A 57,671-nucleotide genomic window follows, 5' to 3' on the forward strand; every position below is an offset into this window, starting at 1 on the left:
GGGACGGTCATGGTGGCCGGGGTCGCCTGGGCGCAGCACCGCGGGATCGACAAGGTCGAGGTACGGGTCGACGACGGTCCGTGGGAGGAGGCCCGACTCGCGACCGAGGACACGCGGGACACCTGGCGGCAGTGGTCCTACGCCTGGCAGGCCGGCAAGGGCGGCCACACCCTGACCGTCCGGGCCACCGACCGTACGGGCGAGACGCAGACGGAGAAGCGCACCGCCACCATCCCCGACGGCGCCTCCGGCTGGCATTCAGTTGTTGTCACTGTCGACTGAATCCGGGCACAAATGGACTCACGCGCCCCCTGGCGTCCGCGGGGGCGGCGGCTGTGAATTACTGGAGGCATCGTCCCCACCAAGCCGCTGCCCAGTGGTAGCCGGAAGGCCGCACATGACGGAAGCCCTCCACATCGGAGAGAGCCCAGCACGCAAGCCCGACCTCGCCAAGCTCATGGCGGCGGTCGGGCAGGGCGACCAGGAAGCCTTCGCCGCGCTGTACGACGCGGTCGCCGGACCCGTGTTCGGGACCGTGCACAAGGTCCTGCGCGATCACGCGCAGTCCGAGGAGGTGGCCCAGGAAGTCTTCGTCGAGGTCTGGCGCACCGCGTCGGCCTACCGTCCTGAACGCGGCTCGGTCATCACCTGGCTCCTCACCCTGGCCCACCGGCGCACCGTCGACCGCATCCGCTCCGTCGAGTCCGCGGCCGCCCGCGACCACAAGGCGGCGCTGCTGGCGCACACGCCGGAGTTCGACGAGGTCAGCGAGCAGGTGGAGGCCCGCTTCGAACGGGAGCAGCTGCGGCGCTGCCTGCAGTCGCTCAGCGAGATCCAGCGTGAGTCCGTGACGCTGGCCTACTACCGGGGCCTCACCTACAAAGAGGTCGCCGACACACTGTCCACGCCGTTGGGCACGATCAAGACGCGGCTGCGGGACGGACTCATCCGGCTTCGCGACTGCTTGGGGGTGACCGCATGACCGAGACGTCCGACCTGCACACACTCACCGGCGCCTATGCGCTGGACGCGCTGGACGACGACGAGCGCCGGGCGTTCGAAGGGCATCTGTCCCAGTGCGCCTCGTGCACGCAGGAGGTACGTGAACTGTCCGCCACCGCCGGACGGCTGGGACTGGCAGCCTCGATGGCTCCGCCACCGGACCTGAAGGCCCAGGTCATGGCGCGGATCACCGACGTACGGCAGGAACCGCCGGCCACTCCCGAGCGCGCGGAGCAGCGGCAGGCTCCGCGCAGGCCCGTCCTGCGCTGGGCGCTCGCCGCCTGTCTCGCGGGCATGGCCGCGCTCGGCGGTACGACGCTGTGGCAGCACCAGCAGGCGGACGAGGCCCGTCAGGAGGCGCGGGCCACCCAGGACCAGGCCGACCGGATCGCCGCGGTGCTCGCCGCGCCGGACGCCAAGGTGACCTCCGCGTCCGTCGAGGGCGGGGCGCACGGCTCGGTCGTCGTCTCGCGCGACAGCGACAAGGCCGTCTTCATCGCCTCCGGCATGGCCGAGCCGCCGAAGGGCAAGGTGTACCAGCTGTGGTTCGCCGACGGTGATCACATGCGCCCGGCCGGTCTGATGAATCCCTCCCGCGCCGATCAGAGCGTCCTGATGTCCGGAGCCGTCGGCGACGCCTCCGGCATGGGGGTGACCCTCGAACCGGCCGGCGGCTCGAAGCAGCCCACCACGCAGCCGGTGGCCCTGCTGAGCCTGCCGGCCTGAGTCGTCCGCGCAGGCAGGCGTGAGGGGTGTGCCGCAGTCGCGGCACACCCCTCATCCGTTCCGATGACGCCGGTCAGCTCTTGGGCATCAGGACGGTGTCGATGATGTGGACGGTGGCGTTGGAGGTCTGCACGTTGCCGCAGACGATGTTCGCGGTGTCGTTGACCTTGTACTTGTCGCCGGAGCCGGACGTGGTCAGCTTGCTGCCCTCCAGCGTCTTGAAGCTGCCGTCGGCCAGCTTGTCCTGCGGGACCTTCTCGCCCACCACGTGATAGGTGAGGATCTTGGTGAGCTGGGCCTTGTCGTTGAGGACCTTGTCCAGGTCGGCCTTGGGGATCTTCGCGAACGCCTCGTTGGTCGGCGCGAACACGGTGATGTCCTTCGCGTTGTTCAGCGTGTCCACCAGGCCGGCCTTCTTCACGGCGGTCACCAGGGTGGACAGGTCGGGGTTGTGGGAAGCGGCGGTGGCGACCGGGTCCTTGGCCATGCCGTCGAAGGAGCCGGAGCCGTCCTTCGGCACCGACGCGCACGCCGGACCGAACGGTCCGCTCATGTCGTCGGCCGAGGCCGCCGGGGCCAGCGTCGCCAGTGAGAGCGGCAGCGCCAGTGCCGCGGAACCGACCAGGATCCGGATGCTTGTGCGGTGAGCGGTCATGATCAACCCTCCAGTGCGGCGGGCGAGCGGGCCCGCCGGGCCCCCGAGCGGCCCAGGGCCGGTGAGGGCACGGGCTACCGGGGGTCGGCGCGTCCTTCGCGCCCTCACACCGGTAATTCGTCACCACCTGCCGGGTCGGATTGCCCGAAGTGAGAATTTCTTACAAATCGGGCAATCCGGTCCGGTCGTCGGCGGCGGATCAACGGTGAAGGACAGGGAGCAGACGAAGGAGCCGGCCATGAAACGTCCAGTGATCCGATCCGTGATCGGTGGCGCCGCCCTGCTGGGGGCCTGCGCGCTGACGGGCGTCACCGTCACGAGCGCGCACGCCTCCGACAGAGGCCCTGACGGATGGAGGGAGCCCGGCCCCGCAAGGTCCTGGGGCGCGTGGGACGACCACGCCGCACCGGCCGTGGTGACGGCGCGGGCCGAGGTGTCCGTACGCGACGCGCCGACCGTCACCGCGAGGGCCACCTCCACGCTGCCGCCCGGCGCCCACCTCCGCCTGTTCTGCCGGGCCACCGGCGAGCACGTGGACGGAACGTCCGTCTGGTACTTCGACAACGACGCCCACGGCTGGGTCAGCGCGGCCCATGTCCGGCCCACCGGCTGGCAGCCGCCCGCCTGCTGAACCGCACCACCGCACAGTGAACCAGGGGGGACGAGGAGGTCCTTCTCATGGCAATCCTGCACGCGCCCGGCACACATGCCCCGGTGACGCTCGACGATCACCTGCCCGTCGATCACCGTCTGGGCCGGGTCTACCGGTTCAGCGCGGGACTGGCGGGGCTCTTCCTGCTCGCCTTCGGCGTCCTCGGGCTCTTCGACCGCATCGGCTTCTTCGACACCGGAGCCAACACCACCCTGGGCCTGAACACGAACGGCGCCCTGAGCGTGCTGTCCCTCGTCGTCGGCGGGGTGCTCCTGGCCGCGGCGGTCCGCGGCGGCAACACCGCCTCGACCGTGAACATGGTCCTCGGGATCGCCTTCCTGGTGGTCGGGTTCGCGAGCCTGTTCGCCCTGGACAGCCGCTACAACTTCCTGAACTTCCGTATGCAGAACGTCCTGTTCAGCTTCGCCGTCGGGCTCCTGCTGATGACCGGAGGCATGTACGGGCGGGTCAGCGGAGGGCTGCCGCACGACAACCCGTACTGGCGGTCCCGGCACCAGCGCTGAGCGCGGGACGCCTTCGCCGGGTGCCGTCTCGCACGCCGCGGTCGTACGCGGATCACTCGTTCGGGGATCCGACCAATCCGCGGCGGCGGGCGCACCGGATTCCCCGTGATGGAGGCAGAAGGCCTTCACGGAGCTGATCGCTGAGGGATTGTCATGCAGACTCGAGTCCGTCGTATCGCCGTCGTCGTCGCCACCGCCGCCATGCTGCCGCTGGCCCTGACGGCCTGCTCCGACAGCGACTCCAAGGACAAGGCCTCGGACAGTGCCTCGTCGGCCGCGTCGAAGGGGTCGGACATGGCCAGTCCGTCCGACGACATGAACAGCGCGGACGCGCCCTTCGGCCCTGCCTGTTCCTCCGTGCCGAAGGACGGCGCCGGTTCCTTCGACGGGATGGCCAAGGACCCGGTCGCCACTGCCGCCTCGAACAACCCGGCGCTGTCCACGCTGGTCACTGCCGTGAAGAAGGCCGGCCTCGTCGACACGCTCAACAACGCCCAGAACATCACCGTGTTCGCCCCGACCAACGACGCCTTCGCCAAGATCCCGAAGGCCGACCTGGACAAGGTCCTCAACGACAAGGCCCAGCTCACCAAGATCCTGACCTACCACGTCGTGGGCCAGAAGCTGGCGCCCAAGGACCTGGAGAAGGGCTCCTTCGACACCCTGGAGAAGTCGAAGCTCACCACCGCAGGCTCGGGCGAGTCCTACAAGGTCAACGACACCGCCAACGTGGTCTGCGGCAACGTCAAGACCGCCAACGCCAACGTCTACATCATCGACACCGTCCTCATGCCCAAGAGCTGACCGGGTCCGGCCCCGTACCGCGAGTACGGGGCCGCACCGGCGGAGGACCGGACACCCCCTAGGGTGCCCACGGCCCGAGCATGTCCTTCATCGCGTCGGTCATCGCGCGTTGCAGCAGCGGGCCGTAGGTGATCCGGCCGACGCCGAGGCGACGGAAGCGTTCGAGATCGTGCTCGACGGGGTGGGCCGTGGAGTTCACCGGAACGCCGACGGCACCGATCACCGCCGCCAGCAGATCGTCGTCGTCCTGGATCCGCACCGGATAGACGCTGTCGGCGCCGGCCTCCTCCATGGCCCGCAGCCGCTCGATGGCCTCGTCGAGCACATCCGGGGCACGGTCGGCGTGGAGGAAGAGGTCGGTGCGCCCGTTGACCCAGACCGGGATGCCCGCGTCGTCGGCCGCCGCGCGCAGGCCCGCGACATAGCGCGCGTGCTCCGCCGTGCCGCGGACCCGCCCGCCGTCGGAGTGGACGGTGTCCTCGACGTTCAGACCGACGCCGCCGACGGCGGTGAGTCCGGCGATGAGGTCCGCGGGCTCCTGCCCGTATCCGGACTCCAGGTCCACGGAGACCGGGATGTCGACCGCAGCGATGATCGATCGGGCGGCGGCGAGCACCTCCTCGAAGGTCTGCCCCTCGTGGTCGTCGGCGCCGCGGGAGTCGGCGAGGGGATGGCTGCCGATGGTCAGTGCGGCGAACCCCGCCCCGGCCGCCGTCCGCGCGGACCAGACGTCCCAGACGGTCGGCAGCACCAGGGGCCGGTGATCGGCGTGCAGTTGCCGGAGGCGTCGCGCGCGCTCCACAGTGGTGCGAATGTCCATGGGCAGGACGTTACCCACGCCCCGTCGCTGCCGACGTGCCGACAGCGCGGTGTCCGGCCACGAACAGAGAGCGCACCGGCGCCGGTCCTGGTCTCTCCGGTGACCGCTCCTCAGTCGACCGCTCCCGGGGCGATCTTTCCGGTGTAGCCGCCGCTGCTGCTCCACGAGAGTTCCCCGGCGCCCGTTCTGCGCAGTTCGACGGTGTCGGGGCAGTAGTAACTCCCCTCCAGGACCATGCCGGGCAGCGGCGGCTTCCGATTCCCGGGGCGGAAGACGAGGGTGCCGTCGGCGCGGACGGTCGGTTCGGCGAGGGTCGCGGTGCATCCGGTGTCGCCCAGGATCTTGAGGTTGCCTTTCAGGTCCCGCGCGGTGGGCTCTGCCACGGCGCCGGGTGACAGGGTGACCAGCACGCGGTAGTGCGCGGCCGGTCCCGAGCTGCCGGAGATCTCGCCGTTCCACGGCGCGGCCAGGGCGTACACGTCCTCCGGACTGAGCGGGGACGTCGTGGACGGAGCCGGCGCGGACGGGGCCGCCGTCGGCGGGGCGGTGTCCGGCGGGCTCGTGTCCGGCGGGGCCGACGTCGTCGTCGGCGGTGCCGGACGCGTCGCGGACGGGGTGCCGGACCCACCCGGTGCGGAGGTGAAGAGGCCCGCGGTGCGGACCGGCCCCGTGCCGGTGAGGGCCGGGATCACCACGCGTCCGTCCAGGGCGGCGCACGGGCCGAGATAGCCGTCCTCGGCGAAGGCGCGCAGCCGGTGCGTGGTCCAGTGGGTGCCGTCCCGGGACACCCAGAGGGCGGGGTGCACCAGTTCGTTGACGAGCACGGAGCCCGTGGCCAGGAAGGTGTCCCCGGTCACGAGAAGGTCGTTCACGATGCCCGATCCCGGCTTGGCGTCGGCGGGCACGGGCAGGGCGGCGACGTCGGACCAGTGGCCGCCGCCGTCCGTGGAACGGAGGAACACCGGCCGGGTCGTGTCGTGGCCGTCGCCGTCGCCGTCGAGCGCTCCCGTACCGTCGAGTGCCCCCTCGCCGTCGGGCGCCGGCGATGTCCCGGTCCCGGGTCTCGTCTCCTGGTATCCGCTCAGCAGCAGGGTGTCTCCGTGCACGGCGGCGTCCGTGATCCCGCCGTACAGCCGCTTCGGGAGCGACGGCGACAGATCGCGCAGGGACGCGCCGCCGTCGGAGACCCGGTACAGCGCCGGACGGGACACGTGGTCGCAGGTCCCGGTGATCACCGCGTCGCCGGTGCCCGGGGCGTCGGCCCGGCCGTGCATGCGGCAGCCCTCGGGGGCGCGCGCGTCCACCGCCTTCCAGCGGCGGGTGTCATCGGCCAGACGCCACAGCGTCCGCCCGTCCCGAGAGGCGTAGAGATGCGCACCGTCGGTGAAGTAGTCGGGCCGCCCGGTCGCGGTGGGGTCGGGAGGATCGAGCAGCCGCCAGGTCCGCCCGTCGGCCGAGAAGAAGGCCGGCTCGGAGGACAGGACGCCGAGACCGCCCGACGTGTCGATGCCCTTCGCCGCCACGACGAAGCCGCCGTCCCAGGCCATCAGGTCGGTGAATTCGCTGTACCACTCGGCTCCCCGCCCGACCGTGCGCAGATCGCCCTTCTTCCACGTGACGGCGTCGGTGGAGTACCAGGCGTCCAGGTTGTAGCCGTCCCCGGACGGATCGGGCGCGTCCCCGGCGGCGACCAGCACCCCCTTGGCGGCGGCGACCGCATGGGGGTTGAACCCGCCGTCCCCTGCGCCGGCCACCGCCTTCGCCTCGGTGTACGACCACGTGGCGACCGGCGTGGCGGTGTCCCGTCCGTCCCGTGCCGTGAACCACCACAGCCCGCCGCCGAGCAGGGCGAGGACGAGGACGGCGCCGAGCGCGCCCGCCGTCGCCCTGCGCCGGGAGATGCGTACGGCCATCGCTCAACCCCGCTTTCCGCAGGCGGACTTGGTGGTGGTGCGGGTGTCCACCAGCGCACGGCCGGTACCGGTCGCCTCGGGCTGGACGTCGTACACGGGCACTCCCGCCACGCCGCCCGCGGACCGGAACGGTCCCAGGTTCTTGCTCTTCTTCTCTCCGCCCACCATGTAGGAGACGCTCAGCGTCCATGTGTAGGAGGCGGCGCAGGAGCGTACGTCGACCGTCACGTACGCCGGGTCGTCCTTGGTGACGGTCCTGCCGGTGAGCATCGAGTTCCCCGGCACGACCTGCGCGGACTCCTTCCCGTCGACGACGTCGTGGAGTTCGACCCGGTCGAGGTCGAGGCGCAGGACGGAGGGCCCGCCGCCGGCGCCGCCGCACGAGCGGGTCTTCTGCAGGACCCAGTCGTACGCCGTCGCCCTGGTACGGGTCTGGACGTGCGGTACGACCCCGGTGACCGTGATCTTGTCTTTGCCCTGGGTGCTCAGCGTGAGGTTGAGGACGCCGTGCTGCCAGGAGGCGCCGGACTTCTGCGCGGCGACGACGGTGCGGGGGTCCTTCTCGAAGTCGTCGAGTTCGACGGAGGTGACCGGCGGACCGCCCTTCTTCATCGCGACGGCGGAGGCCCGGTCGCAGCCGTCGGCCGCGGGCCAGCCGGTCAGGACGTCGAGGGTGCTGGGGGGCGGAGGATCGACCGTGTCCTTCACGAAGCTCACGGTGCCCGTCAGGAACAGCGGGACGGCCGTCGCCACCAGCCCGCCGACCACCATGGCCGGTATCCCCATGCGCTTCCACCAGGACTGAGCCGGTGCAGGCGCCGTCCGTTGCGGTCGTTGTGGCGGTCTGGTCATCCGTGCCATCACGTGCCCCCCGTTCCCCCTGTGAGGTGCTTATGGCCCGGGCAGATGCCAGGGAAACACTCCGAAACGGGGCAGGCATCAACAGACCGACGCCTCCGCACCGGCACCCGCAGGGCGCGGACTGCTCAGGAGCGTCCGGACGCCGGGATTCAGGCAGGGGTCCGAGGCACGCTGACCGCCGTGACGAGGAGACCGGACCGGGCGGCCCAACGCCCGGTGAAGCGGGTCAGCGGCAGACCGTCCACCAGGGGAGGCGACACCAGCAGCTCTGCCGAGAAGGTGCCGGCCGACGGATCGAGTTCCACCCGGGCCTCGTCGAAGTTCAGCTCCCGGCGGGTCAGCGGGTACCACGCCTTGAAGACCGACTCCTTCGCGCTGAACAGCAGCCGGTCCCACCGCACGCCGGGACGGTCCAGAAGGAGATCCCCGATCCGGTCGCGCTCCCGAGGCAACGCGATGCTGTCCAGCACCCCGTCCGGAAGAGGCGAGTTGGGCTCGGCGTCGATACCGATCGAGGCGATGTCCTCGGCGGAGCCGACAGCTGCCGCCCGGTACGCGGCGCAGTGTGTCAGACTGCCGACGACCCCTTGCGGCCACCGGGGCGCGCCTCGACGGTCGGCCAGCAACGGGGCGGGAAGGTGCCCCAGAGTGCTCAGGGCCCTGCGCGCGCAGCGGCGTGTCGTGGCGAACTCGCGCTTCCTCTTGTCGATCGCCCGATGCACCATCGCCCGCTCGGCGGGGAACAGATAGCTGTCCGGGGGTTCCTCGGAGTCGCGAAAGGCCTCGGCGGTGATCACGCCCTTCGGCACCAGTTCAGCCATCACCTCCGTCGCCGGGCCCGGCGCATCGGGTCGGGGCAGTATCTGCCGCAGGGGACGGCGCGGAGGCCTCGGCTGCCACTCGCGGGGGTAGCCGAGGGAGACCTCTTCGAACCGGACGCCGTCGTAGTGCGTCACCCGGGGAATGTGCAGATGCCCGTAGACGACCGTGACGGCGTGGAAGCGGCGATGCCAGTCGGCGGTCAGTTCCGTACCGCACCACTGGGCGAACTCCGGGTGGTGCAGCACCTCCGTGGGGTGGCGGACGAGCGGATAGTGGTTGACGAGCACGGTTCGTGAGCCGGACGGGAGCTCCGACAGCCGCCTCTCGGTGACCTTCACCCGCTCCCGGCACCAGTCGTCCCGGCTCTCGTGGGGATCGGGGTGGAGGAAGCGCTCGTCCGCGCAGACGATCCCGGCATCGTGTGCGGCCCGCAGGGACTCGTGCGTGGTCCGGGTCCCGGGAGCACGGAAGGAGTAGTCGTACCCGACGAAGAGCGGGGCGATCGTGACCGGCCCGTCCTCGCCCGTCCAGACGGGGTAGGGGTCCTCCGGAGTGTGCACTCCCAGACGTCGGCAGAGGTCCACCAGAGCGCGGTAGCGTCGTTCGCCGCGCAGCTCGACCGGGTCGCTCGGATGGGACCACAACTCGTGGTTGCCGGGCGCCCAGACGACCTTCGCGAAGCGGTCGCGCAGCAGCGTCAGCGCCCACTCGATGTCGGCGAACCGCTCGGCGACATCGCCTGCCACCAGGAGCCAGTCCTCGGGGTGGTCGGGGTGGAGCGACCGGACGACTGCCCTGTTCTCGGCGTGACCGATGTGCAGGTCGCTGACGGCGAGCAACCTTCCTGCGCGCACGGGCAACTCCTGTGATCCGGAAGGGGGAGATCGTCTCGGCGTCGGCCCGCGGGCCTGCGGCATGCTCAGTGGTGGAAGAGCCGCAGACCGGTGTGGGCCAGTGCGATGCCGTGCTCGCGGCAGGCGGTCTCGACGTCACCGGAGCGGATGGAGCCGCCCGGCTCGGCGATCGCGCGGACGCCGTGGCGCCGTGCGTGGTCGACGTTGTCACGGAAGGGAAGAGCGCCGTCGGACGCGAAGGCCACCCCGCTCAGGGTGTGCAGCCAGTCGGCGCGCTCCTGCACCGTCAGGGGAGCGGCCGGTGCGCCGAGCACCTGCTCGAGCCGGCTCTCCTCGGCCGGTGTCAGATCGCCCTCGATGTACCGGACCTGCCAGTTGATGCGGTCCTGGCGTCGGGTCTCCGGCTTGAACTCCAGGGACCGGACCGAGGGATGGCGGCGCAGCCACCACGTGTCGGTCTTCGCCCCCGCCAGCCTGGTGCAGTCCACACGGGACTGCTGGCCGGCACCGATCCCCAGGGTCATCCCGTCGCGCAGGTAGCAGACGGAGTTGGACTGGGTGTAGCGAAGGACCGCGAGTCCGAGCAGCAGGTCGTCCGCTTCGCCCTCGGTGAGTTCTCCGTGCTGGAGCGTGAACAGGTCCCGGGTGAGCGGCACCTGGTCGCGGTCCTGCGTCAGCCGCAGGCCGAACACCTCGCGTGTCTCGCGGGCCGGTGGCACGGCGGCGCCGTCCGCCTCGAGGACGAGGAAGCGGCCGTTCTTCTTCCTGCGGAGCTTGTCGACGGTACCCGGGGCGTATCCGGGTGCGATGACTCCGTCGCAGATCACCCGGCCGAGCACATCGGCGAGTTCATCGTCGACCGGGTGGGAGACGGCCGCCATGTCTCCGTACGAGGACTTGGGATCGGCATCACGCGCCCGCAGGTAGGCGCTCGCGAGTGGCCCGACCGTGGCGTCACCCAGTCCGTACAGATCCCTGACGACGTCGTCCAGCGGACCCGAGACGGCGGCGCCGGCCGGTGAGACGTGTTTGAACGAGGCGGCCGCGGGCTTTCCGAGAGCGGCGCCGGCTTCGCTGACGAGCTGCCAGGCGTTGAGCGCGTCCAGCAGGTTGATGAAGGACGGCTCGCCGTTCAGGAGCCGGACGGGCCACTGCCCCGGCGAAATCGGCGCCACCTCGGCCAGGCGCTGCTGCGGATTGATCCCATAGCGAAGCTCCACGTCATGACTCCCTCGTAAGGACATCGTTGACGGGAGCACCCAGGCGGACGGCGCTCGCATCGGCAAGTACCGGTCGCTCCCCGGTGGTTGTCCACCTTCGCCAGTTGCGACCTCGGGCAACTACATCATTGACACGGAAATTGATCAAGGGGGCAGCGACGACTGTGACGAGGGTGACTCGTTTCTGATGCGACGTCATTTACCAAGAGATCCTCAAGTCCCCTGGTCATCCTTGGGTTTACGCGCGTTGACATTTCATCGGTGGCCTGGCCATCTGGAACGCTCCCGTGAAACAGGCCCTTGACAATCGATAGAAATCACCGGTGATATCGATAGGCACCGCGGCCCCGTTGGTCGGCCGCTGACCGTGGCTTGTGAACGGCGGGGGGAACGACGTGCTAGTGCTTCAGTGGCGTGGCATTCCATCGACGATGACGCCGATGAGAGTGCACCGCTGACCGGTCTGTCCTGTAGGAGGGGCACGATCCCTTCCGGGTAGTTTCGACCCGCTATTCGACTTCTTTTGCCGTCAGCGCGGACGGTTTCTTCACGCTGCCTTGCCCACTGTTGGTATGCGGCGTTCCAGTGCTCCATGCCGTGGGGTTCTGTGCTGTTCGGGCACCGAGACAGGAGCGAAGTGAGCACGTATGTTTTCCCGGGGCAGGGATCTCAACGCAAGGGGATGGGGCGAGCCCTCTTCGATGAGTTCGGTGAACTGACGGAACGTGCGGACGAAATTCTCGGATACTCCATCAAGAAGCTGTGCACCGAGAATCCCAATCAGCTGCTCAATGAAACCCAGTACACGCAGCCGGCCGTATACGTCGTCAATGCGCTGACGTATGTGAAACGTACGAAGGAAACGGGACAGATCCCTGAGTACGTGGCCGGCCACAGCCTGGGCGAGTACAACGCCCTGCTTGCCGCCGGTGTGGTGGACTTCGAAACCGGCCTGCGGCTCGTCCGCAAGCGGGGAGCGGCCATGGGGCGGATCCAGGGCGGCGGCATGGCCGCGGTCACCGGAATCGATCGTGAACAGGTCTCCCGCGTCCTCGACCAGTACGAGCTCACTGACATCGAGGTGGCGAACGACAACGCGCCGACACAGGTGGTCGTGTCCGGCCTTGCGTCGGGGATCGCCGCGGCACGGGAGGTCTTCGCGTCGCTCCCGGGAGACGTCGGGTTCACCGAACTCAGAACCAGTGGAGCATTCCACAGCCGGCACATGGCTCCTGCGCGGGAGGAGTTCGTGCAATACCTGGCCGACGCGCCACCGCGCTTCGGGGAGCCGATGATTCCCGTGATCGCGAACGTGGACGCCAAGGAGTACGACCTTGCGCGGGTCGAGGCATGCCTGACGGAACAGATCACCCAGCCGGTGAGGTGGACAGAAACGATTCGCCACCTCCTGTCCGTCGGGCAGGAGCAGTTCGTGGAGGTGGGGACCGGCCGGGTGCTGACCTCCTTGATCGAACGCATCCGATCGACGACGGAGAGCGGCTGACCCGGCGGACGCCGGAGCCGGAACGAGCGGCTTGGACTAGAGGGGGAATCCGATGAGGTCTGCTGGGATCGAGGCGATGAACGTCTTCGGCGGCACGGCGTACCTGGACGTCATGCAGCTGGTCGATCACCGTCGACTGGACCGCGCGCGGTTCGAGAACCTGCTGATGAAGCAGAAGGCAGTGGCGCTGCCCTGCGAGGACCCGGTCACGTTCGCGGTCAACGCCGCCAAGCCCATCGTCGACGCGCTGCCCGACGAGGAGCGGGCCCGGATCGAGATGGTGATCACCTGCAGTGAGTCGGGCATCGACTTCGGCAAGTCACTGAGCACCTATGTTCACCATTACCTCGGACTGAACCGCAATTGCCGGCTGTTCGAAATCAAGAACGCGTGCTACTCCGGCACGGCCGGATTCCAGACAGCGGTCAACTTCGTCCTCTCGCAGGCCTCGCCCGGTGCGAAGGCGCTCGTCGTGGCCACCGACATCTCCCGGTTCACCGTCGTGGACGGCGGCGATGCTCTGACCGAGGACTGGTCGTTCGCGGAGCCCAGTTCCGGCGCCGGTGCCGTGGCCATGCTCGTGAGCGGGTCGCCGAAGGTCTTCGAGGTCGATGCCGGGGCCAACGGATACTACGGCCATGAAGTGATGGACACCTGTCGTCCCACCGCGGACAGTGAGGCCGGCGACGCCGACCTCTCGCTCCTGTCCTATCTGGACTGCTGCGAGCAGACGTTTCTCGAGTATCGGCGTCGAGTGGCTGACGTCGACTACCGGGAGAGCTTTCAGCACCTGGCTTTCCACACCCCCTTCGGCGGCATGGTCAAGGGTGCGCACCGCACCATGATGCGGAAGATGTCACAGGCCTCCCGGGCGGACATCGAGTCCGACTTCCAGGAGCGGGTGGAACCGGGCATCCGCTACTGCCAGCGCACCGGAAACATCATGGGGGGAACCGTGTTCCTCTCGCTGGCGAGCACCATTGACAACTGCCCCGTCGACGTTCCGCGGCGCGTCGGCATCTTTTCCTACGGATCCGGCTGTTGCTCGGAGTTCTACAGCGGAGTCATCACGCCCGAGGGCCGCCAGAAGCTGCAGGAAATGGAGATCGCCCGGCATCTCGACGGGCGGCACGCACTCACGATTCCGGAGTACGAGGAGCTGCTGACGGGTGGTGGTGCAGTGGCTTTCGGCACGCGGAACTGGAAGCTCGATCCCGCCACGCTGCCTGCCGGAATGCGGACGGACAAACTGTCCGGCCAGCTGATTCTGCAGGAGATCAACGAATTTCACCGAGAGTACGTCTGGGCCTGACAGGTCCGTGTATCGCACTGTACGAATACGAGGGGAGCAGCGGTATGCAGCGGGACGAGATTTTCGAGATGGTGAAGGGCCACATCTATGAGGTGCTGCCCGATCTGGAGGGCCGCCCCATCAGCCGGGACGACCGGCTGACGGACCTCGGCGCGAACTCCGTCGACCGTGCTGAAGTGGCCATGCTGGCCATGGAGTCCCTGTCGCTGCAGATGGCCCGGGTGGAACTCGCGGGCGTGCAGAACATAGGGGACCTGGTCGATTCCCTGCATGCCAAGTCGCATGCCTGAAGACCTCGTCATCACCGGCTGCGGTGTGGTCACCGCAGCCGGCACGGGAAAGGCGGAGTTCGCGGCCTCCCTGTTCTCCGGGAGCGGAAACTTCGCGGTCATGCAACGACCCGGCCGATGTGGTGAAGAGAGCTTCCTGGGCGCCGAGATCGCCGACCTGACGCTTCCGGAGCGCTTCTCGAGGAAGCTGTTGCGCACCGTCTCCCTCTCCGGGCAGGCCGCCCTGCTCGCCCTGGACGAGGCATGGGCGGACGCAGGGCTGGCCGGGGCCGATCCCGAACGCGTGGGACTGGTCATCGGTGGTTCGAACGTCCAGCAGCGGGAGTTGACGCTGAAGCAGGACGCATACCGCGACCGGCAGGCCTTCCTGCCACCGACGTACGCCTTCTCCTTCCTCGACAGCGACCTGACCGGACTGTGCACCGAGCAGTTCGGCATCCGCGGTCCGGCCCACACCGTCGGGGGCGCCTCGGCGAGTGGCCAGCTCGCCGTCATCCAGGCGGCCCAGGCCGTGCGCTCGGGGGCGGTCGACAGCTGTGTCGCGATCGGCGCGCTGGCCGATCTGTCCTCGTGGGAATGCCAGGCGCTGCGCTCGATCGGTGCCATGGGGTCCGACCGCTTCGCCGGTGAACCCGACGCGGCATGCAGGCCGTTCGACGAGGCGAGCGACGGGTTCATCTACGGGGAGGCGTGCGGCGCGGTCGTCGTCGAGCGCGCCTCGACCGGGGCCGTACGCGATGCGCGGCCGTACGCGGCCATCACCGGCTGGGGAGTCGCGCTCGACGCGAACCGCAATCCGGACCCGTCCGTCGACGGTGAGAGCCGGGCCGTCCGGCAGGCGCTCGCACAGGCCGGCCGGACACCGGAGGAGATCGACTACGTGAATCCCCACGGCACGGGATCCGGTGTGGGAGATCCCGTGGAACTCGAGGCCCTGCGGCTGTGCGGACTTGAGGGGGCGTACCTGAACGCCACCAAGTCGATCACCGGCCACGGACTGAGCGCGGCGGGAACCGTGGAGATCATCGCCACGCTGCTGCAGATGGAGGCCGAGACCCTGCACCCGACCCGGAATCTGCAGAACCCGATCGATCCGGCGCTGAACTGGGTGCGGGAGAAGCCCGTTCACCGGCAGGTGACGCATGCCCTGACGCTGAGCATGGGGTTCGGCGGCATGAACACCGCGGTGTGCCTGCAGAACGTGAACGGCCGAGGGAGATAGCGATGGAGACGATCCCTGTCGGCATAGAAGCGCTCAACATCTTCGGCGGCAGTGCGTGCATCGACGTGCCGGAGCTGCTGGCGCACCGTGGCCTCGACGCCCTCAAATCAGAAGAATTGATGGTGCATCAGAAGACCGTCGCGCTGCCCTTCGAGGATCCGGTGACGTTCGGAGTCAACGCGGCCAAGCCGCTGGTGGACGCGCTCCCGGAGGCTGAGCGGGACCGTATCGAGATGCTCGTCACCTGTACGGAGTCCGGGGTCGACTTCGGGAAGTCCCTCAGCAGCTACCTCCATCACCACCTGGGACTCAACCGCAACTGCCGGCTCTTCGAGGTGAAGAACGCCTGTTACGCCGGGACCGCGGGACTGCAGCTGGCCGTCGACTTCGTCCGGTCGGGCACGTCCCCCGGGGCCAAGGCGCTCGTCGTCGCCACGGACGTGTCGCGGTACGCGGTGCCCGAGGACACCGACGCGATCACCATGGACTGGGCCTTCATGGAACCCACGTCCGGAGCCGGCGCGGCCGCCGTCCTGGTCGGGGACGATCCGCGCGTCCTCCACCTCGATCCGGGCGCCTACGGCACGTACGGGTACGAGGTGATGGACACGTGCAGGCCGACACCCGCCGGAGAGGCGGGGGACGCGGATCTGGGCCTGATGTCGTACCTGGACTGCTGTGAGCAGACGTTTCTCGACTACCGGCGCCGTGTCCCGCAGGCGCACTACCGGGACTCGTTCGACTACCTGTCCTTCCACACGCCCTTCGGCGGCATGGTGAAGGGCGCCCACCGCACCATGATGCGCAAGCTCACCCAGGCCAAACGCGCCGACATCGAGGCCGACTTCCAGCAGCGGGTCGTGCCGGGCCTGCGGTACGCCCGGTACACCGGAAACATGATGGGCGGCAGCGTCTTCGCCTCGCTGGCCGCGACTCTCGCACACGGCGACTTCGAGCAGCCCCGCAGAATCGGCTGCTTCTCCTACGGCTCCGGCTGCTGCAGTGAGTTCTACAGCGGAGTGGCAACCACCCGGAGTCGTCAGGCACTTCTCGATCTCGATGTGGAAGAGACCCTGGGCGCGCGGAGCGTGCTGCCGATGGAGGCGTACGACCAGGTTCTGCGGGACAGCACCGCCGTGGCCTTCGGCACCCGCAACGTCGAACTCGACCCGGATCGCTACGCCAAGGAACTCGGGACCGAGGTCGCGCCCGCAGGCCTGGTCCTGGAGCGGATCAGCGAGTTCCACCGCGCATACAGGTGGACCGCATGAACTACCGCACGATCAAGGTCGAGATCACCGGCACGGTCTGCCGGATTCGGCTGGACCGGCCGGAGGCGAGGAACTCCATCAACGAACTCCTCGTCACGGAGCTCCTCGATGCCCTCGACCGGCACCAGGACGCCGTCACCGTGGTGCTGCTCGAAGGGCTGCCCGACTACTTCTGCTTCGGCGCCGACTTCCAGGAACTCGGCACCACGGCCGTCGCACAGGACCGTACGGACCGCGGCCCGGAACCGCTCTATCAGCTGTACCTGCGGCTCGCGACCGGACCCTTCGTCACCGTCTCGCACGTGCGCGGAGTCGCCAACGCCGGGGGCGTGGGGCTGGTGGCGGCCAGCGACGTGGTCATCGCTGACGACAGCGCGCGCTTCAGCCTCTCGGAGCTGCTCTTCGGCCTGTACCCGGCGTGTGTGCTGCCCTTCCTCATCCGTCGCTGCGGATTCCAGAAGGCCAACTACATGACCCTGATGACCATGCCCCTCGACGCGGCGGCGGCCGCCGCCGCCGGCCTCGTGGATGCGACGGGCCCGAACAGCGAGGCTCTCGTGCGCCGTCACCTCACCCGGCTGAAATGCCTGCCCAAACCGGGGATCACCCGCTACAAGCGCTACGTGAACACGCTGGACGACAGTCTTGCCGCTGCGCGTCCGGCCGCCCTCGCGGGAAACCGGGAGGTCTTCTCCGACGAGCGGAACCTGATGCTGATCCGCCGCTACACCGAGGAAGGGAAAATGCCTTGGGAAGCGTGAGCGCACCGGTCGTCGAACTCCGTGAGGCCGAGCCGGGCGTGGCCCTGCTGACCATGCGGGACCAGGTCCACAAGAACGCGTTCACCCCGGAACTGGTGGACGGGCTCCTCGACGCGTTCGAGACGGTCCGCCGCGATGACACGTGCAAGGTCGTCGTGATGACCGGCTACGACAACTACTTCTCCTCCGGCGGGACACAGGACGGCCTGCTGGCGATCTACGAGGGACGCAGCCGGTTCACCGACCTGAATCTGTACAGCCTCGCGCTCGAGTGCGAGGTGCCGGTCATCTCCGCCATGCAGGGGCACGGCATCGGCGGCGGCTTCGTCATGGGCCTGTACGCCGATCTCGTCGTCATGAGCCGCGAGAGCGTCTACACCGCCAACTTCATGCGCTACGGCTTCACTCCCGGCATGGGAGCCACCTGCATCCTCCCGCGCAAACTCGGGCTGCCGCTGGCGCAGGAGATGCTGCTGGGCGGCGCCAACCACCGCGGCGCCGAACTCGCCGCCAGAGGTGTGCCGTTCCCGGTCGTGCCACGCAAGGACGTCCTGCCCGAGGCGCTGCGGCGGGCGAGGGAACTGGCCGACAAGCCGGCCGTGTCCCTGAAGGCTCTGAAGCAGCACCTCGTGGCACCGATCCGCCGGGAGCTGCCGGACGTCATCCGGGCGGAGCTCGCCATGCACGAGGTGACCTTTCATCGCGACGAAGTCAGACAGCGGGTCACCGACCTGTTCGGAGAGTGAGAGAGATGCAGACCAAAGATCTCCTGCTGGCTCTGCGGTCCGGCAGGATCGGACTCGAGGAAGCCCGCACCCTGCTGGCGGCGGAGCAGACCGCGCGTCGCTCTCAGGAGCCGCGGAGCGCGTCGCGGCCCGTCGCACCCGCACCCTCCCGGCCGCGGCGGGGCATCGCGGTCATCGGCATGTCGGGCCGCTACCCCGGAGCCGAGGACCTCGGCCGGTACTGGGCGAACCTGGATGCCGGCCGGTCGTCGGTCACCGAGGTGCCCGCCGGACGCTGGGACGTCGACGCCCACTACGACCCGCGGGGCCGCGTGCACGGTCGTACGGACTGCAAGTGGCTGGGGGCCCTCACCGGCATCGACGCCTTCGACCCGGCGTTCTTCGGCATCCCGCCGGACGAGGCGCACGCCATGGACCCGCAGCAACGGCTCTTCCTCCAGGAGGCGTTCCACGCCTTCGAGGACGCCGGATACCGACGCGACCGGCTCGCCGGCCACGACTGCGGCGTCTATCTCGGACTGGCCAGCCACGAGTACGAGACGCTCCTGGCCCGCGACGCTCCCGGTACCGGCAACGCGACCGGGACCAACGGAGCCGTCGCCGCGGCCCGGATCGCGTACCACCTCGATCTGACCGGTCCGGCGATGGCGGTGGACGCGGCGTGCACGTCGTCCCTGGTCGCGGTGCACCTGGCCTGCCAGGCCCTGGAGTCCGGCGAGACCGACCTGGCGCTGGCCGGCGGTGTGAGCCTGTACCTGGGTGCCGACCGGTACGTGAGCATGAGCGCCGCGGGCATGCTGTCCGCGACCGGAGAGTGCCGTCCCTTCGACAGCCGCGCCGACGGGTTCGTCCCCGGCGAGGGCGTCGGAGCACTCGTACTCAAGCGCCTCGACGACGCGGAGCGCGACGGCGACGCCGTCCACGGCGTCATCGCCGCCACGGCGGTCAATCAGAACGGCAGCACCAACGGCATCACAGCCCCCGGCAAGCGCAGCCAGGTCAAGCTCATCCGACGGCTGTACGCGGCGCGGGGGATCGATCCCGCGGGCATCGGATACATCGAGGCCCACGCCACCGGGACCACGCTGGGCGACTTCATCGAACTCGACGCTCTGGCCACCGTGTTCAAGGAGCACACCGACGAGCGTCAGTTCTGTGCCGTGGGCTCCGCCAAGGGCAACATCGGCCATGGAACCGCGGCGGCGGGCGTGGCGGGGATGCACAAAGTGCTGCTCTCCCTGCAGCACCGCACCCTGGTGCCCACCCTGCACGTGGACGAACCCAATCCGCACTTCGACTTCGACGCCTCGCCGTTCTACCTGAACAGGCGGTCCCGCCCCTGGAGCGCCCCCCACGGCGGTCCCCGTCGCGCCTGCGTCAGTGCGTTCGGCTTCAGCGGGAGCAACGCCCACATCGTGCTGGAGGAGTACGTTCCCGCCGCTCCGCCGCGACCGGTCTCCGCGCACGGCGGCAGGCATCTGTTCGTGCTGTCCGCGACGACGTCCGACGCGCTCGACCGGCAGGTCCACCGGCTGCGTCGGCACGTGGCGGACACACCCGATGCGGACCTCGCGGCCACGGCGTACACCTTGCAGACCGGGCGGCAGGCCATGGACGTGCGGGCGGCCTTCGTCGCCGCGTCCCGTGAGGAACTGGTCGATGCCCTGGACGGCCATCTGCGCTCGCCCGGGACCGGCGAACGCACCCGATTGGCCGACCGGGTGCGGCAGGCCCCTGACGCGGAACGCCGCCGGTGGTTCGCGCAGTCGGCGCTGCCCGAGATCGCCGAAGAATGGCTGCGGGGTGCGGACATCACGCCGGACGAGTGGGCCCGGCTGTACGACGGCCGGCCCCGCCCGGTCCGTCTTCCCGGCTATGCCTTCGCCGAGGACCCGTACTGGTTCACCGCGTCCGGCCAGGTCCGCCCGGCACTCCCGGCCGACGGGCCCGCGACCCGCCCCGGCAGTGGAACACCGGACATGGCGCCCACCGACCCGGTCCCCTTCCGTTCCGACGACCCCTACGTACGCGACCACGCCGTCTCGGGCGTGCCGACGCTCATCGGCATGACCCACGCAGGTCTGGCGCTCGACTGGCACTTCGACCGCTTCCCGGAGCACGACGCGGCCCGGCTGGAGAAGCTGACGTTTCTGCGCGCCGTCGAGGTACCCACCGGCACCTGCGCCGACGTCCGCCTCGAACCGGACGGGGACACCACCACCTCGGACGGCGTGCGCTTCCGGGCCGTGTACCGCAGCACGGCGGGCGAGCCGTGGGCGCCGGCGGCCGAGGGCCGCCTGCACGGAACCGAGCACCAGCTGGAGAGGGCCGACCCCGCGCTCGCACGGGCCGGGCTGTCGCCGGTGGATCCGGACCGGGTGTACGGACGGAACCCGGCGATCGAGATCGGCGACACGTTCAGGATCTTCACCGAGCTCTACGCGGACGAGCGGACGGTGGTCGCGGCCGTGAACGCGCCGGTCGGCGGAGTGAGGGGCCGCACGCTGGACCCCCTGCTCATGTACGGCGCCTTCCAGGCAGCGCTGCTCTTCCTCGACGAGGACGGCGCGCCGACGGACTCCGCCGGATACCTCCCCTTCGGCATCGAAAAGGTCAGGGCCCGGCGCGCCGCGGTGACCGGACGGGTGTGGCTGACGGTGCGACTGCGCCGGAACTCGGGCGAGCTGATCGTGTTCGACACGGATCTGACCGACGACACCGGCGAGGTGGTGGCGCGGCTGACCGGCTGTTCCATGAAGCGGATCCGCACGCGCCCCGACCGGCGTCCCGCACACGACGACCTGCCCGCCGCCATCCGGAGCTACCTCACCGAAAAGCTGGCGACCCTGCTCGACGCGCCGGCGCAGGAGGTCGATCCCCGCGTCAACCTGATGGATCTCGGCGTCACGTCGGAGCAACTCGTCACCCTGACCGGGGACATCGAGCGGGACAACGGACTCGACCTGAGCCCCGCCCTGTTCTTCGAGTACCCGAGTCTCGACCAGCTCGCCGACCACTTCCACCAGGACCACGGGGACGCCTTCGCGTCCCGGCTGGGGGAGGCGCGGACAGCGGACCGGACAGCTCCTGCGCCGCCGGCTCCTGCGCCCGCGCACACCCGCCGCCACGATCGGACCCGATCCGACGAGGGAAACCGAGCCCACGAGGACATCGCTGTCATCGGCATGCACGGCATGCTGCCCGGCGCACCGGATCTCGACGCCTTCTGGCAGAACCTGGTCGACCGCAAGGACGTGATCAGCGAGATCCCCCGCGACCACTGGGACTACCGCCCGTGGTTCGACGCGGACCCGGGCGCGCGTGACAAGACGTACTGCAAGTGGGGCGGGTTCCTGGAGGACGTCGACGCCTTCGACGCGGAGTTCTTCCGGGTCTCGCCCCGCGAGGCCGAGTGGATGGACCCCCAGCTGCGGCTACTGCTGCAGAGCGTCTACGCGGCGGCCGAGGACGCGGGTGCCGCCGCACGGCTGCGGGGGAGCGACACCGGCGTGTTCGTCGGGGTCTGCTGCCACGACTACCTGGACGTGATCAACGAGCGGCGGCTGCCCGTCGAGCCGTACGCGGGCCTGGGCAACCACCACACCGTCCTCGCCAACCGTGTCTCCTTCGCCTTCGACCTCAACGGCCCGAGCGTGGCGGTCGACACCGCCTGCTCCTCCTCGCTGGTCGCCCTCCACCAGGCCTGCCAGGCCCTGCGCAGCGGGGAGTGTGCCACGGCGTTCGTCGGCGGGGTGAACCTGCTGCTGTCCTCGTACCACTACCGGTTCTTCAGCAGCGTCGGAGCCCTGTCGCCGACGGGCCGGTGCCACACCTTCGCGCAGGAGGCCGACGGCTACGTGCCGGGGGAGTGCATCGGCACCGTGCTCCTCAAACCGTTGAGCAAGGCGATCGAGGACGGCGACCGGATCCACGCCGTGATCAAGGGCTCGGCGGCCCGGCACGGCGGATACACCCCGTCCTTCACCGCGCCCAGCGTCGAGGGCGAGGAGAACACGGTCGTCAAGGCGTGGCAGGACGCCGGAATCCCGCCGGAGACGATCAGCTACGTCGAGGCGCACGGCACCGGCACCAAGCTGGGCGACCCCGTCGAAGTCACCGCGCTCAACCGGGCCTTCAGGCGCTACACGGACCGCGAGGGATTCTGCGCCGTGGGCTCGGTCAAGGCCAACATCGGGCACACCGAGGGCGCGGCGGGCCTCGCGGGCCTGCTGAAGGTGATCCTGCAGCTGCGCCACCGCAAGATCCCGCCCCTGCCCCGGCTGCGCGACCACAACCCGCTGATCAAGTGGGACGGGGGCGCGCTGCGGATCGACTCCGGGACCCGGGACTGGGTCGCCCAGGAGGGAGTTCCGTTGCGGGCGGGCATCAGCTCGTTCGGCATCTCCGGCGCCTACGCGCACGTGGTGGTCGAGGAGTACTCCCCGGACGCGGACGAACGCCCGCGTGACGCCGTTCCGGACGGCGCGGACCGGCCGGTGGCGATCGTGCTGTCGGCGCGGAACGAGGAGCAGCTCCGCGAACGCGCGCGGCTCCTGGCCGACGCGCTGCGCGCCCGCCCGCTCACCGACGCCGACCTGCCCGACATCGCGTACACGGTGCAGACGGGACGGGAACCGATGCGGGAACGCATGGGCTGTGTCACGTCCTCGACCGGCGAACTGGCCGAGATTCTCGACGGGTTCGCCGAGGGCCGCGCCGACAGCCGGGTTCATCGCGGCCGCGCTGCCGCGGGCGCCGGGCACGTCGCCGCACCGGCACCGGATCCGTCGCAGGCACCGACGCCGCTGGAGCTCTCGGCGCTGCTCGCCGCGTGGGTGCGGGGCGGGACGTGCGACTGGGCAGCGCTGTACGGCGTGGTCCGGCCGCGGCTGATCGGCCTGCCCACGTACCCGTTCGCGCGCGACCGCCACTGGCTGCCGGACGCGCCCGCACCGTCCGCCGCGCCCGCCGCCGCTCCTCCCGCGACCGGCGCCGGCGGGACGAGCCATCCGCTGCTTCCCGCCGCGGAGCCGGGCAGCGGGCACACGCGGTTCCGCCCGGAGTTCTCCGGCACCGAGTTCTTCCTCGCCGACCACCAGGTCTCCGGGCGCCGGATCCTGCCCGGCGTCGCCCATCTGGAGCTGGCCCGAGCGGCGGTGCGGGAGCACCGGCGGGCGGGCGGGCTCGCCGACCGCCCGCTGCGCATCGCCGATGTGGCCTGGACGGCACCCGCCGAGACGGGGAACGGGCCGATGCGCCTCGACCTCACACTGATCCCGGAGCCCGACGGCGGCACCGGATTCACCGTGCGCAGCGTGCCGGACCGACCTGATGAGCCCTCCGTCCTGCACAGCCGCGGCCGTGTGGTGGCCCTGACGGACGACGAGGCAGCGGATGCGGCTCTCGATGTGGCCGGGGTCCGCGCCTCCTGCGGAACAAGCCGTTTGACGGACCATCAGTGCTACGAGGTGTTCCGCCGGGCCGGGATGGAGTACGGACCGGCCTTCCGCGGGATCGCCCACATCGACATCGGAGGCGGTCAGGCCCTTGCCCGGCTGCGTGTGCCGGACGCCGTACGGGGCGACACCGACGCGTACGGACTGCACCCGAGCCTGCTCGACTCGGCGCTCCAGGCCGTCGTCGGCCTCATGCTTCCCGACGGCGACGCAGCAGCGGGGCTCGAAGGCCCCGCCCTGCCGTTCTCCGTCGACGCGGTCGACGTACTGGCCCCCTGCCGGACCGCCGGGTGGGCCTGGGTGCGGGAACGCTCCGGCACGAACGGGGTGCGGACCTTCGACGTGGACATCTGCGACGACGACGGAACGGTCCGCGTCCGCATCCGTGGCGCCGCCTGCCGCACCTTGCCCGGGTCCGCGCCCGCCCGCCCCGCATCACCGGTGGCCGAGGCGCCGGTGGAGTCCCTCCTCGCCGTGCCGGTGTGGGACGCGGTGTCGGTCGACGACACGGACCGGGCGGCGGCGCACGAGGGCCGAACCGTCCTCCTGAGCGTGGATCCCCGGGCCCGGCGGGAACTCGCCGGAGACTTCCCCGGGGCCGCCTCGCCCGAGTCGGCGCCCGGAGCCTCGGTGGCCGAGCTGCGCGACCTCCTCGACGCGCACGGCCCCATCGGGCACCTCGTATGGGCGGCGCCGCACGGGGCGCTGGCCGAGAACGGCTGGGACGGCGTTCCGCGGGACCAGCACGACGGAACGCTGCACCTCTTCCGCACCGTCAAGGCCCTGCTCGAACTGGGCTACGGGCAGCGCGACATGACCCTCACGGTGGTCACCCGGCAGAGCGAGCCGTGCGGACCCGTCGACACCATCGATCCGACCCACGCCGGTGTGCACGGGCTGGCCGGCTCGCTCGCCAACGAGCAGCCGGGGTGGCGGATCCGCAGTGTGGATCTCCCCGCGGAGGGCCCGTGGCCCGAGGATGCGCTGCGCCGCCTGCCCCAGGAGACGGGAACGGACGTCCTGGCGCTGCGTGCGGGCACCTGGCACAGGCGGCGCCTCATTCCGGTCGACGGTGCGGCGCCGGGCCCGCACACCGGCTATCGGCACGGAGGCGTGTACCTGGTCATCGGCGGGGCCGGGGGCCTCGGCGAGGCATGGTCCGAGTACCTGATCAAGAAGTACCGGGCCCGGATCGTCTGGATCGGACGGCGAGCCGAGGACGCCGACATCACCCGAAAGATCGACCGGCTGGCCCGCTTCGGTCCCGCGCCGGTCTACCTCCAGGCGGACGCCACCGACGAGGCACAGCTGCGCCGCACCTGCCGGGCCGCGCTCGACCGGTTCGGCGCGCTGCACGGAGTGGTGCACGCGGCGATCTCCCTGCTCGACCAGAGCCTTGCGCAGATGAGCGAGGAGCGATTCCTGGCCGGGTACGCGGCCAAGCTGGACGTCGGGGTGCGCATGGCCCAGGTCTTTCGCGACGTACCGCTCGACTTCGTGCTGTTCTTCTCGTCGGTGGTCTCCTTCGTCAAGGCCGGTGGGCAGGCCAACTACGCGGCCGGCTGCGCCTTCAAGGACGCCCTCGCCCACCGGCTGGCGCAGGAGTGGCCCTGCCCGGTCAAGGTCATGAACTGGGGTTACTGGGGCAGCGTCGGGGTCGTGGCGTCCACCGCGTACCGCGAGCGGATGGCGCGCGAGGGCATCGGCTCCATCGAGCCGGCCGAGGGCATGGCGTCCCTGGAATTCCTGCTCGCGTCGCCCTTCGCCCAGCTCGCCCTGATGAAGGCGGCGGCCCCGGGCCGCATCGGCGCCGTGGACATGACGCAGAGCCTGTCCTCGACCGCTGCCGCGGCCGAGCCGACGGAGCCACCCGGGAGCGACGCCGTCCTCACACGGCTGCGCGAGCTCGCAGGTGCCCGGGTCGGCCGGCAGATCCAGGCGCCGGACGACGGACAGCACCTGACGGCCTACGGCTTCCGGCCCGCGCATCTGACGGAACTCGCCGAACAGATCGGTGAGCACTACCGGATGCACCTGACACAGGCGACGTTCATCGATCACCCGACTCTGCCCGAGCTGGCGTCGTTCATCGCCGACCGGTTGACCGGGCGTGCCACGTCCACGTCGGTGGGCACTTCCAACGGAGGGGGAACGCAGTGAGGCTGACGCAAGCGGCGCAGCGGATGGAGCACCTGCTGCGGCACCTGCTGCGGGCCCAGCTGGTGGAGCTGGGAGCCCCGGACCGGGCGGAGCTCGACGAGGTGATGGCCGGAGCGGCCATCGCTCCGGCGCACCGGGAATGGACGCGCGAGACCCTCCGGGTGATCCATGCGGAGATCGGGGACGACGACACCGGGCCGGACCCCACCGCACGGCTCTGGCAGGAGTGGGAACGGGCGCTGCCGCAGTGGCAGGCCCTGCCCGCACTCCGCGGGCGGGCCGCCCTGCTCGATCGCACGGTGCGCCACATCCCCGACATCCTGACCGGCCGGGCGGCGGCCACCGACGTGCTGTTCCCCGACTCGTCGCTGCACCTGGTGGAGGCGGTGTACAAGGACGATCCCGCCGCGGACGCCGGGCGGGAGGCACTGGCCGCGGAGGCTGCCGCCCGGGTGGCACGGCTGGTGGAACAGCGCCCGGACGCGCAGGTCCGTGTCCTGGAGGTCGGAGCGGGGACCGGAGCGACGAGCGAGGCCGTACTGGGGCGGCTCGCGCCCTTCGCCGACAACCTCGTGGAGTACGTGTACACCGACGTGTCCGCGGCCTTCCTGACCCGCGCGGAGCGTACGTACGGGGCACAGCACCCCTTCCTGGTGTGCCGGACCTTCGACGTGGAGCGGCCGCCGGAGGAACAGGACCTGACGGTCGGCGGCTACGACCTGGTGATCGCCGCCAATGTGCTGCACGCGACCACATCGGTGCGCGCGGCGCTGCGGCACACCAAGGCACTCCTCAAGCCCGGGGGCCTGCTGCTGGTCAACGAACTCGTCGGCAACACGCTCTTCGCCCACCTCACCTTCGGGCTGCTCGAGGGCTGGTGGCGCCATGCGGATCCCGAACTGAGGCTGCCCGGCTCCCCGGGGCTGAGCGTCGAGACGTGGAAGAGGGTGCTGGCCGAGGAGGGGCTCAGGCCCGTGCTCTCGCCCGACGTCCCGGGCGCGGAGGCGGGGCAGCAACTGCTGGGAGCCGAGAGCGACGGCTTCGTCCGGCGCGTCCGTCGGGACACCGCGGAACGCCCTGCCGCGGACGGGGCGGCACAGGCCGTCGCGGCGGACGACCGCACACGGACCGGAACCGCTCCAAAGAGCACGAGCACGAGCACGGACACGGCGGCACGGGTGATGCCGTACCTGACGGAGCTGGTCGCCGAGGCACTGAAGTACCCGGTGCACAGGATCGACCCCGAGGAGCCACTCCAGAGCTACGGCATGGACTCCCTCGTCGTCACCCAGCTCAGTGCTGAACTCCGCGCCAGACTCGGCAAGGTGAGCAGCACGGTGTTCTTCGAGCACCAGACGATCAGGGAACTCACGGACCATTTCGTCGCGCAGCACGGCGCAGGGCTCCCCGCACTGCTCGGCCTGGAGGATACCGGCACACCCGCCCCGAGCCCGTCGCGGGAACAGCCCCGGCCGATCCCGGCGCCCGCCGCGCCCTCCAGCGCCCACCTTGTGGAGACCGCCCGCCAGGACATCGCCGTGATCGGCTTCGCCGGCCGCTATCCGGGCGCCGAGGACGTCCACGCCTTCTGGCGCAATCTGCGCGACGGCCGCACCAGCATCTCCGAGATTCCGGCGGAGCGCTGGAACTGGCGCGACCACTTCAGCCCGGAGCGCGGCGCCCCCGGCACCACGTACACCAGGTGGGGAGGCTTCCTCACCGACATCGACGCGTTCGACCCCCTCTTCTTCCGCATCTCGCCCGCAGAGGCGGAGCAGATGGACCCGCAGGAGAGGATCTTCCTCGAGACCGCGTACGCGGCCGTGGAGGACGCCGGATACACGCCCGCCGCGCTGTCCCGCAGCCGCAAAGTCGGTGTCTTCGTCGGCGTCATGAACGGCAACTATCCCACCGGAGCCCACTACTGGTCGGTGGCGAACCGGGTCTCCCACGCCCTGGACTTCCGCGGCCCGAGCCTCGCCGTGGACACCGCGTGCTCCGCTTCGCTGACCGCGATCCATCTCGCCGTCGAGAGCCTGCGCAACGGATCGTGCGAATCGGCGGTCGTCGGCGGTGTCAACCTGATCGTCGACCCCGTCCACTACCTGCGCCTCAGCTCTCTGACGATGCTCTCCTCGGACGACCGCTGCAAGGCGTTCGGGGACGAGGCGGACGGCTTCGTCGACGGGGAGGGCGTCGGAGCCCTCGTGCTGAAGCCGCTCCAGGCAGCCGTGGCGGCCGGGGACACCGTGCACGGGGTGATCAAGGCGAGTCACCTCAACGCCGGCGGCCGTACCAACGGCTACACGGTGCCCAGCCCCAGGGCCCAGGCCGATCTGGTCTCCGCGTGCCTCGAGCAGGCCGGCCGCGACGCACGGGCGGTCAGCTATGTGGAGGCCCACGGCACGGGCACGGCGCTCGGAGACCCCATCGAAGTCGCCGGTCTGACAAAGGCGTTCGACCGGCACACCACCGATCGCCAGTACTGCGCGATCGGTTCGGTGAAGAGCAATGTCGGGCACCTGGAGAGCGCGGCCGGAATCGCCGGTGTGACCAAGGTGCTGATGCAACTTCGGCACGGGCAGATCGCGCCGACGCTGCACGCACGGACCACGAACCCTGAGATCGACTTCGCCGCCACCCCCTTCGCGCTCCAGCAGGACATCGGCCCCTGGACACGTCCGGTCCTGGCCCACGGCGAGCAGCCCCGGCTGGCGGGTGTCTCCTCGTTCGGGGCCGGAGGGGCGAACGCACACGTCCTGATCGAGGAGTTCATCGCACCGGACCCCGTCGGTACCGCAGGCATCGGCACGGCAGCCGCCGGCACCAGGTGGCCGATCACGCTCTCCGCCACGGACGAGGACCGGCTGCGCGAGAAGGCCAGGGGGCTGCTCGCGGCACTGCGCGATCCGGACCGCGGCTACCGCGAGAGCGACCTCGCGAGCATCGCGTACACGCTCCAGACCGGCCGGGAGGCCATGGCGGCGCGCCTCGCCTTCACGGCCGGTTCCCTGGACGAACTCGGCCACGTGCTGCGGCAGTTCGTGAACGGGGAACGGATACCGGGGCTCCATCAGGGCTTCCGTCCCGCGTACGAGGACCAGACCGATGACCGGGAAGGCGCGGCGCACGGCCCGGGCGTCGGAGAGCTCATGGCGGCAGGCGAGCACGACGCGGCGCTGAAGAAGTGGGCCGACGGAGCCGATGCCGACTGGACGGCGTGCTTCCCGCTGCCCCTGCCCCGACGCATCTCCCTGCCGACGTACCCGTTTGCCCGCGGCAGATACTGGGCCACGGGACAGGACTCGCGGCAGAGAACGCATCCGGCACCTGCGCCGGCCCCGGAACCCGCGGTCGATCCCGCGCTGCTGCTTGTCCCGGAGTGGACCGCGCGGAAGGCAGCCGGTGCCGCTGCCGCCACGGACCGTTTCGCCCACCACGACATCGTTCTGTGCGGGGCAGGGCTGCCCGAAGGCCTGCCGGAGCACCAGGGCGTGCGGGACGGACGGACACGGCTGACGGTGCTGCGCTCCACCGAGCTGCGCACCGACCGGCGTTTCGAGGACCTCACCCTGCAAGTGGCCGAGGTCCTGCGCGACGTGCTCCGCCGTGCGGCGGGCGGCCGTTCGCTGGTCCAGCTCGTCGTCGCCGGGGAAGGCCAGGACGCCGCGCTCCGCGCGCTCTCCGGGATGCTGCGGTCCGTCACGCTGGAGAACCCGAGGGTGGCCACCCAGCTGATCCAAGCAGGCGACCGGGCCCAGCTGTTGGCCCCGGTCGTCGAGGAGAACGCCGCACACGTCCGGGACCGGCACATCCGCTACGCGGACGGGGAGCGGCAGGTCGCCGCCTTTCGGCAGGTCACCGCGTCGGACTCCGCTCCCGCGCCCTGGAAGGACGGCGGCGTCTATGTGATCACCGGCGGTGCGGGAGCCATCGGGCTGCACCTCGCCAGGGAGATCGCCCGGCGGACGGCCGGTCCGCGGATCGTGCTCACCGGCCGTTCGGAAGCGGGACGGCCGGTCCTGCGGGACGCCCTGCGCGAGCTGCGGGACCTGGGAGCGCACGCCGAGTACCGGGCCGTCGACGTCACCGATCCCGCGCAGACCGATCGGCTGATGACCGAGGTCCGCAACCGGTTCGGCGCCCTGAACGGTGTGATCCATGGTGCGGGTGTGCTCGACGACGGGTTCCTCGTCGGGCGGGCCACCGACGACATGCGTCGTGTGCTGGGCCCGAAGGTGACCGGTCTCGTCAATCTGGACGAGAGCACCAGGAACGACAGGCTCGACGTCTTCCTCGCCTTCTCGTCCGCCTCCGCCGTCGTCGGCAACGTCGGCCAGGCGGACTATGCCGCCGCGAACGGCTTCATGGGGTACTACTGCGCCCGCCGCAACGAACTGGCCGACGCGGGCGAGCGGTTCGGCCGGGCGCTGTGCGTCGACTGGCCGTTGTGGCGGCACGGCGGCATGCACATGGACGAGGAGACGCAGGAGCAGCTCCGTCTGTCGACGGGCGCGGTCGCGCTGGAGACCAAGAGCGCCTGGGAGGCGCTGTATCGAGGGCTGGCCGTCGGAACCGGACGTCTGGCCGTGTTCGCGGGAGCGGGGGACAAGATCATGGACTATGTGAACGACAGCGCTGCCCCGACGGGCCCGCACGCCGAGCAGCGTCCCGCCGGCCGCGACGTGCTGCGCGAGGCGGTCGTGCGTCGGCTGAAGCAGCAGCTCGGCACGGTCGTGAAGGTGGGCGAGGCGAGCCTCGACGCGAAAGCGCCGCTGGAGACGTACGGGATCGATTCCGTGATGATCAACCGGTGGAACCGGATGCTCGAGGACGGATTCCCCGATCTGCCGCGCACGCTGTTCTTCGAGCGACGGACCATCGCGCAGGCGGCGGACTATCTGCTCGCGGAGTTCCCCGCCGAGTGCGCGGCCTGGACGGGCACGACGACCCCGCCGGTTCCCGGTGTGTCGGCTCCGGCGACCGCTGTCGTCCCGATCGACAGGACCGCTGAGCCCCTGACCCGGCGCGCCGTGCTTCCCGCCCGCACGTCGGACCGGGAACCGATCGCCATCGTCGGACTCTCCGGGCGCTACCCGGGAGCCGATTCGGTCCAGGAGTTCTGGGAGCGGCTGGCGGCGGGTGACGATTGCGTCACCGAGATCCCGTCCGAACGGTGGGACATGGCCGACTTCTACCATGCGGACCCCCAGGAAGCGGTCGCCCGGGGCAAGAGCTACAGCAAGTGGGGCGGATTCCTGGACGGGTTCGCCGACTTCGATCCGCTGTTCTTCCAGTTGTCGCCGCGTGAGGCCCGCCTGATGGACCCGCAGGAGCGGCTGTTCCTCACCGCGGTCTGGGAGGCACTGGAGGACGCCGGGTGTACGCGCGAGCAGATGGCCCAGGACTACGAGGGCAGTGTCGGCGTGTTCGCCGGCATCACCAAGACCGGCTACAACCTCTACGGCCCCGAGGCCCGCGCGGCGGGGTGGCGCGGAGAACTGCACAGCTCGTTCGCGTCGGTCGCCAACCGCGTCTCGTACCTGCTGGATGTCCATGGGCCGAGCATGCCGGTCGACACCATGTGCTCCTCCTCGCTGACGGCTCTGCACGAGGCCTGTGAGCACATCCTCAGGGACGAGTGCCGCATGGCCGTCGCCGGAGGCGTCAACCTGTACCTCCACCCGTCCAACTACGTCGGCATGTGCGCCCACCGCATGCTGGCGGCGGACGGTCGCTGCAAGAGCTTCGGCGCGGGCGCCGACGGCTTCGTGCCCGGCGAGGGCGTCGGCGTGGTCATCCTGAAGCGGCTGTCCGACGCCGTGGCCGACCACGACCACATCCATGCCGTGATTCCGGCCACCGGCATCAACCACGGAGGCCACACGCACGGTTACACGGTCCCCAATCCCGCCGCACAGACCGCGCTCATCCGCAGGACGCTCGACAAGGCCGGCATCGACGCACGGTCCGTCAGCTACATCGAAGCGCACGGCACCGGCACGGAACTCGGCGATCCGATCGAGCTGGCCGCCCTCACCGAGGCATTCCGGAAGGACACGCAGGACGACGGATTCTGCGCCATCGGATCGGTGAAGTCCGGCATCGGACACCTGGAGGCGGCCGCCGGCATGGCAGGCCTGACCAAGGTGGTTCTGCAGCTCCGGCACGGGGCACTGGCGCCGAGCCTGCACGCCCAGCACCTCAATCCCAACCTGCGCTTCGAGCAGACCCCGTTCACCCTCCAGCGCGAACTCGCCGAATGGAAACGGCCCACGGTGGTGCGCGCCGGGGACGTGGCGTTCGCACCGCGCATCGCCGGGGTCTCCTCCTTCGGTGCCGGAGGGGCGAACGCCCACGTCCTGATCGAGGAGTACGTGCCGCAGGACGCGATCCCCGCGCGCACGGCCCACCGCGCCACCGCCGATCGGCCGGCCCTGATCGTCCTCTCCGCCCGCACCCCCGAACAACTGGATTCACGAGCAAGGCAGTTGTTGCAGGCGGTGCGGGACGAGGTGGTGACGGACGACCGGCTGCTGGACGCCGCCTTCACGCTGCAGACGGGGCGCGAGGAAATGGAGGAGAGGCTTGCCGTGACCGCGGCGGACGCGGCCGAGCTGGAGCGCCGGCTGACCGCCTGTCTCGCCGAGGGGCCGGACGCCGTGGCGGGCGTCTACCGGGGGCGGACGCGCCGGCACAAAGAAGTACTCGACCTGCTGCTCGACGACGACGGCATCGGCGGAGCCATCGCGGCCCTGGCGACCAACGGCGGTTACGACAAGATGCTCTCGCTGTGGACCATGGGCATGAAGGTGGAGTGGCGGCAGCTCTACGCCGACGGTCTGCCCCACCGGATGAGCCTGCCCGTCTACCCGTTCGCCAAGGAGCGGTTCTGGATCGGCGACGAAGCCGGGCCTGCGCACACCTCGCAGCCCCAGCCCCCGGTGACCGTGGACGTTCCCGCCGCGTCATCCCCTGCCGAGCGCACGGTCGCCGGGCCGCCGCCCGAGGCGGCGTCCGACCGGCGCGGTGAACTGCCGCATCGCATCCGCCTGTCGGTACTTCCGGAGAGCCCACGCCCGGCCACAGTGCAACCGGCACCGGTGCCGGCACCGGCACCGGTGCCGGCACCGGCACCGGCACCGGCACCGGCACCGGCACCGGCACCGGCACCGGCACCGGCACCGGCACCGGCACCGGCACCGGCGCAAGCCGCCGCCCCGGTGCACCTCCCGCCGACCCGGCCCGTTCCGGATCTGCCGCCGCAGCCGCCCGTCGGCGACCGGTCGCCCGCCCCCGACGAGATCTCCGACGAACGGCTCGAGGCCGAACTCGCGGCGGGACTGTCCGAGATCCTCGCCGTCCCGCTCGACGAGATCGACGCGGACAAGAGCTTCGCCGACCTCGGGCTCGACTCGATCGTGGGCGTGGAATGGGTGCAGTGGGTGAACGCCGAGTACGGCGTCTCCGTGACGGCGTCGAAGATCTACGACCACCCGACCGTCCGGGACTTCCGGCGCTTCCTCAAGCCCCAGCTCGCCGGGGCGGCGGCACCGGAGCAGGGGCTGTCCGACCTCGTCCGGAGCGTGCAGCGCGGTGACCTCGATGTCGATGCCGCCCAGCAGCTGTTCCAGGACCTCGGCAAGGGGGTCCGACGGTGAACGTGCAGGAAGTGTTCGCCGCCTTGAAGAACGGCGACCTCACCCCTGAAGCGGCGCAGCACCGACTCCGCGCCCTGATGCCCGCGGAAGGGACCGCGGACGGACACGGTGACGTCGTGCCTGAACCGGCAGATGACACGGACGTCGTGCGGTGGCGGCTGGTCGAACCCGGCATCGCCCTGGTGGTGATGGAGGATCGTACGCACAAGAACACCTTCACGCCCGCCCTGGTCTCCGGACTGAGCCGTGCCTTCGCGGAGATCGACGCCGACGAGCGCGCCCGTGTCGTCGTCCTCACGGGATATGACAGCTACTTCGCGTCGGGGGGCACGAAGGAGGGATTGCTCGCCATCCAGGAGGGCCGGGTCAAGTTCACCGACCTCGGCGTCTACCACCTGCCGCTCGACTGCAGACTGCCCGTCGTCGCGGCGATGCAGGGACACGGCATAGGCGCGGGCTGGTCCATGGGGATGTTCTGCGACTTCACGGTGTTCAGCAGCGAGAGCTACTACACCAGCAACTACATGAAGTACGGGTTCACGCCGGGAGCAGGCGCCACCCTGGTCTTCCCCGACCGGTTCGGCGGCCCGCTGGCCCGGGAGATCCTCTTCGCGGGGCGCAAGTACCGAGGCTCCGAACTGGCGCAACGTGGAGCTCCGTTCCCGGTGGTCCCGCGGTCCGAAGTCCGGGAGACCGCCCTCGAACTGGCGCGGGAGCTCGCACAGGCGCCCCGCGATTCCCTCATCGGTCTCAAGTCCTTGCTCGCCGGGTCCGTACGTGACCGCGTGGCGGGCACGCTCGAGCGGGAACTGGGCATGCACGAGCGGACCTTCGTCAACAGGCCCGAGGTCCGCGACCGCATTCAGGCGCAGTTCGGCGACGGCGCGCCCGGAACACCCGAGAGGACGAACAGACCCCGACCGGTCGCGGCGCAGACGTCCCCCGCACGGCAGCAGGCATCGCGTCCCGAGCCGTCGGAGTCCGAGGCGGGGCCAGGCCGGGCGATCGCGATCATCGGTATGGCGGGCCAGTTCCCGATGGCACCGGACCTCGACGTCTTCTGGGACAACCTGGCCGCCGGCCGGGACTGCGTGTCGGAGGTCCCGGACTCCCGGTGGCCGATCGCGTCGTACCTCGACCCTGATCCGAGGGCCCTCGGCAAGACGTACAGCAAGTGGATGGGCACGCTGGAGACGGCGGACGCCTTCGACCCGCTGTTCTTCAACATCTCGCCGGTCGAGGCCGAGCACATGGATCCGCAGCAGCGGATCTTCCTGAGCAGCAGTTGGCACTGCGTCGAGGACGCCGGGATCGCGCCGTCGGCCCTGTCCGGTTCCCGGTGCGGCGTCTTCGTCGGCTGCGGGCCCAGCGAGTACGGGCAGTTCCTGATGAAGAAGGGCGACAATCCGCAGGGATTCACCGGCGCCGCGTCCTCCATCCTGAGCGCCCGCATCGCGTACCTGCTCAACCTCAAGGGGCCGAGCCTGGCCATCGACACGGCCTGCTCCTCGTCGCTCGTCGCCATCGCCGAAGCCTGCGACAGTCTGCTGCTCGGCAACAGCGACCTGGCCCTGGCCGGTGGCGTGTCGGTGCTCTCCGGACCGTCGATGCACGTCATGACCAGCAAGGCGGGAATGCTGGCCGAGGACGGCCGGTGCAAGACGTTCGACTCGCGCGCCGACGGCTTCGTCCCGGGGGAGGGCGTCGGCGTCGTCCTGCTGAAGCGCCTGGAGGACGCGGAACGCGACGGAGACCCGATCCGCGGTGTGATCCGTGGCTGGGGCGTCAACCAGGACGGCCGGACGAACGGCATGACCGCACCGAGTGCCGCCTCGCAGGCGCAGCTCGAACGGGACGTGTACGAGCGGTTCGGCCTCGACCCCGGGACGATCACCATGATCGAGGCCCACGGCACGGGCACCAAACTCGGTGACCCGATCGAGGTCGAGGCGCTGACCGAGTCGTTCCGCTCCTTCACGGACCGCACGGCCTTCTGCTCGCTGGGCTCGGTCAAGAGCAACATCGGCCATCTGCTCACGGCGGCGGGCATCGCCGGCGTGCTGAAGGTCCTGCTCTCGCTGCGTCATGGGATGCGGACACCGACCCTGCACGTGGACACGGTGAACGAGCACATCGCTCTGGAAGCGAGCCCGTTCTACCTCAACACCGGCCTGGAACCGTGGGACGCGCCCGACGGCACGCCCCGGCGGGCGGCGGTGAGCTCGTTCGGCTTCAGCGGCACCAACGCCCACCTCGTCATCGAGGAGTACCTACCGGCCTCGGCCCCCTCCACCGGCGAGGACACACCTGCCGTGGGCCGGGAGCCCGCCCTGCTCGTCCTGTCCGCCAAGACGGAGGAGCAACTCCGTTCCTACGCCGTCCGATTCCGGCAGGCCGTCGGGGCGGACGCCGCAGTCGACCCGGCCGAGTGGGCCCGTACGAGTCAGGTGGGCAGGGATCCGCTGAAACACCGTCTGGCGGTCCTTGCGACGTCCCGCGAGGAACTCCTCTCCGCCCTCACCGACTTCGTCGACGGAGGCAGCCCCGGAGCATGGGCCACCCGGCCCGGGGAACTGTCCGCCACCGGGGCGCTCGCGCGGGCCGCCGAGGAGTGGCTGTCCGGCGGTCGCCCCGACTGGGACCTCCTGTACGGGGCGTCCCGCCCCCGCCGCGTCCACCTCCCCGGGTATCCGTTCGCCGACGAGCGCTACTGGCTCGCGGAGTTCCGGGACTCGTTCGGGACCGCCGCCGACGAGCCGGTCACGGACCCCGTACCGACGCCCACACCGGAACCGAGCGGCACCCGTGCCGCTTCGGACGACACCACGGACCTGCTCGCCGACGAGCTGTCGCGCTTGCTGAGCATCGACCGGCAACGGCTGTCGGCCGACACGGCCTTCCACGAGATCGGCGTCGACTCGCTCGCCGTACAACGACTGCTGGAACGGCTGGAGACGGTCTTCGGGGAGCTCCCCGCCGAGGCGTTCTTCACGCACAAGACCATCGGCGCGCTGGCCGGCTTCCTCTCCGGCCGCACGCCCAAGAGCCCGGAACACACGGTGCGGGCCGTGCTCGCCAGTGACAGCGACAGTGACGGCGACGGCGATCCGCGGGCCGGCGCGGACATCGCCGTCGTCGGGGTGAGCGGCCGGTATCCCCAGGCACCCACGCTGCGGGACTTCTGGACCAACCTGGAATTCGCCCGTGACTGCGTCGTGGAGATCCCCAAAGAGAGATGGGACCATCGCGACTACGGCTCGCACTCCGGCGCCCGGCGCGGCAAGAGCGACGGGATGTACTGCACCTGGGGCGGCTTCCTCCCCGACGTGGACCGCTTCGACGCGGACTTCTTCGGCATCTCGCCGCTCGAGGCCAAGCACATGGACCCGCAGGAGCGGCTGTTCCTCGAAACCGCCGCGGCGTGCTTCGAGGACGCCGGCTACAGCCGGGAACGGCTTCGCGACCCCGCGGCCGCGGACGGCCGCGCGTCCGTGGGCGTGTTCGTCGGGGCCACGTTCAACAACTACCAGCTGCACCAGGCGGAGTCGTACCGCGACGGGCACTTCGCCCCCGTCAACTCCCAGCTGTACTCGATCGCCAACCGGGTCTCCTACCTCTACAACCTGCGCGGCCCGAGCCTGTCCGTCGACACCGCCTGCTCCTCCTCGCTGCTCGCGGTGCACCTCGCCTGCGAGAGCATTCGCCGCGGTGAGTCCGCGATGGCGCTGGCCGGCGGGGTCAATCTCTCGCTGCACCCGAGCAAGTACATCTCCCTGTGCGCCGGTCGGTTCGCCGCCAGCGACGGCCGGTGCCGGTCCTTCGGCAAGGACGGAGACGGTTACGTACCTGGCGAAGGGGTCGGCGCCGTGCTGCTGAAGCCACTGGCGGCGGCGGAGCGCGACGGTGACCACATCTACGGCGTCATCAGGGCGACGGCGGTCAACAACGACGGCAGGACCTTCGGCTACAGCGTGCCGAACCCCTCGGCTCAGGCCGAGGTGATCGCCACGGCACTGGAGAGGGCCGGAGTCGATGCCCGCACCATCAGCTACGTCGAGGCACACGGCACCGGCACCAAGCTCGGCGACCCCGTGGAGGTCGCCGGTCTGACACAGGCCTTCGGCAAGGACACCGCGGACACCCAGTTCTGCGCCCTCGGCTCCGTCAAGTCCGGCATCGGGCACCTGGAAGCGGCGGCCGGCATCGCGCAGCTCACCAAGGTGCTGCTGCAGTTGAAGCATCGGCGACTGGCCGCCTCGCTCACCCACTCCGACGAGCTCAACCCGCACATCGACTTCGCGTCCACCCCCTTCCACGTCCAGCGCGCCACGGCCGAATGGCGCCGGCCCGTCGTCGCCCTGGACGGCGGACCGGCCCGCGAGGTGCCGCGGCGGGCCGGGATCAGCTCCTTCGGCGCCGGAGGCGTCAACGTTCACGCGATCGTCGAGGAGTACACCTCTCCCGTCCCGACCGTGGCCCAGCCGGCCCGGGTGATCGTGCCCCTGTCGGCGAGGACCGAGTCCGCGCTGCGTGCCCGGGCCGTGTCGCTGCGCGCCCACCTCGCGACGGACCGGGAACAGCCCGGCGGACTCGCGGCGGTGGCCCACACGCTGCAGACGGGGAGGGACGCCCACGAGCACCGGCTCGCCGTCGTGGCGACGGACCAGGAGGACCTGGTCGGCGTCCTCGACGCGTACCTGGAGGGGAGCGGGGGCGGAACCCGCTGGTACGCCGGCCGGGCCGGCGCGGACGGAACGGAACGGGAGAGCGGGGCGCCCGACCCTTACGCGCTGGAAGAGACCGCGCGGGCCTGGGCGGACGGCGCCGCCGTCGACTGGTCCGCAGGCCACGGCGGGACCCGCCCGGTCCGGGTGCCGCTGCCGACGTACCCCTTCGCGGGCGACCGTTTCTGGCCCGTGCAGGCAGGAGCGGGAGCCGGTGGCCTGACCCGGCCTCCGGGACGGCGGACGTCCCCGACGACCCTGCCGGCATCGGACGAACCGGTGACGGGGGAGGGGCAGGGCAGTCCCCGGCAGTCCGCCCTGCTGACCACTCTGGCGGAGGCGATGGAGTTCGAACGGGACGACATCCTGACGACCTTCCTGCGGGAGCGGCTCGCCGAACTCCTGGACTATCAGCCCGGCGAACTGCCGGACCAGGAACGGGGCTTCTTCGACCTGGGCATGGAGTCCGTGATGGTCGAGAAGTTCCGGCTGTCCCTGGAGACGGAACTCGGCGTGGACGTGCCGGACACGGCGGTCTTCGAACACCCCACCGTCGCGGCGCTCACCGCGCACCTGCGGGAGCTCATCCCCTGGGACGACCTCGAAGAGGCGACGACCGCCGGGTCAGGGGCCAGCGCGAACGAGGACGCCGGACTCGCCGAGGTCGCTGCCCAGTTGAGGCAGGAACTGCTCGAACTCGGCGCGATCGCATAGCAATGGGAGGGGGCGGCATGGCCGTGCACGTAGAGCCGGACGACTACCAGACACTCCTCACGGAGTCGCTGCGCACCATCAGGAAACTCCGGCAGGAGGGTCGTCGGGGAGAGCGACACCGCGAGCCCGTGGCGATCGTCGGCATGGGCTGCCGGTTCCCCGGCGGCAGCAGCACGCCGGAGGCGTTCTGGGAGTTCCTCAGCACCGGCGCCGACGGCGTCGTCGACGTACCCGCGGAGCGGTGGGACATCGACGAGCTGTACGACCCCGAGCCGGGCAAGCCCGGCAAGGTCTACCTCAGGGAGGGCGGATTCCTCCGCGAGGACATCCGCGGTTTCGACGCGCACTTCTTCGGCATCTCGCCCGTGGAAGCGGCGGAGATGGACCCCCAGCAACGCCTGCTTCTCGAAGTGGTATGGGAGGCACTGGAACGGGCCGGAATCCCGGCAGACCGCCTCAAGGGCACCAGGACCGGCGTGTTCATGGGGGTGATCGGTTCCGAGTACGCGGGCCTGCCGCGAGCCGAGCAGTTCGGCAACCCGTACACACTGACCGGGTCGATGTCGGCCATCATGTCCGGGCGCGTCTCCTACGTCCTCGGGACCCAGGGGCCCTCCCTCTCCGTCGACACCGCCTGTTCGTCGTCGCTCGTCTCGGTGCACCTGGCCTGCGAGAGCCTGCGCAGGGGCGAATCGGACACGGCGCTCGCCGGCGGCGTCAACCTGCTTCTGTCCTCCGGCGGCTTCGCCTCGCTGTGCGACCTCGGGGCGCTGTCCAAGGACGGCCGGTGCAAGTCCTTCGACGCGAGCGGGGACGGCTACGGCCGGGGCGAGGGCTGTGGAGTCGTCGTGCTGAAGCGTCTGTCCGACGCGCAGCGGGACGGCGACCCCGTGCTCGCCGTCATCAAGGCCAGCGGAGTCAACCAGGACGGTCCCGGCAGTGGACTGACGGTGCCCAACGGCTCGGCGCAGCGTGATCTGATCCGCCGAACCCTCGCCGAGGCCGAAGCGGTCCCCGCCGACATCGGCTACGTCGAGGCGCACGGAACCGGGACGGCACTGGGCGACCCCATCGAGTTCCAGGCGCTCAAGGACGTGTTCGCGGGCGACGCGTCCCGCACGTCGCCGCTGCGCATCGGCTCGGTGAAGAGCAACATCGGTCACCTGGAGGCCGCGGCCGGTGTGGCGGGCCTCATCAAACTCGTGCTGTGCCTGCAGCACGGCCGCATCCCGCCCAACCTGCATCTGAACACCGTCAACCCGAAGATCCGGCTGGCCGACATCCCGGCGACCGTTCCCCTGACCTGTCAGGAATGGGAACAGGGACCGGGTGCGCGCGTCGGCGCGATCAGCTCGTACGGCTTCAGCGGCACCAACGCGCATGCCGTCGTCGCCGAGGCGCCGCGGCCGGAGCCCTCCGGGACCGGACCGGACGATCGGCCCCTGCACGTGCTGGCGCTCTCCGCGCGGAGCAAGGGGGCGCTGCGGGATCTCGCCGAGAGCTACCTGACGTTCCTCGACGGGGACGGCCTCCCCTCGCTCGGCGACCTGTGCCACACGGCGAACACCGGACGCACCCACTTCGCGCACCGTCTCGCCGTGGCCGCGGGCGACCATGAGGAGCTGCGGAGGACGCTGGGGGAGCGGATACCGCTGCCGGCGGACGCTCCACGCTCCGGCGCGGCACCTCGGGTGGTGTTCGCCTTCTCGGGCCGCTGGGACGACCGCCTGGTCAGGGAGCTGTACGCGACGCAGCCCGCGTTCCGCGCCGCTCTGCAGGCATGCGACGAGGCCGTCCGCGGCCGAGGCGGCAAGGGGATCACGGACGGTCTCGCGGGCCCCGCTCCGACGGAACCCGGCGCGGACCCGCGCGACCGTGCCGTCGCCGCCTTCTGCATGGCGTACGCGATGGACCGCATGTGGGCGTCGTGGGGCGTCCGGCCCCAGGCCGTCGTGGGCCGGGGCGGAGCCGAGTACGCCGCCGCCTGCGCGGCCGGGGTCATGGACCTGGACACGGCGACGGCCCACTTGCTCCCGGGGAAGGCATCGGCACCCGTCGACCGGGGCGGGCTGCACCGGGCCACGGCCCGTGTGTTCTCCGGAGCGACGGGCGGCGCCGTCGACCGCCGGGAACTGCTCGACCCCGCCCACTGGGCGGGCCTCGCCCTGCCTCGGGCCGAGGCATCCGAACCCTTCGAGCATGTCGTGCGACGACTCGCGGCGGACTACGACCACTGCGTCACCACGGATCTTCCTGCCGACGACCCTCGGCCCGGCGCGGCGACGGCTGCGGGCGCGCACGAGCGGGCCACCACCGGTGAGACGGCCGCATGGCCGCACATCGCCCGGACGCTCGGCACGCTGTACGAAGCCGGGGTGTCCGTCGACTGGGCCGGTTTCGACAGCGGCCGGAGCCGCCGGAAGGTGCTGCTGCCGACATACCCCTTCCAGCGCAAGCAGTTCTGGACCCGAGAGGCACCGCCCGCGACGGCCCTGCCGCAGCCGGCCCCGCCCCGGGACGCGCTGGAAGGGCAGCTCATCCACACCCCCCTCGGCGCCGATCAGGTCGGCTTCGACCTGCCGATGTCCGCCGTGCCCGACGTCCGCGCCACGCACGGCGTCCTGCACGTCGGGTACTACCTCGAACTGGTGGCCCGAGCGCTGCGGCTGACCGGTGACGCCGTCCCCCTCCCCGTCCGATCGCTCCGCTTCACCAGCGCGCTGGTGCTGCGCGAGGACCGGGAGAACCGTCTGGTCGTGACCTTCTCGGAGCAACCGGACGGCACCCCCGGCTTCGCCGTCCACGGCCAGGGCGACCACCGCAAGGACTGGACCCTGCACGCGGAAGGTTCGCTGCGTTCCGCCGGGCAGGGTCCCGCAGGCCCGGAGCGGATCCGCACGCGGGACGAAGGACCGCTCACCCAGGGCTTCCACGCACCGACCCCGGGCGACGAGTTCTACCGGCTCGCCGCCGCGGAACGCCGCCTGGACCTCGGCGAGGACGTGCGCTGGCTGGCCGAGGTGTGGACCCGTGACGGTGCGGCACTGGCCCGTCTCAGCGCTCCCGTGGGCCTGGACACCGCCGGCAGCCATCTTTTGGGCTTCCATCCCGGAATCGTCGACGCATGTGCCCAGCTCTTCCACGCGGCCCTGCCCCCGGGCACCCCCTCCGACATGAAGTTCATGATGATCGAGTGCGGCCCTGTCCGGCTCGGACAGGTGGCACCCACCGGCGACCTCTGGTGCCGGTCCACCGTCACGGAGTACGACGAGGCCACCACCGAACTGCGTGGCTCCTTCGACCTCTTCGACGGCCAGGGCCAGGTCCTGGCGAGCGTGAGCGGTGTCAGGATGAAGGGCCTCGGCGCCGAGCACGACCAGCTCTTCCAGGAACTGGCCGACCACAGGGCGGCAGGCGACCTGGGCGGCGAACCCACCGCGCTCCTCATCGCAATGGCGCGAGCGGCCGAGGAGCGCCGCCCCGCCCTGCTGGAGGACCACCTGCGCGGGCGCTTCGCCGAGCTCCTGCACATGGAGCGTGAGGAAGTGGATCCGCAGGAGCCCCTGTCCGACCTCGGCATGGACTCCTTGGTCGGCGTCAAGGCGAAGACGCTCATCGAGCACGATCTGCAGATACGGCTGCCCGTCGAGACCCTGATCGCAGGCCCCTCCGTGCGCGAACTCGCCGCCACCCTGCTCCCCGGCGTGAACCTCGAACGGGTTCCGGCACCGACGGGAGAGCAGCGGCCGGCCTCGGCCGGCCGGTCCGGACCCGACCCGAGATCCGGTAAGGAAGCGGAAACGGCGCGCTGGATCGCACACCGCACGCGCAATCCCCGAGCGCGGGTCAAGCTGTTCTGCCTGCCGTACGGCAGCGGGGGCGGGGCCTCGGTGTACCGGGGCTGGCAGGGACTGCTGCCCGAAGAGATCGAGGTCTGCCCCGTCCAGCTTCCGGGCAAGGAGAGCCGGATCAAGGAGAGGGCCTTCGAGGACGCCGAGAGCGCCGTCGACGCTCTCTACGAGGGGCTGCTTCCGGAACTCGACCGGCCCTACGCCTTCTACGGGCACAGCATGGGCGCGCTCCTCGCGTACCGCCTCGCCCGCCGGCTGTGGCGCCATCACGACACCAAGCCCGAACACCTCTTCGTCGGCGCGTACTCGGCGCCCAGCGTGCAGCCGAACCCTCTGGTGGACTTCACCCGCGAGAAGTTCGCCGCGATCGGGTACGACGAGATCCCCTCCCCGGACGACCTGGGCGCGGCCGGACCCGCGGTGCGTGAGGCCATCCTCGACGTGCTCACCTCCGAGGCCGACGTCAGCAAGGAGCTGGCGCGGGCCCTGCTGCCCACCAGGCTGGCGGAACTCAAGCTGGTCAGGGACTACCGGGAGCCCGACGAGCCGGTGTTCGACGTGCCCGTCACCGCGGTGCACGGGCTGCGCGACGACAAGGTCACCGAGTCCGACATGGCCGCGTGGCAGAAGGCGACCAGCGGTTCCTTCGCCCTGCACCTGGTCTCCGGCGACCACCTCTTCCTGCGCGAGGACCAGGACCAGCGACTCCTGCTCCTGCACATCGCGCGCGCCCTGACCACCTGAGCGCCAGTCAGTCCGATTCCCGAGTACGGCATCACAAGGAGAAGCAATGAAGCGGCGGCATCTGTTCGAGTTCGAGGACCTCAAGTGGTTTCCCGACGTCTTCCGGCGCGGGACGACGGACTTCCTCTCGTTCGTGTTCTCCAAGACCAACAGATACGCGCCCGTCGTCCCGCTGATCGCGGAGGCGATCGACGGCGACGACCCGGTGCGGATCGTGGACCTGTGCTCCGGAGGCAGCGGCGGCATAGCCAACCTGCAACGGGACCTGTCCGAGCTGCTCAAGCGGAAGGTGACGGTCACCCTCAGCGACAAGTACCCGAACCTGGAGGCGTTCGAGAAGATCCAGCAGAGCAGTGAGGGAATCGAGTACGAGGTCGAGTCGGTGGACGCCACCGACGTGCCGGAACGACTCGACGGATTCCGCACCATCTTCACGGCGTTCCACCACTTCAAGCCGGACATGGCACAGGCCATCCTGCGGGACGCCGTCGAGAAGAAGGTGCCGATCGGAGTGTTCGAGCTCGGCAACAAGGGGCCCAAGGCCATCGCCAAGCTCGTCGTCACCGTTCCGCTGGGCCTTCTCCTGGTGACGCCGTTCCTCAAGCCGGTGCGGGCGTCACGGTACCTCTTCACCTATCTGCTTCCGGTGATTCCGCTCGCCACCATCTGGGACGGAGTCGTGTCCATCCTCCGCGTCTACACACCGGACCAGCTGCGCGAACTCACGGCCGCCGTGGACGCGGCGGACTACGAATGGAAGATCGGCACCGCGGTGCACGCCGAAGGCGTCGGCAAGGGTGAGGTCATCTACCTCATCGGCCGGCCGGTCAAGTAGCCCCGTCGTCAGGGAAGCGGAAGCGCGCTCAGGGAAACGGAGAAATGGACCTTTTCGAGGAGATGCGCCGGTACGGGGACCGGACGGCGGTGGTCGACGACCGGGGACGCCGGTTCTCGTACCGCGAACTGGACCGTATGGCGGCGGAGTGGGGCAGCCACCTGCCCCAAGGGGAACGCGCGCTGATTCTGCTGCGGACGCGCAACTGCGTCGAGTCGCTCGTCGGGCTTCTGGGCGGCGTGTCGAGCGGCCATGTGGTGCTGCCGGTCGATCACGGGCTCGACGCCGGCCTGGTGGCCCGGCTCATGGATGCCTACCGGCCCGAGTACGTGTGGGGAGCGGGCCAGGAGACGGACCCCGCAGTGTTCACCATGGGGGACTACGCCCTGACCCCGACGCGCTACGGGCCGGGACAGGCCCTGCACGCCGACCTGGGCGTCGTGCTGCTCACTTCGGGATCGACCGGCTCGCCCAAGGGCGTACGGCTCACCCGGGCGAACATCGCGGCCAACGCGCGCTCCATCGCCGAGTACCTCGCGCTCGACGACACCGAGCGGCCCGTCACCAGCCTCCCCATGAGCTATTCCTACGGCCTGTCGGTGATCACCAGTCATCTGCACGTCGGCGCGACGCTGCTGCTCACCGAAACGTCCGTGGTGCGCGGCGAGTTCTGGGAGCTGTTCCGCCGGTACGAGGCGACCTCCTTCTCCGGCGTGCCCTACACGTACGAGATGCTGGACACGCTGCGCTTCCCCTCGATCGACCTGCCGAGCCTGCGGTACTTCACGCAGGCCGGCGGCCGGATGCCGACGGAAAGCGTCGAACGCTACACCGCCGAGGCGGAACGCAGAGGGGCCCGCTTCTATGTGATGTACGGGCAGACGGAGGCGACCGCCCGCATCGCCTACCTCCCCCCGGACCTCGTGTCGCGGAAGCCCGGCAGCATCGGGCGGGCCGTCCCCGGAGGGACGCTGTACCTGAAGGACGAGCACGGAGAGCGGATCGCCGCCCCGAGACAGACGGGCCGGCTCCACTACGAAGGCCCCAATGTGATGCAGGGCTATGCGGCGGGGCGGGCCGACCTGGCCTCCGGCGATCAGCTCGGCGGCGTGCTCGACACCGGAGACCTCGCCTACGCGGACGCGGACGGCTGCTACTACGTCGCCGGGCGGCGCGGCCGCTTCGTGAAGCTGTCGGGCATCCGCTACGACCTCGACGAGCTCGAGCGGGGACTCGCCCGAACCGGGATCACGTGCGCGTGCGGAGGCAGCGACGAGCAGCTCAAGGTCGCCATCGAGGACGGAGCGCAGGCCCGCCACGTCAAGCAGACCCTGCGCCGCACCTTCCGCGTGGACCCCACGCAGGTCCGCGTCGTCGCGGTACCGCACATCAGCCGCACCGCCACCGGAAAGATCGCCTACGCCCAGACCTTCGAGAACGGGGAGTGAAGACGGTGAGTACGCCTCGCGCAGTCATCGAGCAGTTCGACGCCGGAGCAGAGCACTTCGACAGCTGGTCGGTCACCAAGAACGAACGCATGCTGGGAGGGCTCGCCGACTTCTGCGAACTGGGCCCGGACGACGACCTGCTGGACGTGGCCTGCGGAACGGGAGCCATGGCGCTGTACGGAGCGCGGCTCGTTCGCTCCGTTGCAGGCGTCGACATCTCCGAGGGGATGATCACGATCGCCCGCCGGAACGCGGCCGACCTGGGGCTGACCAACACCCGGTTCGCGTGCCGCAACGTGGAACAGCTCGGCGAGGACAGCGGCCGGTTCTCGGTCGTGGTCTCCCGGTCGGCCTTCCACCACATGGCCCGGTACCAGGACGTGTTCGCCGGAATGGTGCGCTGCTGTCTGCCCGACGGGCTGGTGTGCGTCCAGGACGTCATGGCGTACGGCGACGAGAGGAAGGACCGCTACTTCGACGAGATGGAACGTCTCATCGACCGGAGTCACCACGTCACCTATGGCAAGCGCGAGTTCTTCGACCTGTTCAAGAGCAATGGGCTGAAGGTGACCGGCCTGTTCGTATCGGAATCGCTCCTGGACTTCCACGACTACGTGGACCACGTCGCGCAGACCGACGAGAGCCGCGGGGCGATCGAGCGCCTGCTCGCGAGCGGTCTCTCGGACCCGGAGACGTCCACCGAGTTCGTCGAACGCGACGGCCGGTTGATGTGGCGCCGCAAGGTCTGCACCATTCGGGGGCGCAAGGTCGACCAGCCGTGATCACCGTCCCGAAGCCGAACGCGAGAACCTTTTCTTCCACGTAAGGATGTCAGAGCGATGGACGTAGTGCGGAAGCAGATCAAGCAGTTCATGGAGGAATCCCTCCTGGTGACGTTCGACGAGGAGATCACCGAGGACACCGATCTCTTCAAGGCGGGAGTCGTCGAGTCGAGGGACTACCTGAACATTCTCCGCTTTCTCCAGGAGGACCTGAAGGTGGAGATGACGGACGAGGACCTGTTCATGAACGTGCTCGTATCCCTGTCGGGGATCACCGAGTTCGTCCATCAGAAGCGGGACGGCAACGGGCCGGTCTGAAAGAACGGGGGCAGAGGTTATGGCACGCATGAGTGACGGCGCCGGGGACATCGCCATCGTCGGTGTGAGTCTGCGCTTTCCCGGCGCGGAGTCGATGGACGAATTCTGGCGACTGCTGGAGGAGGGGCGCTGCGTGATCGGCGATCTTCCGGCCGAACGCCGTGAGGGTCGGTCCGACCGGCCTGCCGCGCGCGGAGGCTTCCTCGCCGACGCGGACGCCTTCGACGCCGCGTTCTTCAACATCACGCCGCGTGAGGCGATGTTCATGGACCCGCAGCAGAGGTTCGCCATGGAACTGGCATGGCAGGCCATCGAGAATGCCGGGTACCGGGCCGACACGCTCAAGGGGTCGCGGACCGGCGTCTTCATGGGCGTGGCCAACTCCGACTACACCGAACTCGCGGAGACCCGGCCGGGAGCCGTCGACGCGTACCTGCCGACCGGAACCTCCGCCGCGATCATCGCCAACCGGATCTCCTACTGGTTCGACCTGCTCGGCCCCAGCATGACCATCGACACGGCGTGCGCCAGTTCGCTGGTGGCCGTCCAGCAGGCCGTCCGCGCGCTCGAGCACGGCGACTGCGAGTACGCGCTGGCGGGCGGGGTGAACCTGTGCTGGTCCGGCCGCCGGTTCGAGACGCTGAGCCGCAACGGAATGCTCTCGGACGACGGTCTGTGCCGGGCCTTCGACAGCCGGGCGGACGGCTACGTACGCGCCGAGGGCGGATCGGTCGTCCTGCTGAAGCCCTTGTCCGCCGCGGTCGCCGACGGGGACGCGGTGCATGCGGTCGTCCGGGGCATCGGATCGAATCACGGCGGGCGAACCAACTCGCTGACCATCACCAATCCCCAGGCGCACGCCGACCTGATCAGCGGTGTCTACGCACAGGCCGGAGTCGGGCCCGCAACGGTCGGCTACATCGAGGCCCACGGACCCGGCACCCCGTTGGGGGATCCCATCGAGGTGCACGGACTCAAGGCGGCCTTCAGCCGTCTTGCCGAGCGCGACACCGAGGAACTGCGGCCCGGGTCCTGCGGGCTGGGCTCGGTGAAGTCGAACATCGGACACCTGGAGTCCGCCGCCGGCATGGCCGGAATGCTGAAGGTCGTCGCGGCGATGCGGCACCGGAAGCTTCCGGCCACACTCCACTTCGACCGGCCCAACCCGCTCCTCAAGCTGGACGACAGCCCCTTCCGCGTCGTCGACCGGACCCAGGCGTGGGAGCCGGTCGCGGGCCCCGACGGCGCGGCTCTCCCGCTGCGCGCGGGCGTCAGTTCGTTCGGGTTCGGCGGCAGCAATGCCCACGTGCTGCTCGAGGAGTACCGGCCCGTAGAGCCTCCGGCCGAGGCCCCCGACGCGGCCCCGGACGCACAGGCCCGCCAGCTGATCCCCCTGTCGGCGCGGACCGGTGAACAACTGCAGCTCATGGCACGGAACCTGCTGGGCCACATCGAGGCCGCGGCCACCGAACCCGGCCCTCTCGCGGCGCCCGGGCTGCGGGACATCGCGTACACCCTCCAGACGGGACGTACGGAGATGACGCATCGCGCGGCCTTCGTGGTGTCCGACCTCGACGAACTGGCTTCCGAACTGCGGGCGTTCGTCGGCGACGAGGACCGGACGCCCCGGTGCCGACAGGGCGTCGTCGAGGACCACGACCGGTTGTCGGTCCTCGCGGGAGACGAGGACGCCACGGCGATGGTGCGCAGCTGGGGCGCGAAGGGGAAGCTGGCCGAAGTCGCCGAACTGTGGACGCTCGGCGGCCCCATCGAGTGGGAGGCGCTGCACACGGGCGGCCCGGCACGCCGCACGCACCTGCCGACCCATCCCTTCCAGCGGCGCCGCTACTGGCTGCCGACACCGGTGGACGGCGCGGACACCGAGGACCCACCCGGCACTTCGGCCACTGCGTCCTCGGCCGCCCCCTCGCCGGTACCGCCTGCCGTGGTCCGCCCTGTGGTGGAGACGCCGCCGTCCGTGACGCCCCCGTCGGGATCGCCGACGTCCGGCGGTACTTCGCTGGCCGCCCTCGCGTCGTACAGTCCGCCGACGAGCGGCCCCCGGTCCGCGGTACCCAAACCGCAGGGCATAGGACTGCGCCCGCTGTCCGAACCGTCCGTGCCCACACCTGCGGCTGCCTCCCAGGCACTTCCCGCGACGGAATTGCCCGCGACGCAGTCGTCGGCAGCACGGAGGGAGGACCGGGCAGAGCTGGAACAGCAGCTCACGACCAGCCTCGCCGAGGTGCTCTTCCTGGAGCCGCAGGAGGTGGATGCCGACCGCAAGTTCGTCGACATCGGCCTCGACTCGATCATCGCCGTGGAATGGATCCGTGTCGTCAACGCCCGCTTCGGCACATCCCTGCAAACGGCTGACGTGTACGAGTACTCGACGATCCGCGAGCTCGCCGCCGAACTGGCGGCCGCGCCCGCGCGGACGGCGCCCGACGGCCCCCAGGTGACCGGGCCGGCGCCGCAGGACGCCCCGATCGATCCGTCCTCCTTGACGGACGAACTGGCGAACACGCTGGCCGAGGTCCTCTACCTGCCCGTCGAGGAACTGGCCGTGGAGGACAAGTTCGTCGACATCGGGCTTGACTCGATCATCGCCGTGGAATGGATGCGGGCGGTCAACGAGAGGTACGGCACGGAACTGCCGGTGGCCGCGATCTACGAGCACCCCACCCTGCGGGAGTTCGCCGACCACCTGGGAGCCCAGCTGACCGGAGAGGCGGACAGCGAGCAGATCGAGGAGGTCCTCCGCCGGGTGATGGCCGGGGGACTGGATGTCGAGCAGGCCGAGAGACTGCTGGAGTCGCAGGTCCATGGCGCGTGACACGGGAGGGCTGCCGATCGTTTTCATGTTCTCGGGTCAGGGCTCCCAGTACCACCACATGGCGAGCGACCTGTTCGAGACCAATCCCGTCTTCCGCTCGGCCCTGCTGCGGTACGACGCCGCAGTCAGTGAGGAGTCGGGCGAGTCCGTGCTCGACCGGGTCTTCGACCCGGCCAGGCGGAAGACCGACGCGTTCACCGATACCCGGTTCACCCACCCCGCGATCGTCATGTTCCAGCTGGCGCTCGCGGAGGCGGTGCGGGCCGCCGGGATCGATGCCCAGTACGTTCTCGGAGCGAGCCTGGGGGAGTACGCGGCCGCCGCATGGGCGGGGGCCGTGGAGCCGACGCAGTGTCTGCGTCTGCTGGCTCGCCAGGCCGCACTGCTGCGCGGCGCGGTGTCCGGCGGGATGCTCGCCGTCCTCGCCGACACGACGGTCTTCGACGACGTGCCGACGCTGCACGGCACCGACGTGGCGGCACGCAACTACCCGGGGCATCTGGTCGTGTCCGGTACGACGGACGTACTCGAGCGCGCGGCCACGCAACTGCGCGCGGCGGACGTGCTGCATCAACGCGTACCGGTCGAGCACGGGTTCCACTCGTACCTCATGGACGAGGTGCGGGAGCGGTTCCGTGACTGTTTCGAGGGAGTGGAGCTGACGGCCCCCGGCATTCCGTGGGTGTCGTGCGTGGACGGTCGGGTGGTCGAACGCCCGACCGTCGGGCACTTCTGGCGGGTGGGCCGAGGACCGATCGAGTTCCAGGACACGATGAGGATCATGCAGGGCCGCGGCGATTTCCTGTACCTGGATCTCGGTCCGTCCGGCACCCTTCAGGGCTTCGTACGCAACAACCTGCCGCACGGATCCCGGTCGCGTGCGGTCGGCCTGCTCAGCCCCTTCGGCGGTGGCGGAGATGCCGTGGCGAAGGCACGTGCCGCGGCTGATGCGGCCGCATGAACCGGGAGGGCGGATGATCGAGCAGGTGCTGCCGGCCTGGGTCCGGTCGGCGGAGGCGTTCGACGACCGTGGTGAGGCTCCGCTGTTTCCCGGGGAGAGCGAGGTCGTCTCGGCGGTGACGCAACGGCGGCGCGCCGAGTTCGCGACGGTGCGGCGCTGCGCGCGAGCGGCGCTGGCCGAACTGGGCCGGGAGCCGGTCGCCCTGCTGCCGGACGAGCACGGTGCCCCCCGGTGGCCGTCGGCGACGGTGGGGAGCATGACGCACTGTCCGGGTTACCGGGCGGCCGCCGTCGCGGACGCGGATCGTGTGCGTGCCATCGGCATCGACGCGGAGCCCGACGAGCCGTTGGCGGCCGGGATCGACCAGCTCGCCGGCACCGCGGAGCGACGGCATCTCGACGATCTGGCGGCCGGTGACCGTCGAGTGCACTGGGATCGGTTGCTGCTCTGCTGCAAGGAGGCGGTCTTCAAAGCGTGGTTTCCCCTTTGCCGTCGCTGGCTGGGCTTCCACGACGCGGTGATCACGATCGATCCGGAACACAACACGTTCGACGCGCGGTTGTACCCGCGCCCTCCGAAGCATCCGGTGCGGACCCTCGCCGAACCGGCCGGGTTCGAGGGACGGTGGCTGGCGCGCGACGGCCTGCTGCTGGCGGCGATAGCGGACCCGTTCGCTGCCCCTTCAGGCGCTGGTGGTGTTCCGGCGGTCGGGGGTGAGGAGGTAGGCGATCGCCATGTCGCCGAGTTCGTCCGCGTAGCGGCGTCGGGCCGTCTCGCCGGTCGCCGGGTCGGGGCGTACGGAGTTGTGGAAGCAGGCGCCGAGGAGGGCGCGGGCCGCGGTGTCCAGCGCCCCCTGCGGGTCGGAGCGACGGATCTCGTCCGCATAGGGAGCCGCCGCTTCGAGCAGGAGCCGGTGGAGCTCGGTGATGGTGCGGGCCCCGCGTTCCAGGGGTTTGGCGCCCCGTGTGCGCAGCAGTTCGGGGAAGAGATGGGCGCTGTCGGCGAAGGACTGCAGCAGGGCGTGCGTGTAGGCGCTCATGACGCCGGAGAGTGACGGCTCGGCCTTGCGGAGCTGTTCGGCCACGTACTCCTCACGCCGGTCCAGCATCCGCTCCGACAGGGCGTTTATCAGCTGCTCCTTGTCCTCGAAGCGACGGTAGATCGTGCCGACCGAGACCCCGGCGCGGTCCGCGACACCGGCGATCGTCATCTCTTCGAGGCCTGCCGACGCGGCGATCTCCTCGGCCGCCTGCAGCACGCGAGCCAGCGTCGCGGCGCTGCGCGCCTGCTGAGGCTCCTTGTACGGCGCCGGGCGGTCTGGTGCGTCGGTCATGCCCCGCATCGTATCGGCGGTGATCTCGGCCCGAACGTTTGACAAGCGGTGCACCCCTCTGCGTACCCTCATGACGCGAATGTGAATTCACATTCGCATAATGACGGAGGTTCGACCATGACCGACCAGCAGACGTCCCCTGCTGTGACCGTGACGCTCGAGTCGGGGCTCGCGGGCTCCGGGAGCATCGACGACTTCGAGCTGTTCTACGCGCGCCGTGCCCTGGACCGCTTCCGGACGCGTCTGGGCCGCCAGGGGCTGCTCGATCTGCTGGCCGCGGACATCGAGGAGGGCAACGCCTATCTGCGGGAGTGCGCGCGCACCTCCGACGGTGAGTTCCACGGGGGTACGACGGTGCTCCAGGCGCGGGGCCTGACCTCGGCCGAGTTCCTGGCGTGGATGGACGGCGCCTTCGCGGGCGACGACTCCCGCCCGTTGCTCGCGGCGCATCCCGAGCACTATGTGATGGGCACCGACGACATCGGGGCGCGCGTGGTGGAGAACATCGGCCCCCATGTCTGCTCCTTCTACATGGGTGGCTGGGGCACGGACGCGATGGCCTGGGCCGAGGACGCGGCCGAGCTTCTCCCGGAGTCGGAGTTTCCGCGCAAGATGTCCTCCAACCTCTTCCTGGAGGACGGCACTGTCGTGGGGCGGGCGCTGATCCAGTTCGGTGACACCGCCGAAGGGTTCACCGCGAACCTGACGGTCTACTTCCCCACGTCCTGCCCGAAGGACGTCCTGGACCACCATCTGCGGCACTACGCCGTCGAGTTCAGGAACTGGATCGTCGCCGCGGCGGAAGCCCGGTCCTGAGCGATACGGCTACGGCTGACACGCGTCGCCGGCCGGATGCCGGGCGGCTCCGCCTCGATGGAGCGCAGCCGCCCGCGGCTCGCCGGCCCCCTGGCCCACGCGGCCTGCGGCATACGAAGCTGCTCCGCCCCTGCGCCCGACGGCGCCCGGCAACGAAAGACCTCACCATGTCGCACCACGCCAACCCGCCCGGTACGGGCCGCAAGCTGACCCTGGTCGTCCTCGGCCTCGCGGCCCTCATCGCCGCGATGCTGTGTGCCTTCGCGCTGCCCTCGCTCCACAGCGGCCCGCATCATGTCCCTGTGGGTGTGACCGGGTCCCCGCAGGCGGCCGAGGTGTTTCGGGACAAGGCCGGCGGGCCCGCGTGGGACGTGCGGGTGTACGAGACCCGTGATGCCGTCGAGACGGACGTCAAGGACGGGGACATCGCGGGCGGTCTCGCGATCACCGCGCAGGGGGTCGACGTCTACACCGCAACCGCCGGCGGCCCCTCTGCGACCAGCGCCCTCACTGCGCTGGGCAACGGCGTGGCGGAGCAGAACAAGACGCGGGCCACCGTCCACGACCTGGTGCCGTTCACCGTCGACGACCCCCGCGGCGCGGGACTGACCTCGGCACTGATGCCCATGATCTTCGGCGGGATCTTCCCTGCCCTGATTCTCGGCAACGTCTTCCCCGGCCATCGCGGCCTGCGGCTCCGCCTGGCGGGAGCCCTGACCTTCTCCGTCGTGGCCGGCGGCGCCATCGCCGCTGTCCTGCAGTTCGGAACGGACTCGATCGACGGCGACTTCGGACTCACCGCACTCGGCGTCATCCTCGGCATGGCGGCCATGTCCACGACCCTCCTCGGCCTCCAGGCCCGATGCGGCATGGCCGGATTCGCCTTCGGCGGAGCCCTCATGATGCTGCTCGGCAACCCCCTCTCGGGGCTGGCCACCGGCCCGCACTGGCTCCCCGACGGATGGTCCACCATCGGCCAACTGCTGCCCCCGGGAGCCTCGGGCAGCCTCCTGCGGGCCAACGCCTTCTTCGACAGCGCGGGTGGCGGTCTGCCGTGCCTGGTCCTGACGGTCTGGGTCGTCATCGGAGCCGGCCTCGCCCTGCTCGCGGACCGGCGCGGGAGGCGTTCCACGGGAACCCGCGCCAGGGTTGCCACCGCGTCCGGACCCGCGGACGCCTCGCGCTCCGAAATCGCCGTCTCCTGAGGGCGGTTGGGTGATTCAGAGAACGCCCTTGCGCCATTCACCGAACAACAGTCGCCCGAGATACAGCCCCCCGAGGGCCATCGTCCACACACCCACCGGCAGCTTCTCGAAGACGGGCGAGTTCTGGGCCGCCATGTCGGCGAGCACCAGCAACAGCGCGCCCGTGAGGGCGGAGACGGCCAGGTGCGGGCCCGTGCCGCGGGTGACGCGCCGGGCGATCTGCGGCGCGGTGAGAGCGATGAAGGCGATCGGGCCCGCCGCGGTGACGGCGCCCGCGGACAGGGCGATGGAGACGACGATGCTCCAGGTGTACGTACGCCGGGGATCGGCCCCCAGCGAGGCCGCGGTGTCCTGGCCCATCTCGCTCGCCGTGAGCGGCCGGGACAGGGCCCAGGCGAACGGCGCGCACACCAGGAGGGCCACGCCGGCGGTGGCCGCGTCGCTCCAGGACCGGGCGGTCAGGCTGCCGTTGAGGTAGGAGCTGAGCACGGTCGCCTGGTCGCGCTCGATCGCGTAGACGATGTACTGGATGAACGCCGTCGCCATCGCGGTGACGGCGACTCCGGCGATCACGAGCCGAGTCGGGTTCTTGAAGCCGGTGCCGGTGGAGACGTACACGATGCCCATGGCGAGCACGGCCCCGCCCAGCGCGCCGAAGGCCATGGGGACCGAGGGGAACAGCAGGGCGACCAGGGCGGCGCCGGCTCCGGCGCCGGGCGCGATCCCGATGATGTCCGGGCTGCCCAACGGGTTGCGGGTCACCGACTGGAACAGCGCGCCCGACAGGCCGAAGGCGGCTCCCGCCCCCAGCGCGACCACGAGCCGGGGGCCGCGGAGCCGTTCGAGGACGAAGGCGTCGATGCTCGCGCCCTGCCCGCTCAGGGTGGAGGGGAGGTTGGCGAGGGGGATCCCGAGCCGTCCCACGGTGAGCGAGGCCACGCAGGCGACGACGGCCAGCAGTACGAGGGCGAGGGCGACCCACAGGACACGCGCCTGTACGCGGATCCGAACCGCCGGTCCGACGCTGAAGCGGTACCAGTGCGGGCCCGAACGCCCGCGTGTGGAAACGTCGTTGGTCATGAAGCGGACCTCATTCGGCGAACGGCGATCAGGAGAGCGGGCGCCCCGGCGAACGCCGTGACCACACCGACCATCAGCTCCTGCGGCCGGACCACGACGCGGCCGGCCACATCGGCCAGGAGCAGCAGGCTGGGGCCGATGAGGGCACCGCACACGATCTGCCGGCGCATGTCGACGCCCACCAGCGCCCGCGTCAGGTGCGGAACGGCCAGGCCGACGAAGGCGATGGGCCCGGCGGCCGCGGTGGCCGCCGCGCTCAGGAGCGTGGCCGTGATGAGACCGGCCGCCTTCACCCTGGCGGGCCGCGCGCCGAGTGCGGCGGCCGTGTCCTCGCCGAGCGCCACGACGTTCAGGCTCCGCGCAAGGAACAGCGCCGCGACGAGTCCCACGAGGGCCATCGGGGCGACGGTGAGCACGGCGTCCCAGGTGCGGCCGGTGAGCGCGCCGACGACCCAGAAGCGGTAGTTGTCGAAGGTCTGCGGACGGCTCAGGGTGACGGCCTGGATGAAGGCGCCGAGCACGGCGGTGAGGACCGCGCCGCCCAGCACGAGACGTACCGGGCTGACGCGGCCCCCGACGATGCCGATCAGGTACACGAACACGCCGGTCAGCAGGGCACCGGGCAGCGACCAGAGCAGGATCTGCATCTGGCCGCTCGCGCCGAGATAGGCGGTCGCCGCGACCACGCCCGCCGCGGCGCCGGTGTTGACGCCGAGCAGGCCGGGTTCGGCCAGCGGATTGCGCGTGACGGCCTGCATCAGCGCCCCGGCCACGGCCAGACCGCAGCCGACGACGACAGCGAGGACCGTCCGCGGATACCGGCTCTCCACGACCGTGGCGGCGTACGAGCCGCCACCACCGGTGACGGCCTGCCAGACCTCGCTCAGCGACAGCGTTTTGCTGCCCACCGCGACACTGGCGGCACAGGCCACCACCAGTGTCGCCAGAAGGACGGCCAGCAGCAGGGCGAACGGGATCCGACTGCTCCGGGTGGGCCGTCCGCCCACCGTGTCGATGCGGGACGGGCGGACGGCCTGGTCGACGTCAGTCACGCGGGGCGTACTTGTCGGCCTTGTCGATGGCCTTGTCGATGAGCGGCAGGTACCGCTCGATGCTCCACGGCACCGTCAGCGGGTTGAGCATCGAGGACGCCGTCACGAAAGAGTTGTCCGCGCTGTGCACGAGGGCGCCCTTCTTCACCGCGGGCATCGCCGCGTACAGCGGCTGTGCCTCGATCTCCTTGCGGTTCTTGGCGTCGCTGTAGAAGGTGAACAGCAGGTCGCTCTTGTCGAGCTTGTCGGCGTTCTCCAGGCCGATGAGCGAGGAGTCGGTGCCCTCCGTCTCCTTGAACGTGCTGACGACCGGGTCGACCTTCAGACCGAGCGACTTGACCATCACCACGCGCTGCTCGGTGGTGCTGAAGACGCCGAGGGTGCCCGGGCCGGTGTTGTAGATGTAGGAGAACTGGTGCTTGGCGTACTCGGGCCGCTTCTCGGCCGCGGCGGCGAGCTGGTCCTTGATGTCGCCGATGAGCTTGTCGGCCTGCTTCGGCTGCCCGAGGGCCTTCGCGACCAGGTCGATCTGCTGGTCCCAGTCCGTGCTCCACGCCTTGTCCGGGTAGGCGACGGTCGGCGCGATGTCCTTGAGGAGGTCGTACTGCTTGGCCGTGATGCCGGACCAGGGGGCGAGGATCACGTCCGGGCGCAGCTCGGTGATGGCTTCGATGTCGAGCTGCTCACCACCCTTGAACTGCTGGGGCAGTTCGTCACCCTTCTTCTTCACGGCCTCGCGGATCCAGGGCAGGTAACCGGACTTGTCGCTGCCCCAGGCGTACTCCTCGATGCCCACGGGGGTGTGGCCGAGCGCGATGGCCGTCTCCGCCGAGCCCTGCCCGAGGGTCACGACGCGCTTGGGCTCGCTCTTGATGGTCGCCGTTCCCAGAGCGCTCTTGATGGACACCGGGAAGGCGCCGCCGCCGGACGCGCCCGTCGACTCGGCCTGGTCGTCACCGCTCCCGCAGGCACCGGTCAGCAGGACCAGCGAGGTCGCGGCGGATACGGCGAACAGGCGTCGCGACAGACGGCGGCGCGCTACAGACATGGTGGATCCTTCGACTCGGCAACCGGGGAAGTGGGTCGTCGCGATCAACGGACGGGCTGAACGGATCGCGATCGACGCAGGTGAGGTTAGCCTATCCTAATATTTTGTGGATCCTGTGAAAGGTGAGGTCTGCGGCGGGAGTTGGCGCGAACCCGTCGAACTGTCCGGGCGGGGGCCGCTGTTCGTGCGGCCGAACCCTGCCGCATCGCACCGCTGAATTCGGACAGTCGCGCGACGTGGAAACCGGATGCGGGCCGGGGGTGACCGTGCCAACGGTGCTCGGGCTTGACTGCTCGGCCGGGTCGGGAGCGGAGCTGTGACCGGCGCCACACGCTGCTGTCGCGGCCGCCTGGCCTGCGTGCCCTCTGAGGCGACTGGAATCTTGTGGCCCATTTTTTGGAGAGACGCGAGGTAATCGATCAGATGTCTTGAATGGGAGCCAGGAGAGCATTGTTCCGCACTTAATGTCCATGACATCCGAGGCGCTGCCGGTCGGGTGGTGCCCGTCATTCAGGGGGAACGTTGAACAGACGATTGATGGTTGGGCTCTCCTCGACCGCGCTGCTGGTCGGGACGGTCGCCTTCACCGCCCCGGCTGCCCAGGCGTCGGCGGCCGGCACCTGCTACGGCTCCTCGTGCACCGGCAAGGAGCCCAACGGCACCACGTGTGCCAACGACGCCATCACGG

Annotated in this window: 35 protein-coding genes, 3 pseudogenes and 1 riboswitch (1 of these 39 running past the window's edge); of the genes and pseudogenes, 27 read left to right on the forward strand and 11 right to left on the reverse strand. The window is 70.3% G+C overall.

Features of this window, described 5'->3' with window-relative positions; all coding sequences use genetic code 11:
- The 3 genes and pseudogenes from ABT127_RS20450 to ABT127_RS20460 all read left to right on the forward strand — a co-directional run.
- Nucleotides 1–282, forward strand: a pseudogene (locus ABT127_RS20450) (molybdopterin-binding oxidoreductase); the annotation flags it as partial.
- A gap of 115 nt (nt 283–397) precedes the next feature.
- Entirely contained in the window at nt 398–982 is a 585-nt protein-coding gene (locus ABT127_RS20455) for a sigma-70 family RNA polymerase sigma factor (RefSeq protein WP_351451788.1), read from the forward strand.
- On the forward strand, nt 979–1,728 hold the full coding sequence (locus tag ABT127_RS20460) for an anti-sigma factor (protein ID WP_351451791.1): 750 nt from the start codon (nt 979–981) through the stop codon (nt 1,726–1,728). Before ABT127_RS20455 ends, ABT127_RS20460 begins: the two co-directional genes overlap by 4 nt.
- Nucleotides 1,729–1,801: 73 nt before the next feature.
- Here the strand turns inward: ABT127_RS20460 and ABT127_RS20465 are convergent, their stop codons facing one another.
- The gene (locus ABT127_RS20465; RefSeq protein ID WP_351451794.1) at nt 1,802–2,383 is read right to left on the reverse strand and encodes a fasciclin domain-containing protein; all 582 of its coding nucleotides are present in this window, start codon (nt 2,381–2,383) and stop codon (nt 1,802–1,804) included.
- Nucleotides 2,384–2,621: 238 nt separating this feature from the next.
- Here ABT127_RS20465 and ABT127_RS20470 point away from each other — a divergent pair, with 238 nt between their 5' ends.
- The 3 genes from ABT127_RS20470 (at nt 2,622) to ABT127_RS20480 (ending at nt 4,363) form a co-directional block, all read left to right on the forward strand.
- A complete protein-coding gene (locus ABT127_RS20470; protein WP_351451797.1) occupies nt 2,622–3,014 on the forward strand; it encodes a hypothetical protein in 393 nt (130 codons plus the stop codon).
- A 47-nt stretch (nt 3,015–3,061) separates the two neighbouring features.
- The gene (locus ABT127_RS20475) at nt 3,062–3,559 is read left to right on the forward strand and encodes a DUF4383 domain-containing protein (protein WP_351451799.1); all 498 of its coding nucleotides are present in this window, start codon (nt 3,062–3,064) and stop codon (nt 3,557–3,559) included.
- A 153-nt stretch (nt 3,560–3,712) separates the two neighbouring features.
- The gene (locus tag ABT127_RS20480) at nt 3,713–4,363 is read left to right on the forward strand and encodes a fasciclin domain-containing protein (RefSeq protein WP_351451801.1); all 651 of its coding nucleotides are present in this window, start codon (nt 3,713–3,715) and stop codon (nt 4,361–4,363) included.
- Nucleotides 4,364–4,421: 58 nt separating this feature from the next.
- Here ABT127_RS20480 and ABT127_RS20485 read toward each other — a convergent pair whose 3' ends face one another.
- From ABT127_RS20485 to ABT127_RS20510, 6 genes and pseudogenes are all read right to left on the reverse strand, one after another.
- Nucleotides 4,422–5,183, reverse strand: a complete 762-nt coding sequence (locus ABT127_RS20485; RefSeq protein WP_351451804.1) for an isocitrate lyase/PEP mutase family protein — start codon at nt 5,181–5,183, stop codon at nt 4,422–4,424.
- Between the two features lie 110 nt (nt 5,184–5,293).
- Nucleotides 5,294–7,096, reverse strand: coding sequence for a hypothetical protein (locus ABT127_RS20490; protein ID WP_351451806.1), 1,803 nt, complete (start codon nt 7,094–7,096; stop codon nt 5,294–5,296).
- Nucleotides 7,097–7,099: 3 nt separating this feature from the next.
- A complete protein-coding gene (locus ABT127_RS20495) occupies nt 7,100–7,882 on the reverse strand; it encodes a hypothetical protein (protein WP_351451808.1) in 783 nt (260 codons plus the stop codon).
- A gap of 224 nt (nt 7,883–8,106) precedes the next feature.
- Nucleotides 8,107–8,778 carry a 4'-phosphopantetheinyl transferase family protein gene (locus tag ABT127_RS20500; protein ID WP_351452226.1) on the reverse strand — a complete coding sequence of 224 codons (672 nt, stop codon included), beginning with the start codon at nt 8,776–8,778 and terminating at the stop codon, nt 8,107–8,109.
- A 9-nt stretch (nt 8,779–8,787) separates the two neighbouring features.
- Nucleotides 8,788–9,696: pseudogene (locus ABT127_RS20505) on the reverse strand (metallophosphoesterase family protein); the annotation flags it as partial.
- Nucleotides 9,697–9,698: 2 nt separating this feature from the next.
- The gene (locus ABT127_RS20510; RefSeq protein WP_351452229.1) at nt 9,699–10,913 is read right to left on the reverse strand and encodes a phosphoribosylaminoimidazolecarboxamide formyltransferase; all 1,215 of its coding nucleotides are present in this window, start codon (nt 10,911–10,913) and stop codon (nt 9,699–9,701) included.
- A riboswitch (ZMP/ZTP riboswitch) is annotated at nt 10,884–10,971 on the reverse strand. It overlaps the preceding gene by 30 nt.
- Before the next feature lie 519 nt (nt 10,972–11,490).
- Here ABT127_RS20510 and fabD point away from each other — a divergent pair.
- From fabD to ABT127_RS20600, 18 genes and pseudogenes are all read left to right on the forward strand, one after another.
- Nucleotides 11,491–12,357 (forward strand): ACP S-malonyltransferase, encoded by an 867-nt coding sequence (gene fabD, locus ABT127_RS20515; RefSeq protein ID WP_351451810.1) that lies wholly within the window; start codon nt 11,491–11,493, stop codon nt 12,355–12,357.
- A gap of 52 nt (nt 12,358–12,409) precedes the next feature.
- Nucleotides 12,410–13,669 (forward strand): hydroxymethylglutaryl-CoA synthase family protein, encoded by a 1,260-nt coding sequence (locus ABT127_RS20520; protein ID WP_351451812.1) that lies wholly within the window; start codon nt 12,410–12,412, stop codon nt 13,667–13,669.
- A 44-nt stretch (nt 13,670–13,713) separates the two neighbouring features.
- Nucleotides 13,714–13,959, forward strand: a complete 246-nt coding sequence (locus ABT127_RS20525; RefSeq protein ID WP_351451814.1) for an acyl carrier protein — start codon at nt 13,714–13,716, stop codon at nt 13,957–13,959.
- Complete coding sequence (locus tag ABT127_RS20530) at nt 13,952–15,181, forward strand: beta-ketoacyl synthase N-terminal-like domain-containing protein (protein WP_351451817.1); 1,230 nt, start codon at nt 13,952–13,954, stop codon at nt 15,179–15,181. Before ABT127_RS20525 ends, ABT127_RS20530 begins: the two co-directional genes overlap by 8 nt.
- A 2-nt stretch (nt 15,182–15,183) precedes the next feature.
- Nucleotides 15,184–16,452: a hydroxymethylglutaryl-CoA synthase family protein gene (locus ABT127_RS20535; protein ID WP_351451820.1), complete on the forward strand. Its 1,269-nt coding sequence runs from the start codon at nt 15,184–15,186 to the stop codon at nt 16,450–16,452.
- The gene (locus tag ABT127_RS20540) at nt 16,449–17,213 is read left to right on the forward strand and encodes an enoyl-CoA hydratase/isomerase (RefSeq protein WP_351451823.1); all 765 of its coding nucleotides are present in this window, start codon (nt 16,449–16,451) and stop codon (nt 17,211–17,213) included. Before ABT127_RS20535 ends, ABT127_RS20540 begins: the two co-directional genes overlap by 4 nt.
- Entirely contained in the window at nt 17,210–17,959 is a 750-nt protein-coding gene (locus ABT127_RS20545) for a polyketide synthase (protein WP_351451826.1), read from the forward strand. The genes ABT127_RS20540 and ABT127_RS20545 overlap by 4 nt, the downstream gene beginning before the upstream one ends.
- A gap of 5 nt (nt 17,960–17,964) precedes the next feature.
- Complete coding sequence (locus tag ABT127_RS20550) at nt 17,965–25,575, forward strand: SDR family NAD(P)-dependent oxidoreductase (RefSeq protein WP_351451828.1); 7,611 nt, start codon at nt 17,965–17,967, stop codon at nt 25,573–25,575.
- Nucleotides 25,572–33,236 (forward strand): SDR family NAD(P)-dependent oxidoreductase, encoded by a 7,665-nt coding sequence (locus ABT127_RS20555; protein ID WP_351451831.1) that lies wholly within the window; start codon nt 25,572–25,574, stop codon nt 33,234–33,236. Before ABT127_RS20550 ends, ABT127_RS20555 begins: the two co-directional genes overlap by 4 nt.
- Nucleotides 33,233–38,674, forward strand: a complete 5,442-nt coding sequence (locus ABT127_RS20560; RefSeq protein ID WP_351451834.1) for a beta-ketoacyl synthase N-terminal-like domain-containing protein — start codon at nt 33,233–33,235, stop codon at nt 38,672–38,674. The genes ABT127_RS20555 and ABT127_RS20560 overlap by 4 nt, the downstream gene beginning before the upstream one ends.
- Nucleotides 38,675–38,691: 17 nt before the next feature.
- Entirely contained in the window at nt 38,692–43,269 is a 4,578-nt protein-coding gene (locus tag ABT127_RS20565) for a beta-ketoacyl synthase N-terminal-like domain-containing protein (protein ID WP_351451837.1), read from the forward strand.
- Between the two features lie 46 nt (nt 43,270–43,315).
- On the forward strand, nt 43,316–44,104 hold the full coding sequence (locus ABT127_RS20570) for a hypothetical protein (RefSeq protein ID WP_351451840.1): 789 nt from the start codon (nt 43,316–43,318) through the stop codon (nt 44,102–44,104).
- A 44-nt stretch (nt 44,105–44,148) separates the two neighbouring features.
- On the forward strand, nt 44,149–45,552 hold the full coding sequence (locus ABT127_RS20575) for an AMP-binding protein (protein WP_351451843.1): 1,404 nt from the start codon (nt 44,149–44,151) through the stop codon (nt 45,550–45,552).
- A 5-nt stretch (nt 45,553–45,557) separates the two neighbouring features.
- Entirely contained in the window at nt 45,558–46,334 is a 777-nt protein-coding gene (locus ABT127_RS20580; protein ID WP_351451846.1) for a class I SAM-dependent methyltransferase, read from the forward strand.
- 57 nt (nt 46,335–46,391) lie between these two features.
- Nucleotides 46,392–46,652, forward strand: a complete 261-nt coding sequence (locus ABT127_RS20585; RefSeq protein ID WP_351451849.1) for an acyl carrier protein — start codon at nt 46,392–46,394, stop codon at nt 46,650–46,652.
- Between the two features lie 28 nt (nt 46,653–46,680).
- Nucleotides 46,681–49,488 (forward strand): beta-ketoacyl synthase N-terminal-like domain-containing protein, encoded by a 2,808-nt coding sequence (locus tag ABT127_RS20590; protein ID WP_351451852.1) that lies wholly within the window; start codon nt 46,681–46,683, stop codon nt 49,486–49,488.
- Nucleotides 49,478–50,449 carry an acyltransferase domain-containing protein gene (locus ABT127_RS20595; protein ID WP_351451854.1) on the forward strand — a complete coding sequence of 324 codons (972 nt, stop codon included), beginning with the start codon at nt 49,478–49,480 and terminating at the stop codon, nt 50,447–50,449. The genes ABT127_RS20590 and ABT127_RS20595 overlap by 11 nt, the downstream gene beginning before the upstream one ends.
- 13 nt (nt 50,450–50,462) lie before the next feature.
- Nucleotides 50,463–50,981, forward strand: a pseudogene (locus ABT127_RS20600) (4'-phosphopantetheinyl transferase family protein); the annotation flags it as partial.
- Between the two features lie 150 nt (nt 50,982–51,131).
- Here the strand turns inward: ABT127_RS20600 and ABT127_RS20605 are convergent.
- Nucleotides 51,132–51,782 carry a TetR/AcrR family transcriptional regulator gene (locus ABT127_RS20605; protein ID WP_351451856.1) on the reverse strand — a complete coding sequence of 217 codons (651 nt, stop codon included), beginning with the start codon at nt 51,780–51,782 and terminating at the stop codon, nt 51,132–51,134.
- 117 nt (nt 51,783–51,899) lie between these two features.
- On the opposite strand from ABT127_RS20605, the gene ABT127_RS20610 reads away from it, so the two are divergent.
- Nucleotides 51,900–52,598: a hypothetical protein gene (locus tag ABT127_RS20610; RefSeq protein WP_351451859.1), complete on the forward strand. Its 699-nt coding sequence runs from the start codon at nt 51,900–51,902 to the stop codon at nt 52,596–52,598.
- A gap of 167 nt (nt 52,599–52,765) precedes the next feature.
- Entirely contained in the window at nt 52,766–53,803 is a 1,038-nt protein-coding gene (locus ABT127_RS20615; protein WP_351451862.1) for a hypothetical protein, read from the forward strand.
- A gap of 15 nt (nt 53,804–53,818) precedes the next feature.
- Here the strand turns inward: ABT127_RS20615 and ABT127_RS20620 are convergent, their stop codons facing one another.
- From ABT127_RS20620 to ABT127_RS20630, 3 genes are read right to left on the reverse strand one after another with little or no spacing between them, the layout of a single operon-like run.
- Complete coding sequence (locus ABT127_RS20620; RefSeq protein ID WP_351451864.1) at nt 53,819–54,883, reverse strand: FecCD family ABC transporter permease; 1,065 nt, start codon at nt 54,881–54,883, stop codon at nt 53,819–53,821.
- Nucleotides 54,880–55,935 carry a FecCD family ABC transporter permease gene (locus ABT127_RS20625; RefSeq protein ID WP_502971747.1) on the reverse strand — a complete coding sequence of 352 codons (1,056 nt, stop codon included), beginning with the start codon at nt 55,933–55,935 and terminating at the stop codon, nt 54,880–54,882. Before ABT127_RS20625 ends, ABT127_RS20620 begins: the two co-directional genes overlap by 4 nt.
- Entirely contained in the window at nt 55,928–56,983 is a 1,056-nt protein-coding gene (locus tag ABT127_RS20630) for an iron-siderophore ABC transporter substrate-binding protein (protein WP_351451867.1), read from the reverse strand. Before ABT127_RS20630 ends, ABT127_RS20625 begins: the two co-directional genes overlap by 8 nt.
- A 537-nt stretch (nt 56,984–57,520) precedes the next feature.
- On the opposite strand from ABT127_RS20630, the gene ABT127_RS20635 reads away from it, so the two are divergent.
- On the forward strand, nt 57,521–57,671 hold the 5' portion of the coding sequence (locus ABT127_RS20635; protein ID WP_351451869.1) for a DUF2690 domain-containing protein. It continues 257 nt past the right edge of the window; the window shows 151 of its 408 coding nt (coding positions 1–151); its start codon is at nt 57,521–57,523; its stop codon lies off the right edge, out of view.

The organism is Streptomyces sp. NPDC001904 (genome assembly GCF_040297005.1).
Classification (GTDB): Bacteria; Actinomycetota; Actinomycetes; order Streptomycetales; family Streptomycetaceae; genus Streptomyces.

Coding starts and splice junctions, on each gene's coding strand:
- ABT127_RS20455 (WP_351451788.1), top strand. CDS start 398: ATGACGGAAGCCCTCCACATCGGAGAGAGCCCAGCACGCAAGCCCGAC.
- ABT127_RS20460 (WP_351451791.1), top strand. CDS start 979: ATGACCGAGACGTCCGACCTGCACACACTCACCGGCGCCTATGCGCTG.
- ABT127_RS20465 (WP_351451794.1), bottom strand. CDS start 2,383: ATGACCGCTCACCGCACAAGCATCCGGATCCTGGTCGGTTCCGCGGCA.
- ABT127_RS20470 (WP_351451797.1), top strand. CDS start 2,622: ATGAAACGTCCAGTGATCCGATCCGTGATCGGTGGCGCCGCCCTGCTG.
- ABT127_RS20475 (WP_351451799.1), top strand. CDS start 3,062: ATGGCAATCCTGCACGCGCCCGGCACACATGCCCCGGTGACGCTCGAC.
- ABT127_RS20480 (WP_351451801.1), top strand. CDS start 3,713: ATGCAGACTCGAGTCCGTCGTATCGCCGTCGTCGTCGCCACCGCCGCC.
- ABT127_RS20485 (WP_351451804.1), bottom strand. CDS start 5,183: ATGGACATTCGCACCACTGTGGAGCGCGCGCGACGCCTCCGGCAACTG.
- ABT127_RS20490 (WP_351451806.1), bottom strand. CDS start 7,096: ATGGCCGTACGCATCTCCCGGCGCAGGGCGACGGCGGGCGCGCTCGGC.
- ABT127_RS20495 (WP_351451808.1), bottom strand. CDS start 7,882: ATGGGGATACCGGCCATGGTGGTCGGCGGGCTGGTGGCGACGGCCGTC.
- ABT127_RS20500 (WP_351452226.1), bottom strand. CDS start 8,778: ATGGCTGAACTGGTGCCGAAGGGCGTGATCACCGCCGAGGCCTTTCGC.
- ABT127_RS20510 (WP_351452229.1), bottom strand. CDS start 10,913: ATGCGAGCGCCGTCCGCCTGGGTGCTCCCGTCAACGATGTCCTTACGA.
- ABT127_RS20520 (WP_351451812.1), top strand. CDS start 12,410: ATGAGGTCTGCTGGGATCGAGGCGATGAACGTCTTCGGCGGCACGGCG.
- ABT127_RS20525 (WP_351451814.1), top strand. CDS start 13,714: ATGCAGCGGGACGAGATTTTCGAGATGGTGAAGGGCCACATCTATGAG.
- ABT127_RS20530 (WP_351451817.1), top strand. CDS start 13,952: ATGCCTGAAGACCTCGTCATCACCGGCTGCGGTGTGGTCACCGCAGCC.
- ABT127_RS20535 (WP_351451820.1), top strand. CDS start 15,184: ATGGAGACGATCCCTGTCGGCATAGAAGCGCTCAACATCTTCGGCGGC.
- ABT127_RS20540 (WP_351451823.1), top strand. CDS start 16,449: ATGAACTACCGCACGATCAAGGTCGAGATCACCGGCACGGTCTGCCGG.
- ABT127_RS20550 (WP_351451828.1), top strand. CDS start 17,965: ATGCAGACCAAAGATCTCCTGCTGGCTCTGCGGTCCGGCAGGATCGGA.
- ABT127_RS20565 (WP_351451837.1), top strand. CDS start 38,692: ATGGCCGTGCACGTAGAGCCGGACGACTACCAGACACTCCTCACGGAG.
- ABT127_RS20570 (WP_351451840.1), top strand. CDS start 43,316: ATGAAGCGGCGGCATCTGTTCGAGTTCGAGGACCTCAAGTGGTTTCCC.
- ABT127_RS20575 (WP_351451843.1), top strand. CDS start 44,149: ATGGACCTTTTCGAGGAGATGCGCCGGTACGGGGACCGGACGGCGGTG.
- ABT127_RS20585 (WP_351451849.1), top strand. CDS start 46,392: ATGGACGTAGTGCGGAAGCAGATCAAGCAGTTCATGGAGGAATCCCTC.
- ABT127_RS20590 (WP_351451852.1), top strand. CDS start 46,681: ATGAGTGACGGCGCCGGGGACATCGCCATCGTCGGTGTGAGTCTGCGC.
- ABT127_RS20595 (WP_351451854.1), top strand. CDS start 49,478: ATGGCGCGTGACACGGGAGGGCTGCCGATCGTTTTCATGTTCTCGGGT.
- ABT127_RS20605 (WP_351451856.1), bottom strand. CDS start 51,782: ATGACCGACGCACCAGACCGCCCGGCGCCGTACAAGGAGCCTCAGCAG.
- ABT127_RS20610 (WP_351451859.1), top strand. CDS start 51,900: ATGACCGACCAGCAGACGTCCCCTGCTGTGACCGTGACGCTCGAGTCG.
- ABT127_RS20615 (WP_351451862.1), top strand. CDS start 52,766: ATGTCGCACCACGCCAACCCGCCCGGTACGGGCCGCAAGCTGACCCTG.
- ABT127_RS20620 (WP_351451864.1), bottom strand. CDS start 54,883: ATGACCAACGACGTTTCCACACGCGGGCGTTCGGGCCCGCACTGGTAC.
- ABT127_RS20630 (WP_351451867.1), bottom strand. CDS start 56,983: ATGTCTGTAGCGCGCCGCCGTCTGTCGCGACGCCTGTTCGCCGTATCC.